At 63.6% G+C, this 57,671-nt stretch carries 44 protein-coding genes and 1 pseudogene (2 of these 45 cut by a window edge); 19 read left to right on the top strand and 26 right to left on the bottom strand.

The window, feature by feature from the left end; genetic code table 11:
• A protein-coding gene (gtfA, locus tag LJY18_RS12155) for a sucrose phosphorylase (RefSeq protein ID WP_238042078.1) crosses the window boundary here: on the top strand, positions 1–1,089 show its 3' portion. Its footprint begins 354 nt before the window's first position; only the last 1,089 of its 1,443 coding nucleotides appear in the window; its start codon lies beyond the left edge, outside the window; its stop codon occupies positions 1,087–1,089.
• 187 nt (positions 1,090–1,276) lie between these two features.
• Here gtfA and LJY18_RS12150 read toward each other — a convergent pair whose 3' ends face one another.
• The 5 genes from LJY18_RS12150 to LJY18_RS12130 all read right to left on the bottom strand — a co-directional run bounded on the left by LJY18_RS12150 (position 1,277) and on the right by LJY18_RS12130 (position 6,503).
• The gene (locus tag LJY18_RS12150) at positions 1,277–2,092 is read right to left on the bottom strand and encodes a substrate-binding periplasmic protein (protein WP_238042077.1); all 816 of its coding nucleotides are present in this window, start codon (positions 2,090–2,092) and stop codon (positions 1,277–1,279) included.
• Between the two features lie 355 nt (positions 2,093–2,447).
• The gene (locus tag LJY18_RS12145; RefSeq protein WP_238042076.1) at positions 2,448–3,125 is read right to left on the bottom strand and encodes a DUF4197 domain-containing protein; all 678 of its coding nucleotides are present in this window, start codon (positions 3,123–3,125) and stop codon (positions 2,448–2,450) included.
• Between the two features lie 193 nt (positions 3,126–3,318).
• Complete coding sequence (gene dsdC / locus LJY18_RS12140) at positions 3,319–4,269, bottom strand: DNA-binding transcriptional regulator DsdC (protein ID WP_238042075.1); 951 nt, start codon at positions 4,267–4,269, stop codon at positions 3,319–3,321.
• A 30-nt stretch (positions 4,270–4,299) separates the two neighbouring features.
• Positions 4,300–5,673 (bottom strand): D-serine ammonia-lyase, encoded by a 1,374-nt coding sequence (gene dsdA / locus LJY18_RS12135; protein WP_238042074.1) that lies wholly within the window; start codon positions 5,671–5,673, stop codon positions 4,300–4,302.
• A 479-nt stretch (positions 5,674–6,152) separates the two neighbouring features.
• Positions 6,153–6,503, bottom strand: a complete 351-nt coding sequence (locus LJY18_RS12130) for a RidA family protein (protein WP_238042073.1) — start codon at positions 6,501–6,503, stop codon at positions 6,153–6,155.
• A gap of 216 nt (positions 6,504–6,719) precedes the next feature.
• On the opposite strand from LJY18_RS12130, the gene LJY18_RS12125 reads away from it, so the two are divergent.
• A complete protein-coding gene (locus tag LJY18_RS12125; protein ID WP_238042072.1) occupies positions 6,720–7,481 on the top strand; it encodes an alpha/beta hydrolase in 762 nt (253 codons plus the stop codon).
• Positions 7,482–7,538: 57 nt separating this feature from the next.
• Here the strand turns inward: LJY18_RS12125 and LJY18_RS12120 are convergent, their stop codons facing one another.
• The 3 genes from LJY18_RS12120 to LJY18_RS12110 all read right to left on the bottom strand — a co-directional run bounded on the left by LJY18_RS12120 (position 7,539) and on the right by LJY18_RS12110 (position 11,581).
• Positions 7,539–9,902 (bottom strand): DNA polymerase II, encoded by a 2,364-nt coding sequence (locus LJY18_RS12120; protein ID WP_238042317.1) that lies wholly within the window; start codon positions 9,900–9,902, stop codon positions 7,539–7,541.
• A 265-nt stretch (positions 9,903–10,167) separates the two neighbouring features.
• Positions 10,168–10,557, bottom strand: a complete 390-nt coding sequence (locus LJY18_RS12115; protein WP_238042071.1) for a YkvA family protein — start codon at positions 10,555–10,557, stop codon at positions 10,168–10,170.
• Between the two features lie 274 nt (positions 10,558–10,831).
• Positions 10,832–11,581: a TIGR01458 family HAD-type hydrolase gene (locus tag LJY18_RS12110; RefSeq protein WP_238042070.1), complete on the bottom strand. Its 750-nt coding sequence runs from the start codon at positions 11,579–11,581 to the stop codon at positions 10,832–10,834.
• Between the two features lie 557 nt (positions 11,582–12,138).
• On the opposite strand from LJY18_RS12110, the gene LJY18_RS12105 reads away from it, so the two are divergent.
• Positions 12,139–13,212 carry a GGDEF domain-containing protein gene (locus tag LJY18_RS12105; RefSeq protein ID WP_238042069.1) on the top strand — a complete coding sequence of 358 codons (1,074 nt, stop codon included), beginning with the start codon at positions 12,139–12,141 and terminating at the stop codon, positions 13,210–13,212.
• A 558-nt stretch (positions 13,213–13,770) separates the two neighbouring features.
• Here LJY18_RS12105 and LJY18_RS22715 read toward each other — a convergent pair.
• A pseudogene (locus LJY18_RS22715) lies at positions 13,771–13,893 on the bottom strand (IS5/IS1182 family transposase); the annotation flags it as partial.
• A gap of 107 nt (positions 13,894–14,000) precedes the next feature.
• On the opposite strand from LJY18_RS22715, the gene LJY18_RS12100 reads away from it, so the two are divergent.
• From LJY18_RS12100 to egtB, 4 genes are all read left to right on the top strand, one after another.
• Positions 14,001–14,249, top strand: coding sequence for a hypothetical protein (locus tag LJY18_RS12100; protein ID WP_238042331.1), 249 nt, complete (start codon positions 14,001–14,003; stop codon positions 14,247–14,249).
• Between the two features lie 145 nt (positions 14,250–14,394).
• A complete protein-coding gene (locus tag LJY18_RS12095; protein ID WP_238042068.1) occupies positions 14,395–15,570 on the top strand; it encodes a GGDEF domain-containing protein in 1,176 nt (391 codons plus the stop codon).
• 49 nt (positions 15,571–15,619) lie between these two features.
• Positions 15,620–16,372, top strand: a complete 753-nt coding sequence (locus tag LJY18_RS12090; protein WP_238042067.1) for a substrate-binding periplasmic protein — start codon at positions 15,620–15,622, stop codon at positions 16,370–16,372.
• A 386-nt stretch (positions 16,373–16,758) separates the two neighbouring features.
• A complete protein-coding gene (gene egtB, locus LJY18_RS12085; RefSeq protein WP_238042066.1) occupies positions 16,759–18,903 on the top strand; it encodes an ergothioneine biosynthesis protein EgtB in 2,145 nt (714 codons plus the stop codon).
• 230 nt (positions 18,904–19,133) lie between these two features.
• Here egtB and LJY18_RS12080 read toward each other — a convergent pair whose 3' ends face one another.
• The 3 genes from LJY18_RS12080 to nirB form a co-directional block, all read right to left on the bottom strand.
• On the bottom strand, positions 19,134–19,535 hold the full coding sequence (locus tag LJY18_RS12080) for a hypothetical protein (RefSeq protein WP_238042065.1): 402 nt from the start codon (positions 19,533–19,535) through the stop codon (positions 19,134–19,136).
• 300 nt (positions 19,536–19,835) lie between these two features.
• Entirely contained in the window at positions 19,836–20,228 is a 393-nt protein-coding gene (nirD, locus tag LJY18_RS12075) for a nitrite reductase small subunit NirD (RefSeq protein WP_238042064.1), read from the bottom strand.
• Complete coding sequence (gene nirB, locus LJY18_RS12070; protein ID WP_238042063.1) at positions 20,228–22,786, bottom strand: nitrite reductase large subunit NirB; 2,559 nt, start codon at positions 22,784–22,786, stop codon at positions 20,228–20,230. Before nirB ends, nirD begins: the two co-directional genes overlap by 1 nt.
• A gap of 585 nt (positions 22,787–23,371) precedes the next feature.
• On the opposite strand from nirB, the gene LJY18_RS12065 reads away from it, so the two are divergent.
• Both LJY18_RS12065 and LJY18_RS12060 read left to right on the top strand, forming a co-directional pair.
• Entirely contained in the window at positions 23,372–23,884 is a 513-nt protein-coding gene (locus LJY18_RS12065) for an arsenate reductase (azurin) small subunit (protein WP_238042062.1), read from the top strand.
• A gap of 13 nt (positions 23,885–23,897) precedes the next feature.
• On the top strand, positions 23,898–26,381 hold the full coding sequence (locus tag LJY18_RS12060) for an arsenate reductase (azurin) large subunit (protein WP_238042061.1): 2,484 nt from the start codon (positions 23,898–23,900) through the stop codon (positions 26,379–26,381).
• Between the two features lie 186 nt (positions 26,382–26,567).
• On the opposite strand, the gene LJY18_RS12055 is transcribed toward LJY18_RS12060, so the two are convergent.
• Positions 26,568–30,983 carry a DEAD/DEAH box helicase gene (locus LJY18_RS12055; protein ID WP_442964487.1) on the bottom strand — a complete coding sequence of 1,472 codons (4,416 nt, stop codon included), beginning with the start codon at positions 30,981–30,983 and terminating at the stop codon, positions 26,568–26,570.
• A 239-nt stretch (positions 30,984–31,222) separates the two neighbouring features.
• Between LJY18_RS12055 and LJY18_RS12050 the strand changes: the two genes are divergently transcribed.
• From LJY18_RS12050 to LJY18_RS12040, 3 genes are all read left to right on the top strand, one after another.
• On the top strand, positions 31,223–32,152 hold the full coding sequence (locus LJY18_RS12050; RefSeq protein WP_238042059.1) for an ABC transporter ATP-binding protein: 930 nt from the start codon (positions 31,223–31,225) through the stop codon (positions 32,150–32,152).
• Positions 32,149–32,910: an ABC transporter permease gene (locus LJY18_RS12045; RefSeq protein WP_238042058.1), complete on the top strand. Its 762-nt coding sequence runs from the start codon at positions 32,149–32,151 to the stop codon at positions 32,908–32,910. The genes LJY18_RS12050 and LJY18_RS12045 overlap by 4 nt, the downstream gene beginning before the upstream one ends.
• Before the next feature lie 159 nt (positions 32,911–33,069).
• A complete protein-coding gene (locus LJY18_RS12040) occupies positions 33,070–33,330 on the top strand; it encodes a hypothetical protein (RefSeq protein WP_238042057.1) in 261 nt (86 codons plus the stop codon).
• A 28-nt stretch (positions 33,331–33,358) separates the two neighbouring features.
• On the opposite strand, the gene stpA is transcribed toward LJY18_RS12040, so the two are convergent.
• Both stpA and LJY18_RS12030 read right to left on the bottom strand, forming a co-directional pair.
• Entirely contained in the window at positions 33,359–34,648 is a 1,290-nt protein-coding gene (gene stpA / locus LJY18_RS12035) for a glucosylglycerol 3-phosphatase (protein ID WP_238042056.1), read from the bottom strand.
• Positions 34,649–34,724: 76 nt separating this feature from the next.
• Complete coding sequence (locus LJY18_RS12030) at positions 34,725–35,213, bottom strand: GFA family protein (protein ID WP_238042055.1); 489 nt, start codon at positions 35,211–35,213, stop codon at positions 34,725–34,727.
• Between the two features lie 284 nt (positions 35,214–35,497).
• On the opposite strand from LJY18_RS12030, the gene LJY18_RS12025 reads away from it, so the two are divergent.
• Positions 35,498–35,770 carry a hypothetical protein gene (locus tag LJY18_RS12025; protein WP_238042054.1) on the top strand — a complete coding sequence of 91 codons (273 nt, stop codon included), beginning with the start codon at positions 35,498–35,500 and terminating at the stop codon, positions 35,768–35,770.
• 441 nt (positions 35,771–36,211) lie between these two features.
• Complete coding sequence (locus LJY18_RS12020) at positions 36,212–38,800, top strand: bifunctional diguanylate cyclase/phosphodiesterase (protein WP_238042053.1); 2,589 nt, start codon at positions 36,212–36,214, stop codon at positions 38,798–38,800.
• A gap of 161 nt (positions 38,801–38,961) precedes the next feature.
• On the opposite strand, the gene plsB is transcribed toward LJY18_RS12020, so the two are convergent.
• On the bottom strand, positions 38,962–41,445 hold the full coding sequence (gene plsB / locus LJY18_RS12015) for a glycerol-3-phosphate 1-O-acyltransferase PlsB (protein WP_238042052.1): 2,484 nt from the start codon (positions 41,443–41,445) through the stop codon (positions 38,962–38,964).
• A gap of 356 nt (positions 41,446–41,801) precedes the next feature.
• Between plsB and LJY18_RS12010 the strand changes: the two genes are divergently transcribed.
• From LJY18_RS12010 to LJY18_RS12000, 3 genes are read left to right on the top strand one after another with little or no spacing between them, the layout of a single operon-like run.
• Entirely contained in the window at positions 41,802–42,725 is a 924-nt protein-coding gene (locus LJY18_RS12010) for an ABC transporter ATP-binding protein (protein WP_238042051.1), read from the top strand.
• Entirely contained in the window at positions 42,722–43,456 is a 735-nt protein-coding gene (locus tag LJY18_RS12005; protein WP_238042050.1) for an ABC transporter permease subunit, read from the top strand. Before LJY18_RS12010 ends, LJY18_RS12005 begins: the two co-directional genes overlap by 4 nt.
• Before the next feature lie 8 nt (positions 43,457–43,464).
• Positions 43,465–45,300, top strand: a complete 1,836-nt coding sequence (locus LJY18_RS12000; protein ID WP_238042049.1) for a GldG family protein — start codon at positions 43,465–43,467, stop codon at positions 45,298–45,300.
• Positions 45,301–45,432: 132 nt separating this feature from the next.
• Here LJY18_RS12000 and LJY18_RS11995 read toward each other — a convergent pair whose 3' ends face one another.
• The 3 genes from LJY18_RS11995 to dapE are packed head-to-tail and all read right to left on the bottom strand — an operon-like array spanning position 45,433 to position 47,783.
• The gene (locus tag LJY18_RS11995) at positions 45,433–45,804 is read right to left on the bottom strand and encodes a hypothetical protein (protein WP_238042048.1); all 372 of its coding nucleotides are present in this window, start codon (positions 45,802–45,804) and stop codon (positions 45,433–45,435) included.
• A 21-nt stretch (positions 45,805–45,825) separates the two neighbouring features.
• Positions 45,826–46,629: a putative RNA methyltransferase gene (locus tag LJY18_RS11990; RefSeq protein ID WP_238042047.1), complete on the bottom strand. Its 804-nt coding sequence runs from the start codon at positions 46,627–46,629 to the stop codon at positions 45,826–45,828.
• A complete protein-coding gene (dapE, locus tag LJY18_RS11985; RefSeq protein WP_238042046.1) occupies positions 46,629–47,783 on the bottom strand; it encodes a succinyl-diaminopimelate desuccinylase in 1,155 nt (384 codons plus the stop codon). The genes LJY18_RS11990 and dapE overlap by 1 nt, the downstream gene beginning before the upstream one ends.
• A gap of 394 nt (positions 47,784–48,177) precedes the next feature.
• Here dapE and tcdA point away from each other — a divergent pair, with 394 nt between their 5' ends.
• Positions 48,178–48,990, top strand: coding sequence for a tRNA cyclic N6-threonylcarbamoyladenosine(37) synthase TcdA (gene tcdA / locus LJY18_RS11980; RefSeq protein WP_238042045.1), 813 nt, complete (start codon positions 48,178–48,180; stop codon positions 48,988–48,990).
• 225 nt (positions 48,991–49,215) lie between these two features.
• On the opposite strand, the gene LJY18_RS11975 is transcribed toward tcdA, so the two are convergent.
• From LJY18_RS11975 to map, 7 genes are all read right to left on the bottom strand, one after another.
• Positions 49,216–49,626 (bottom strand): SufE family protein, encoded by a 411-nt coding sequence (locus tag LJY18_RS11975; RefSeq protein WP_238042044.1) that lies wholly within the window; start codon positions 49,624–49,626, stop codon positions 49,216–49,218.
• Entirely contained in the window at positions 49,623–50,828 is a 1,206-nt protein-coding gene (locus LJY18_RS11970; protein ID WP_238042043.1) for an aminotransferase class V-fold PLP-dependent enzyme, read from the bottom strand. Before LJY18_RS11970 ends, LJY18_RS11975 begins: the two co-directional genes overlap by 4 nt.
• 229 nt (positions 50,829–51,057) lie before the next feature.
• Complete coding sequence (gene dapD, locus LJY18_RS11965) at positions 51,058–52,092, bottom strand: 2,3,4,5-tetrahydropyridine-2,6-dicarboxylate N-succinyltransferase (protein ID WP_238042042.1); 1,035 nt, start codon at positions 52,090–52,092, stop codon at positions 51,058–51,060.
• A gap of 36 nt (positions 52,093–52,128) precedes the next feature.
• Positions 52,129–52,476, bottom strand: a complete 348-nt coding sequence (locus LJY18_RS11960; protein ID WP_238042041.1) for an ArsC family reductase — start codon at positions 52,474–52,476, stop codon at positions 52,129–52,131.
• Positions 52,473–53,675, bottom strand: coding sequence for a succinyldiaminopimelate transaminase (gene dapC, locus LJY18_RS11955; protein ID WP_238042040.1), 1,203 nt, complete (start codon positions 53,673–53,675; stop codon positions 52,473–52,475). Before dapC ends, LJY18_RS11960 begins: the two co-directional genes overlap by 4 nt.
• A 79-nt stretch (positions 53,676–53,754) precedes the next feature.
• Positions 53,755–56,457, bottom strand: coding sequence for a [protein-PII] uridylyltransferase (locus LJY18_RS11950; protein ID WP_238042039.1), 2,703 nt, complete (start codon positions 56,455–56,457; stop codon positions 53,755–53,757).
• Positions 56,458–56,489: 32 nt separating this feature from the next.
• Positions 56,490–57,272, bottom strand: a complete 783-nt coding sequence (map, locus tag LJY18_RS11945; protein ID WP_238042038.1) for a type I methionyl aminopeptidase — start codon at positions 57,270–57,272, stop codon at positions 56,490–56,492.
• Between the two features lie 273 nt (positions 57,273–57,545).
• Between map and rpsB the strand changes: the two genes are divergently transcribed.
• A protein-coding gene (gene rpsB / locus LJY18_RS11940) for a 30S ribosomal protein S2 (protein WP_238042037.1) crosses the window boundary here: on the top strand, positions 57,546–57,671 show its 5' end (the start). The gene runs 627 nt beyond the window's last position; only the first 126 of its 753 coding nucleotides appear in the window; its start codon is at positions 57,546–57,548; its stop codon lies off the right edge, out of view.

The following is a 57,671-nucleotide window of genomic DNA, read 5'->3' as shown; positions in this document are numbered from 1 at the left end:
GAGATCGGCCCGGACGACCTGGCGAAGATCCACATCCGCAAGGAAAAGGAACCGTTCCGCGAAATCACCTTTGCCGACGGCACCACCGGGCGGGTCTGGTGCACCTTCACCGAGCGTCAGATCGACCTCAACTACGACTCGCCGGTGACCTACCAGATGATGGCCGACACCATCACCTTTCTCGCCGAGCGCGGGGTCAAGCTGTTGCGTCTGGATGCCTTCGGCTACACCACCAAGAAGATCGGCACCAGCTGCTTTCTGGTCGAGCCGCAGGTGTGGCAAATCCTCGACTGGTTCAAGAACACGACGGCGAGCAATGGCATAGAGATACTGCCCGAGGTGCACGACCACCCGAGTTGGCAGTACGCCATCTCGGCGCGCGGCATGTGGTCCTATGCCTTCGCGCTGCCGCCCCTGCTGCTGTATACGCTGCTCGACGGAAACAGCCAGTACCTCAAGTCCTGGCTGCGCATGTGCCCGCACAACCAGATCACCGTGCTCGATACCCACGACGGCATCTGCATTCCGGATGTGGAGGAAATCCTTCCGCGCGAGCATATCGAGGCGCTGATCCAGAACGTCTCGGAACGCAGCGCCGACCCCATCCTGCGTCGTTCGGCCGCCAACGTGCACAGCGTCGGCGCGATCTACCAGCTCACCTGTACCTTCTTCGATGCCCTGCAGGGCAACGAGGACGCCTACATCGCCGCCCGGGCGATCCAGTTCTTTACCCCCGGCATTCCGCAGGTCTACTACGTCGGCTTGCTGGCGGGTCACAACGACACCGAGCTGCTGGAGGAAACCGGCGAGGCGCGGGAAATCAACCGCCACTACTATTCCCTGGACGAGGCCGAGCAGGCCTTGCAAGCGCCCGTGGTGCAGCGTCTGCTGAGCCTGATGGAGCTGCGCTCGACCCACCCGGCCTTCGCCGGCGAGTTCGAGCTGCACCAGTCGAACATGTCGAGCGTGTCCATGGGCTGGCGCGCCGGCGAGCATTGTTGCCACCTGTACGTCGACCTGAATTTCCGCACCGCAACGGTGACCTGCTCCGGCCCCGAGGGGGCAGAGGAAACCTCCTTCAGGTGTTGAGTCGGCGCTAGTCGGGGCAAGCAGGCCCCGCATTCGGCGCCTTGAACCGGCGGCGTAGCTGCACAAGAAGCCAGACCCCGGGGTCTGGCTTCTTCACATCGGCCTGAACCCTTCCGATAGTGGCGCTCTTCGCGTTCCCTGGGAGCGCTGTGACCAATCATTTGCACCGCCTCGGATGGCCGCCGGTCTAGCGGAGCGGAGCCGGGCTGGCAGCCTGGATGTCGTAGGGAAAAATCTTGGCATATTGCTCTGGCAAGGCGCCCTTCGCCTGCAGCTGGTCGATTGCCCGGTCCAGGTCGTCGCGCAGCTGCCTGGCGCGGGGCGAAGCCATGGCATAGGCAATGGTGAAGTCCTGCTGCAGCAGGGTGACCGAGGGTAGTAGCGGTAGCTTGCTCTTGCTGAATGCCACCTCGGCCGGATCCAGGTAATCGAGCAGGTAGTCGGCCCGTCGCAACGCCATCATCTGCACTGCCGCCATATGGGTGGGGGCTGTGACCATAACGATGCCATGGGCCGGCTGTCTGGCCAGGGCCGCCAGCGGCGAGCCGAGATAGCTCAGGCCCTGGATGCGCAGCACCCGGGCATCGCGTAAATCCTCCAGTTGGGCCGGTGGCAGGCGATCCTTGTAGTAGAGGTTGAGCATCAGCCGGGCAACCAGATAGCGACTGCGCAAGGTGTAGGACGACATCAGCGGATGGTGGATCAGCGAGGGGCACATCTCGACCTGGCCATTTTCCATCGATTTGAACAGGCGGTAGCTGGGGTATTGGGTAAATTGCGTCTGATAGCCGGCCTGTTGCGCCACCTGCTGCATGAACTCGAGCAAATGCCCGGCCGGCTGACCGTGTTCGTCGGTATAGGAATAGGGTGCAAACTCGATATAACCCACGCGGATAGGCGGCTGCCCGGTAACCGCTGCGGCCTGCGCCACAGCCAGCTGAGCGCAGTAGAGGGCGACAGCTAGAGCGGCGGCTAGCAATCGGGTTGCAAGCGTGGTCGGCATGGGTGCCTCGACTGGTATTGGTACGACTCAGGGTAGTCGATCTGCTGGACGAGACCTGAAGCTGATGACCAGGCAGCGGCGGTAACCGCAGCACGCTCCTGGCCTTCAGCAACAACGCGCTTGGTGTTCTTGAGTGGCCGCCGGGGCCGACGTGGCCGCAGGGTGGCACTCGCCGTGGCGGCCCTTAGCCCGGGCCAATGTCCAGCACATCCGCGTTGAGCCACAGCGGCCAGACGTGCAGGCGCCGTGCGAGGCAAGGGGCCGCCAGACAGATGGTTCAACAACCAAGGGTCGTCTCCGGCCACAAAAAAGCCAGGCCCCGAGGCCTGGCTTTGTTACCCGTGTTTAACCGGTCCTACAGCGCCCCGAACACCTTCTTCGCCAAGCCGGTCGCCGCAGCCGCCGGGTTCTGGCGGATGCTGGCTTCCTGCTCGGCGATCATCGCGAACAACCCATCCAGCGCCTGCTCGGTGACGTAGTTCTCGATAGAGGCGCTTTTCGCGTCGATCACGCCGAAGCTCGCGGCCTGGCCGGCGAAGGCGTTGTATTGCTGGGCCAGGCCGACCTGGTCGGTGGCCTGCTTGACGATCGGCAGGAAGCGCGCGCGGATCTGCTCGCGGCTGCTTCTGTTCAGGTACTGGGTGGCCGAATCCTGCGGGCCGGCGAGGATGCCCTTGGCGTCCTGTACGGTCATCTTCTTCACCGCATCCACCAGCAAGGCCTGGGCCTGGGGTACGGCGGCTTCGGCGGCCTGGTTCATGCTCGTCTCCAGCTGGGTCACCTGAGCACCCATGCCCATCATCTTCATGGTTCTCGCCGCCTTGCCGAGGTTGCCCGGCAGCTCGATGCGTACCGCCGGGTTATTGCTGAAGCCGCCCGGTGCGCCCAGTTGCTTGACCGCCACCTGGGCGCCCTGGATCAAGGCATCCTTGAGCCCGCCGCTGGCATCCTGCTGGGTCAGGTCGGCGAGCGACAGGGCAAAAGCGCTGGCAGACAGGGCCAGGCCGGCAACGAGGGCAGTGATGCGAAACATGGGAGGATCCTTCTTGCGCTGAGGTATGCAGCGAGGGTAGCGGAGCGGGGCGTTGGTGCAAACCCTGAGCGGGTGTGAACAGCCGCTCGCCGACTGCGCCCGCCCAAGGCGCCCGCTGCTGACGTTGCGCGGCGAACACTTGGAGCCACTGCGGCCGACGGCGCTCGATTTTGCACAGGCTCCGGAGCTGTCCTTATGCCCGTGCGAGGTCGGCCGCGACGCATTTGTGCAGCCAGTCGATGAAGACCTGCAGCCGGCTCGGCATGGATTCAAGGGCTGGGTGCACCAGTTGGTATTGGCAGCGACTGGTCAGGGCGAAGCCGCCGAATGGAAGGATGAGTTCGCCGCGCTCAAGCCGCTGTTGCACCAGTCGAGAGCGGCCGATGGCAATCCCCGCGTGATTGACGGCCGCTAGCGCGCAGAGGTCGGAGCGGTCGAAGGTGAGGCTACGCGCAGGCAGCTTGGCCTCCATCCCCGAGTGCCTGGCCCACAGTTGCCATTCGGCATCGTAGGCGGCGTTGTCCCAGGCCAGGGAGTCATGCAGCAGGGTGCACTGCGCCAGGTTGTCCGGGTTGTCCAGCAAGCCGTGACGCTCGGCATACTGCGGGCTGCACACCGGGGCGATCTGTTCGTCCATCAGTTTGCCGGCGACCAGCCCAGGGAACTCATCGCGGGTGAAATACAGCGCCAAATCGATGTTCTGGGTGCGGAAATCGACCGTGTCGTTGCCCACCCGGATATCCAGGGCAACCGCGGGGTAGCTGGCAGTAAAGTCGGCCAGCCTCGGCACCAGCCAGCATTCGGCGAGCGAGGGGCGGACATAGATCGCCAGCGGCCCGGCGATTTCGGCACCTGGCGCCTGCTGCAAGGCTTCGAGCAACTGGCCCAGCGCACCTTGCAGGATGTTGACGATACGTTCGCCCTCCGCGGTCAGGCGGATCTGACGGGTCAGGCGCTGGAACAGTTTCAGCCCCAGTCCGCGCTCCAGGCGGGCGATCCGATGGCTGACGGCGCTCGGTGTCAGGCAGAGCTCGTCTGCCGCGCGGGCAAAGCTCAGATGGCGCGCCGCCGCATGGAAGGTATGCAGGTTGGCGAACTGGCTACTGTTGAGCCCGGCGCCAATCCGAGGGGGAAGATTCAGCATGACGTCACTCTGGCCGTGAGCGGTGGCGGATCAGCGGCCACCGCTATCGGTCGCTTCGGCCTGCAACAGCTGCCGGCCCTTGGCGAGATAATCGGCCATTTCCGACGCGGGCACCATGCTGCCGCCGGTGGCCCAGATCAGGTGGGTGGCCCGGGCCATCCGGGACGGGGTCAGGTGCATGCGCGCGCGATAACCCTGCTGCTCGGTCAGCACCCGGGCCATGCCCGGCACGCCGGCCAGTGCCGAGGGTTCGAGGCGCAGGTTTTCGCTGTTGTCCAGCAGCGCCAGCAGGCGATACAGCTCTTCATCGCTGACCGTGTAGTAGCCGTCGATCGAACGCTGCATGGCGCGGCCGACAAAGCCGGACGGGCGCCCGACCGCCAGGCCATCGGCGGCGGTGAGGTTGTCGATGCCGAAGTCCTGCACCGAGACCTGGTCATGTCGACCGGTATGGACCCCGATCAGCATGCAGGGCGAGTGGGTGGGTTCGGCAAACAGGCAATGCACCGAATCGCCAAACGCCAGCTTGAGGCCGAAGGCCACCCCGCCCGGACCGCCGCCGACGCCGCAGGGCAGGTAGACGAACAGCGGGTGCTCGGCATCGACGCGGATCGCGGCGGCCGCGAACTGCTGCTGCAAGCGTTGCGCGGCGACGGCATAGCCGAGGAACAGGCTGGTCGAGTTCTCATCATCGACGAAGTGGCAGTAAGGGTCGGCGTCGGCCTGCTTGCGCCCCTCGGCCACCGCGACGCTGTAGTCGCAGGCGTACTCGACCACGCTGACGCCGTGGGCGCGCAGCTTGTCCTTCTTCCACTGGCGGGCATCGGCGGACATGTGCACCGTGGCCTGAAAACCCAGGCGGGCGCTGACGATGCCGATTGACAGGCCCAGATTGCCGGTCGAGCCGACGGCGATCTTGTAGCGGCCGAAGAAGGCCCGGGCCGCGTCGTTGTCGAGCACGCCGTAGTCATCGCTTGGCTGCAGCAAGCCTTTGGCCAGCGCCAGTTCCTCGGCATGCTTGAGCACCTCATAGATGCCGCCACGCGCCTTGATCGAACCGGAGATGGGCAGGTGGCTGTCCTGCTTGAGCCACAGCGCACCACTGTCGCTCAGCCCATAGCGTTCGGCTAGCAGCGCCTGCAGGTGCGGCACCGCGCGGATGCCCGACTCGATGATCCCGGCACTGGCTGCGGTCTCCGGGAATGCCCGGGCGATATAGGGCGCGAAGCGAGCCAGGCGCGCGCTGGCGTCGTCGACGTCGGCGCGGGTCAGTCCGACATCGGCCAAGGCCTCGGCCGCGTCGGCGACCCCGGGGTTGAACCAGCTGGTTTCCTGCAGCGCGATTAACTCATTGAGCAGCGGATACTCGTTGCACCAGGCGGTGAGGGATTTGCCAAGCAGCATGGGGAGGTTCCTTGAGTCGGTGTGCCCTAGCGGATGTTCTGCCGCGTCTGGAGCAGATCAACAGGCCGCGTAACACCGCTATTAGGCGTCGCTGCGCAGCTGCTGACAAAGGATGCTTGTGCAACGTATAGGTGACGCAGGATCGTCTGTGCCCCAGTAATCGCGCCCTCTGCTCAGCCCAATACCTCAAGCAACCCACGCTGAGTAGGGTGCCACTCGCCGCAGGCAGTGCACCGTCGATCACTGCTACGACACACATCCAGGGCTGTCGCTGAGCTCCGCCCGGACCGCTCGATCTGGAGCAGTCCACGCGCCTGTAGGGTCGCCGCAGGCAGTGCACCGTGGTTTATCGGCGTGGCACAAACGCTGGCGGGTTGTCGCCGCGCTCCGAACGGATCGCCGCCCGAGCCGCCCTACCCACAGGCAGAGCACCGTCGATTACAGCCAAGGTCGATATCCACGCAACCCTTCGCCTGCAATCAACTGACGGCTGCAATCACCGAGATTTCTACCAGCAGTTCAGGGCTGGCCATCGAGGCTTCCACGCAGGCGCGGGCAGGGGCGAAGCCCGTTGGCACCCAGCTGTCCCATACGCTGTTCATCTCGGCGAACAGGCTCATGTCCTTCAGGTAGATGGTGGCGGACAGCAGCTGCTCGCGATTGCTGCCGACCGACTCCAGCAAGGTATCGACCTTGGCCAGCATGGTCCGTGTTTGTTCCTGGATGCCGGCGCTGCGGTCTTCTGCCACCTGCCCGCATAAGTAGGCGGTCTGGTTATGCACCACGACTCGGCTCATGCGTGCGGCTGTTTCGTATCGGGTAATGCTCATGAAAGCTCCTGTGAGGGTTCGATTCCGGGATAAGACGCCGAGCTTAGCGGGGCCGGGCGGATAAACCTATGCTGAAGCTGTGAGTGGTTGTGATAAATCCCCGTCTGCAAACGCCCGGCGTCGGTTTCGCGACGGTGCTCGATTGTTCCACAACCGCTGAACGCGATCCGTCGCAGTCATTCAGCCCGGCTGCATAGCCGATGAGAAGCCAAGCGCATGTCGCGAATATTCCCGCTCCTGGCAGTGCTTGCCGCCTTGTACCTGGCGATCTGCGTCGCCGTGTGGATGTTCCAGCGCAGCCTCATCTACTTCCCGCAACCGCTCGCCATCAGCCGGCCCGACACGCTGCTCAGGCTGGCGGTGGACGATGCTGAGGTGCTGGTGTCGATCAGGCCCCACACCGGCCCTAAGGCGCTGATCTACTTCGGCGGCAACGCCGAGGACGTTTCGCTGAACCTGCCTGCGTTTGCCCAGGCCTTTCCCGAGCATGCCCTCTACTTGATGCACTACCGCGGCTATGCGGGAAGTGCCGGCTCGCCCTCCGAGGAGGCGATCCAGCGCGATGCCCTGGCCTTGTTCGACCGGGTGCATGCCGCGCATCCGCAGACCGTGGTGATGGGGCGCAGCCTGGGGTCGGCGGTTGCCATTCGCCTGGCCAGCCAGCGCCCGGCCTCGCGCCTGGTGTTGATCACGCCGTTCGACAGCCTGCAGGCGTTCGCCGCACGCCAGTTCCCCTTACTGCCGATCAAGTGGCTGCTCAAGGACAGGTTCGAGTCCTCGCGCTACGCCGCGCGCATCAGGGTGCCGACCCTGCTGATCGCGGCCGAACAGGACGAAATCATCCCCTTGTCGAGTACCGAGGCGCTCTACCGACATTTCGCGCCCGGCGTGGCCACGCTCGAGGTGATCTCGGGCCAGGGCCACAACTCGATCTCCGAGAGCCCTGCGTACCTGCCATTGCTGCGCGCCGCGATGTGAGCAGGCGCTAGCGCCGGGCGGCTGCTGGTGCGGACCACGCCAGGGGCTGCGCCGGGCTCAGAACAGGCCGAGCTGACCGCCGACCAGCCGGGAGAAGTCGTCGCCCACGAACGGCAGGATGGCGTCCGCCACCGGCTGCAGCTGGCGCGTGAGGTAATGTTCGTAGTCGATGGGGGTGCGCCGGGTTTCCAGCGGTTCGGGGCCGGCGAGGGTGATCACGTAGCTGATCCAGCCGCCGTTCTGGTACTGGCGCGGGCGGCCCTGCTGATCGTTGTATTCGTCGGCCATGCGCGCCGCGCGCACATGCGGCGGCACATTGCGCTGGTAGTCGTCCAGCCGGCGGCGCAGGCGCTTGCGGTAGATCAGCAGCTCATCGAGTTGGCCGGCCAGGGTGCGGCGCACGTAGTCGCGCACATAGTCCTGGTAGGGTTGCCGGTTGAAGATCAGCAGGTACAGCTCGCGCTGGAACTGCCGGGCCAGCGGCGACCAGTCGCTGCGTACCGTTTCCAGGCCCTTGAAAACCATCTCGCTGCTGCCGTCCGCCGCCGTGACCAGGCCGGCGTAGCGCTTCTTGCTGCCCTCTTCGGCGCCGCGGATGGTCGGCATCAGGAAGCGGCTGTAATGGGTCTCGTACTGCAGCTCCAGGGCGCTTTCCAGGTCGTATTCATGGCGCAGGTGCTCGCGCCACCACTGGTTGACGCGCTGCACCAGGGCGCGGCCGATCTGCGCCGCGTGCTCCTCGTCATGGGCGCGCCTGAGCCAGACGAAGGTCGAGTCGGTGTCGCCGTAGATCACCGCATGGCCTTCGGCCTCGATCAGCTCGCGGGTCCTGCGCATGATCTCGTGGCCGCGCAGGGTGATCGAGGAGGCCAGGCGCGGATCGAAGAAGCGGCAGCCGCTGGAACCGAGCACCCCGTAGAAGGCGTTCATGATGATCTTCAGCGCCTGTGACAGCGGCGCATTGTGTTCGCGCTTGGCCGCCTCGCGGCCCTGCCAAACACTCTCGACGATGGCCGGCAGGCAATGCCGGGTACGCGAGAAGCGCGCGCCGCGAAAGCCCGGCACCGAGGCGCTGTCCTCGGGATGACGCATGCCTTCGACCAGCCCCAGCGGGTCGATGAGAAAGGTGCGGATGATCGACGGGTACAGGCTCTTGTAGTCGAGCACCAGCACCGACTCGTACAGGCCGGGCTGCGAGTTCATCACGAAGCCGCCGGGGCTGGCCTCCGGCGGCCGTTCGCCGAGGTTCGGCGCGACGAAGCCCTGGCGGTGCATCAGCGGGATGTACAGGTGGCAGAAGGCCGCGACCGAACCGCCGCTGCGGTCGGCCGGCAGGCCGGTGACGGTGGCGCGTTCGAGCAGGAAGGTAAGGATCTCGGTCTTGGCGAAGATCCGCGTGACCAGCTCGCAGTCCTTGAGGTTGTAGCGCGCGAGGGCCGGCTTGTCCTCGGCGAACATGCGGTCGATGGCGTCCATGCGCTGGTAGGGCGTGGCGATGTCCTTGCCTTCGCCGAGCAGGGTCTGCGCGACGTTCTCCAGGCTGAACGAGGAGAAGCTCCAGGTCGCCGAGCGTAGCGCCTCGATGCCGTCGATGATCAGCCGCCCGGCGGCCTCGGCGAAGAAGTGATTGTTGCGGCTGCCATGCTCGCGCCAGCCCATCGCATCGCCGCCGCGACCGAGCTGCAACGGCACCTGCAGGCGCTGGGCGTGCTCGTGCAACACGCGCAGGTCGAACTGCACCAGGTTCCAGCCGATGATCGCATCGGGATCATGGGCGGCCAGCCACTGGTTGAGCCTCTCCAGCAGCTGCACGCGAGTGGCGCAGTACTCCAGGGCGAAGTCCAGCGGCGTGTCCGCGCCGTTGGCCGGCCCGAGCATGTACACCTGGCGCTGGCCGCAGCCCTCGAGGGCGATCGAATACAGCTCGCCCTGGGCATTGGTCTCGATGTCCAGTGACGCCAGCTTCAGGCGCGGGCGATAGTCCGGGGCGGGCTTCATCTGCGCCTCGAGCAGCAGCCCGCTGGCGTCCGGCGTGCCGCCGAAGCACACCGGCGCGGTGATGAAACGTTCCATCAGGTAGCGCTCCGGCGGGCGGATATCGGCCTCGTACACCTCGACCCCGGCCTTGCGCAGCAGCTTGTCGATATTCATCAGCTGGCGATGCTGGCGGCAATACAGGCCAAGCACCGGTCGATGGTGGAAGTCGCACAGCTCCAGCGGGCGCAGCTCGACATCACGCTCCCCGCGCAACAGCGCCTCGGCCAGCGCGCGCTGCTCGGCAGGAATGAAGGCCACCGAGGGCTGACAGGGCAGGCGGATATGCCGTGGCCCGGCGTCGGTCGCCAACCAGAACTCGACCTGGGTGCCGGCCGGCGTATCGCGCCAATGTCGGGTCAGGACGAAGCCCTGCTGTAGATCCACCGCTGCAACCTCAAGTCCTTGTTTCACGGTGCGATTCTACGTGGCATGGGCCGCGATTGCGCGGGCAGGGCAGCGGGGCGGGTTATCTGCATGAATATGAGGGGGCGGGGAGCCTGTTGGAGATGGCAGCTGTGGGCCAGCAGCGGTCAGTCGCAGCAGCTGGTGGACAGATAAACGCTGCCCCCTATACCGCTAAAAAATTCGCGTAGGGCGGAAACGTGCGGGGCGTTGCCGCCAATTCTTATCCAGGCCACCTCGTTGACAGTCAATCAATGTAAGCCCACCAAATAGCTGCAACCACAACCAGCCAGATCAATACGATGAGTACTGCTGCAACTTTATTAACGGGGCGTTCCAAATGGTTCTTTTCCCACTCACTTGCCTTCAGCTGACACGCTTCTAGCACTTGTGATGGCATCAACCGGATGGCGAGCAGAATACCTAATGGCAAAATGATGACGTCGTCCAGGTAACCGAGTATCGGAATGAAATCAGGAATGAGGTCAATTGGACTCAATGCATAGGCCACGACAAGCACCGAAATACATTTGGGCAGCCATGGTGTTTCTGGATGCTGATAACAAAACCAGAGAACCATAGTTTGACGCTTCAGACTCTTGGCCCAGCGTCGTAGGTGACCGAAGATACCTTTCATTTCATTATTTTCCGCGCGAGAACACATTCACGCCGCAAGCCTAGCGTCACCCGGCTAATGACTACCAGGGGTGGTTAGCTGTCAGGCACGAATGGCAGGGTTCGGCCACAAGGGACGGTCTATCCTAGAAATTAATCCGCCCCCTGTTCGCACACCCTCTCCAGTAATTGCAGCGATTGCAGCGATTGCAGCCAAAGCCGGTGGCTGGCGGATGACAGGGTCACGATAATCCCGTAACCGGGCAAAGGTGGGCGCGCGCAAGCACCGGCCAGTGTCAGCAGAACCGCCGCACCGCCTCGGCCAGGTCCCTGGCCAGCAAGGCTCCCGGCGCCTTGCTTTCGTCGCCGGCGCGGTACTTTCCGGTCTGCACCAGGCAAGCCTGAAGACCGGCCTTTTGCGCGCCCAGCACATCGCTCTCGACATCGTCGCCGATCATCAAGGCCTCGCCGGCCGGCACGCCGAGCTCTTCCAGGGCGCTGGCGAAGAACGCTGCGCTGGGCTTACCCAGAACCAACGCCTGGACCTCGGCGGCATACTCCAGCGCGCGGACGAAGGGCCCGACGTCCAGGCGCAGGGCGCCGTGGCTGTGGAAGTAGCGGTTGTCACCCATCGCCAGCAGCGGCGCGCCGCTCAGCAGCAGGTGGAAGGCGCGCTCCAGGTGGGCGTAGTCGAAGCGTTCCTCGGCGTCGCCGAGCACCACCGCATTGGGTTCGGGCAGCTCGAGCAGATCGGCGAACTCCTCTTCGAGGTTGCGGTGAATCAGGCAATACGGCCGCAAGTCATGGGCCTGCAGGTAATGGCGCACGGCGCGCGGAGCGCTGTAGATCTGCTCGGGCTGCAAGGCATAGCCCATGCCGGTCAGTTGCCGGTAAATCTCGGCGCACGTCAGGCGCGAAGTGTTAGTCACCAGGCGCAGGGGGTAGCCCTTGGTCTGCAGCGCCGCAACTGCCGGCACCGAGCCGGGTACGGCTTTCGCGTCCTGGTAGAGCACCCCGCTGATATCCAGCAGCACCGCCTGCGGCATGGTCTTCGCCTCCAGTCAGAGGTTGTTAAAGTTCTCTATCGCTGCACTGCCTGGGCCTGCAAGCGGCCTAGCGCAGGCTGGCCAATTCGGCCCGAGCCGGTGATTGACGGTTGCCGTCCCAATCATGCTCCCTGCCACAGCACGCAGCCTCCAGCCTGAACCCGCCCGGATCGAGGCAATACCCCGCCTGGCTATCATCCTAATACTCGTCCGCCGGATCTTCGATGGTCATGCCATGCTCCGCCAGGAAGGTCTGAATCGCCCCGGTAATGCCATACCTGCTCATCACGGTTGTTTTCGTCTCAATGGGCCCGTTGTTGCATCTTGTGGTCAAGGGCTTATCAACGCAGGGTGGCCGCGCAGCTTAGGCCTAACGAGCGGCTCGAATCGTTGCAGTTAATGACGGCATCAACCGCCGGGACATGCGCTCGATCAACCGGATCGTCACCCCCGGAGCCTTAATCCAGACGGCTGCAGGAGAAGAACCCTCGGCAACTTCAGCGCGCAAGTCCGCCCATAACAGCCTAGGCTTGGGCGACCGCATCTGGATTTCGCCTATGAACAGCAGCGACACGTCTAAGACACCCGATTCCGCCTCTGTGCGGCGTCCGCAGTTCTGGCAGGTGGCCAAGCGCTGTTGTCAGATTGCCGGCACGGTGGATGTGGCATTTTTCTTCCTTTTTCATGTCCTCGGTTCTCCCCTCCTGGCCTGGGTCAATGTCATCAGTGTTTCCATGTACATCCTGGCGTACCAGGCGCTGGCCAGGCGACGCAATCGGCTGGCCATTACACTGATCTGGACGGAGGTCATCGTCCACGCCGCCTTGGGCACCCTGTTGATCGGCTGGGACAGCGGCTTTCACTACTATCTGTTGATGTTCATCCCCGCGCTGTTTCTCAGCATGCCGCTGCGCGGCGCCCTTGCGGCGTTGGTTTCGCTGTGGGGCTTTTACGTGGTGTTGGATGTGGTCATGTGGACTGGCGAGCCGCTGCAGCCGATTTCCCGTGACGCCTTGCTGGCCGTGCACCTGTTCAATCTGAGCGTGGTATTCGCCATGTTCAGTTACCTGTCGTTCTTCTATCTGAAGATCGTCAGTTCGGCCCAGCGCAAGCTGCGGAAAATGGCGGCCACCGACCCGCTGACGGGGCTGCTCAACCGCCGGCATATTATCGATCTGGCCGAGAGGGAATTGGCGCGCTTCCAGCGCAACCTGCATCCCATCGGGCTGCTGTTGCTGGATATCGATCACTTCAAGTCGATCAACGACAACCATGGCCACGAGATCGGCGACAAGGTGCTGGTCGACGTGGCGAACTGCATCAAGGCAGTGCTGAGAAACCACGATCTGATTGCGCGCTGGGGTGGTGAGGAGTTTCTGGCCGTTCTTCCGGATACCAACCTGGAACAGGCGCGGGCGAGTGCCGAGCGGGTCCGGCAGGCGCTGATGCAACAGCGTTGGTGTTTCGACGGCAAAACCGTTGCTCTCACCATCAGTGTGGGGGTCAGCGAGTTCCAGGAGGGCGATGAGCTGAAAAGCGCAATCAACCGGGCCGACAAGGCGCTTTACCGCTGCAAGGACGATGGCCGCAATCGGGTCGAGGTGTGCACCGATTGCGAAGTAACCGTGTGAGTCCCTCTCCCAGTCCAGGAGGCCCCAGAATCAGCCGCTCTCTTTTGAGAAGGCAACAAAAAACCCGCCGAAGCGGGTTTTTTCAAGACCATGCCGACATCCTGTCAGCAGCCTTCCAGGCGATGGTCGATCATCCATGACCCTGAGCGCGTCCTGCGCTTCAGTTGATGTACGTAGGTTAGGTGCACTGGCGAAGCCACAACAGAGGAGATCGCAGTCAGTGCGTGTAAGCCTTTCGCTATGGCAACCTGCGCGCGTGATGGTCTTGGCCTGGATTGGACGACTTCTACTCTTCGCGACAGGCTGGAGTCGCGCTGCAGCGGACGGTGGTCACCGGTAGATATCGGCCAATTACGGACATTTCGGCATCACTAATATCGTGGTCTGCCCCCGATTGTGTCCTCTACCAGTCCATTACCAGTCCACTGCTCGTAGGCATTCGTTCGCCGCCTTCAGCCCAAGGACAATAAGGAACAGACCACGGTTTTGGCTGAAATGAACAAGCAGAAGCAAAATTAATCGTGGTTCCCTATTGCTTTGTCAGGCCGTGAAAATATGAAAAATAAATAAGTCCCCTTTTCCCGGGATGCGCTCCAGGCTCAGCCCGGAAAAGTGGCGCAAAATCGTGCTCTCGTAGAGCAACTCTTCCATCGCCGGATCGCTGTAGCCGAACCAGTTCTGCTGTTGCCGCTGACCTAAAATTGACCCAGTAGAGGATGTTCTTCCGCCTGAAAACGGACCCAGGTGCTCAACTGCTCCTGCTCAATTATTGAGCAGAAGAACACAGGGTGATCAGTTTGGAAATGATGGGCAAATTTCAGCGGATGTCTTTCCGCGACAAGTTGTCGGTGCATGAGATAACCAAGCGCACCGGGCTGGCGCGCAACACGATCCGCAAGTGGGTCAGGGCACCGGAGGCCCAGTCATCTGCTTCATCGGGAAAACTCAGCGGGTGGAACCCGGTTATTTTTCCAAAATCAGGAAGTCTTTTTCAGCGGTTCCCTAAGTCGGTTCCATTAAGTGCGGGAGTAATCTAAGATTGACTCAAGTTTAAAATGTATCGGGACGGGCTTTTTGATGTTTGCAAGTTTTCTTCGTTCAAACAATCTATCCCAAAAAATGATGCGTGTTATTTTTTCCATCTATTTTGGTGTGACCTGCCTCGTCACAAGCATACAGTTCTTGACCGAATATTTGAAAACGCAGGATTCAATCTTAAGTGAATTGAAACAGTTGGAAGAAACGATCCGCGGCCCTATTTCTACTAGTTTGTGGCAATATAACCAGAATCAGTTAGATTCACTTATTGCTGGGCTTATCAAAATGCCAATTATCGAGGGTGTTGATATTCTAGATAAGCATGCAAAAAATATGATTTCTAAAAGATCCTATGCTCTGGCTTCAGCCCCATTGTCAGTTTTCGATACAAAATCAGACTTATACTGGATGCTTAATGATAAGAAAATATTTCTTGGGTCGCTTACACTTTATTCGTCGTCACAAGTTGTTTTGGATCGGGTTTTGTTCGGGTTTTCTCTGATTGCAATTACGGCAATTATAAAATTATCTGTTTTGTTTTGGCTGTTTATTTGGGCCTTTGATCGTTATCTGGCAACACCCTTGAAAGAATTGATGTCTCAAGTGAGTGAAGTTCAGTTGAGCCCAAACATAAGTAAACGGATTGACCTTTCGAATATTGAGAATAACGAACTAAGCCAACTTCAAGAAAATATGAATGCGATGCTGTCTGCGATGGAGAGGGATCGAGAACGATTATTGGAAGACGAACAAGCCAAGCGAAATTGGTTAGAGGAGGCCGTCGCAAAGCGTACAGAAGCATTACAAATCTCGAATGATAAACTCAAAGAGCTAGCGACAAGAGATTCTTTGACAGGTGCATTGAATCGGGGAGGTTTCTTTGAAATTGCGCAGCATCTGCTCGTTCTTTCCCAGCGCCAAAAATCACCAGCGTCCTTTGTTTTGATGGATTTGGATCACTTTAAAACTATCAACGATACGCATGGCCATTTTATAGGTGATCAAGTACTCATTCATTTTGTTAATACAAGTAAAAATCTATTGAGAAAATCTGACCTCATTGGGAGAGTTGGTGGTGAGGAATTTGCACTGTTTCTCCCTGATACGGGAGTTGATGAGGCCTTTCGGCTTGCCGATGAAATAAGAAAAACCATTGGCGATTCAACCTTTGAGGTTGAAGGTACAACGGTCAACTACACTGTGAGTCTTGGCGTTGAGTCATCCGAGACTACAGACCATTCAATTGGCGAGCTATTTAAACGCGCCGATTTGAAACTGTATGGGGCGAAAGATAAGGGGCGTGATCGTGTCGAAATGTAAAAAATTGCCTAACCATTTTTTCCTTATGTTCTTTTTGGTGAGCACTAGCATGGCCAGTATAAGTCATGCTGCGACATTAAAAGTTTGCTACGATCAATGGGTCCCGATGACAATATTTCCATCAGAAGGATCCTCTGCGCGTGGTGTTGTCATCGATATGTTGGAGCAAATATACACATCAGAAGGCTATAAGCTGAAATACTATGAAGTTCCCCTGGCAAGAGGGCTGGATATGGTAGCAGAGGGTCTTTGCGATATGTTGCCGGAATACCTATATTCAAAAAATTCAGAAAAGGGCTTCGTGTATGCCAGCGAACCAACATTTGCATACACCTCAGCCTTTGTCGTCAGGCGAGATGATCCATGGCGCTATCATGGTATTCAATCCATAAAAGGTAAACGCATCGCAACTGGGCCAGGCTGGGATTACAGCTCAATGAGTGTCGACTATCAGAATTATATCGATGACCCAAAAAATTCGAGCTTTGTTGAAGTGATTGCTGGTTACGATGATGTGGTGGACCGGGTCTTCCATATGATTAGAGAAAACAGAGTCGATTTATATGTGGATAACGAACTCGTTCTTCAGCATGTTTTGAATCGGCTGAACTTGAATGATGACCTTAAGATTGTGCGCCCCGGCTTGGAAAAGAAATTGGTTGAACTACCGATCTTTTCAAAAAAAATCCCTGCTGCAAAAAGACAGGAACTTATAAGGATTTGGAATGAAGGGCGATTGTCGCTGAAGGGCACAAAAGAAAAAATGCTTCTCAAGAAGTATAACGTAACTCTTGAAGAGTAGTGCCAGCATAAAATAATAGGTGGCAGACCAAGATTAATTTTGCTTCTGCTTGATTATTCAAGCCAAAACCGGGGTCTGTCCTCTATTGATTTCCCTATTGATTTTCAAACGAGCGAACAAAAACGGCAGTCTGCTCATAGCTTGAGCAGACTGCCGCAGTTTTGAAACATCCGGGTTAGGGCTCGCAGGCTGGTTCAATGAGCCCTGGACGACTCCGCTATGGCGATGCGCCTTGCCTCAGAGCCTCAGTCGTCCACACTTGAGTAATCGCACGGGGCACGGGTATTGCGTCGTCCGGCCGTACATAGCGAGTCATCAATCAGGTCCCAGGACGCCCGGGCAGCTTCACGGCCGGCTGGCCCCGAGGGGTTCGAGAGAACAGACCGATGAACAGCACGCTTCTCGATCGTTACCTGCAAGTTCGCCGCCATACCGCGGAATTGGTCGCGCCGCTCAGCGAGGAGGACATGGTCGTCCAGTCGATGCCCGATGCCAGCCCGGCCAAGTGGCATATGGCGCATACCACCTGGTTCTTCGAGACCTTTCTGCTTGCCGCGTACGCACCGGACTACCGCGAGTTCGATCCCGCCTTTGCCTACCTGTTCAATTCTTATTATGAAGCCCTCGGCCCGCGCCAGCCGCGGCCGCAGCGCGGTTTGCTGACGCGACCGCCGCTGGCCAGGGTGTGGGCCTATCGCGCGCACGTCGACGAACACATGGGCCGGCTACTACTAGAAGCGCCACTGAATGCCGAGTTGATGGCGCGGGTGGAACTGGGCCTGGCCCACGAGCAGCAGCACCAGGAACTGCTGCTGATGGACCTGCTGCACCTGTTCAGCCTGTCGCCGCTGAAGCCCGCATATGACCAACACTGGCCGGCGGAGAGCGCGGGTCGGCATGGGCGTTTCATCCCCATGCAGGGCGGCTTGATCGAGTTGGGACATGCCGGAGACGGCTTCGCCTTTGACAACGAAGGGCCGCGCCATACCTGCTACCTGCAGTCGTTCGAAATCAGCGACCGCCTGGTAAGCAACGGCGAATGGCTGGCCTTTATCGAAGCCAACGGTTACCGGCGCGCCGAGTTGTGGCTGGCCGATGGCTGGGCGCTGAGCCAAGCCGAGCAATGGCAGGCGCCTTTGTATTGGCAGCGACTGGATGGCCACTGGCAGGCCATGACCCTGCGCGGTCTGCAAACGCTCGATCTGGACGCGCCCGTGACCCATATCAGTTACTACGAGGCTGCGGCCTACGCCACCTGGGCCGACGCGCGCCTGCCCAGCGAGGCGGAATGGGAGCATGCCGCCGGCAGCGGTCTGCTCGAACAACTCGACGATGCGGCCTGGCAATGGACCCAGAGCGCCTATGGCGCCTATCCGGGGTTTCGTCCGGCGGCCAGCGCCATCGGCGAGTACAACGGCAAGTTCATGGTCAGCCAGATGGTCCTGCGCGGTGGCGCCAGCGTCACGCCGGCCGGGCATTCGCGCCCGAGCTACCGCAACTTCTTCTACCCGGCGCAGCGCTGGATGTTCTCCGGTTTGCGCCTGGCGCGTGATGCCGGGGCGGTGCATGCCGAGGCGGTCCATACCGAGGCTGTCGGGCGAGTCGACACGCCCGACGGGGAATTCGCCCGCGACGTGATCGCCGGCCTGTCCGCGACGCAGAAACGCCTGTCGCCGAAGTACCTGTACGACGCCAGCGGTTCGGAGCTGTTCAAGGCGATCTGCCGCACGCCGGAGTACTACCCGACTCGCGCCGAGATCAAGCTGCTGAAACGCATCGCGCCGCAGCTCGCCGCGCAGATTCCCGCCGGCGCCGCGTTGATCGAATTCGGCAGCGGCGCCAGCGAAAAAACCCGCCTGTTGCTCGACGCCGCGCCGCAGCTCGCCGCCTACCTGCCCATCGATATCAGTGAATCGGCCCTGCGCCAGGCTGTGACTCAGTTGCGCCGCGATTACCCACGGCTGGAGATTGCCCCACAGGTCGCCGACTTCAGCCAACTGTCGCGGCTGTGCCTGGCAACCGGGGCGCAGGCGCGGGTGGGCTTCTTTCCCGGCTCGACCCTGGGCAACTTCACGCCTGCCGAGTCGGTGCAGTTTCTCCGCTCGGTCCGCACTCTTCTTGGCCCGAACGCGCGCTTTATCGTCGGCGTCGACATGCTCAAGGACATCGCCACCCTGGAAGCCGCCTACGACGATGCAGAGGGCATCACCGCGCGGTTCAACAAAAACCTGCTGGTGCGCATCAACCGCGAATTGCGCGGCGACTTCGATCCGGACGCCTTCGATCACCTGGCGCAATGGAACCCGCAAGAGAACTGCATGGAGATGTACCTGGTCAGCCGCCACGAGCAACACGTGCAGGCCGCCGGCCAGCGCTTCGCCTTCAAGCGTGGCGAACGCCTGCACACCGAGTGCTCGCACAAATACAGCGTCGAATCCTTCAACCAGCTCGCCGCCGAAGCCGGCTGGCAACTGGGCCGCTACTGGCTCAGCCCGGCGCCGCAAGTCGGGCTGTTCATTCTGGAAAATTGAGGATCATTGGCGGCAATTTCCATGAAGGCTCCCCCACGCCAATGTAGTCGCAGAAGCGGGTGGACAAGCAGGTGTGGTCCTCCCTACACGGCTCTCGAACTCGCGTAGAGTGGATGGCCATCCCTTTATGATTACTGCCGATGGGTATCGCTTCGCTCAAACCTACGCGGCCCGCGCGCATCCTGCGGGGCTGCATGATCTCACCGGCTGCTCCTGGCCGTCCCCGTCCCTCAAATATTCCTGAACAGGTCATGCGCATCGAGCAGGCGGTAGGCGATCTCTGGGTGTTTCTCCAGACCGCGGCGGATGGCGGTGGGCAGCGACTGGCGGGTTTTGCGGCAGAGGCCGGGCAGTTCGTCGATATGAATGGCGATGCCGCGCATGCTGCGTACTTCGTTGAAGCCCGGCGCCACGTCGAGGCGTATGCCGAGTTGCTCGTACATGCGCTGTTGCAGCTTTTCCAGGTCGCTGAGGCTCTCGATGTTTTCCAGGCGCTCGAGCAGGCGTTTTTCCTCCTGGCGGGTCAGGCGCAGGATGCGCAGGTCGCCGTCGCTTGTTGCCAGCAGCTGTTCGCGCCCGCAATCGCAGGCGCCGGGCGGGCAGGGTTGGCGGAGCAGGGGAGAGGCTGTCATGGGCTGCAAGCATAGCGAGCCGAGATCGCTTTTGCCTATCTGGTTTGTGGTGCCAGTGATCTGCGGACAAACCACAGAGCTTGGGATAAGCCGCAATTTGTAGGGTGTCACTCGCCGCAGGCAGTGCACCGATGGTTAATCGGTGCAGCATAGAGCTGGCGGGCTGTCGCTGCGCTCCGAGGCCGCCCTACGGACCGCAGCCCGGACCGCCCTACGGACTGTACGGACCGCTCGATCTGGAGCAAGCCGCGCTCGGCTCAGGCGTGTGGCGGCTGAGCCGGGCGTACCCCGGGGTTTCAATCAATCAAACAGGCCGATTTCCACCGCATCGCCGTTCAGGCGTACCGGCCAGACGCGCAGGCTTTGCTCGGGGTATTCCAGGCAGCTGCCGTCGGCCAGGCGGAAGTGCTGCTTGTACAGCGGCGAGGCGATCACCAGGTCGCCCTTGAGCTGGCCGACGATGCCGCGGCCGATGACGTTGGCGCCGGATTTGGGGTCGCGGTTGTCGATGGCGTAGAGCTGTTCGCCCTCGGCGGTGTGCGGCAGGTGGAACAGCGCGACCTGGGCGCCCTGGTGCCAGGCGACCACGCCGGAGTTGGCGACTAGATCGCTGCGGCTGCACAGGGCGCGCCAGGTGGCGGGGCTTGGTGCGACTCGGCGGAACTCGGCACGTACGACATTCGACTGGCTCATCAGAGTACCTCCTCGATAACGGGGATCAGGTGAAGTTCAGAGGCATGCACCGGGCGGCGCTGGCCACGTTCCTTGACGAAGTGGATGTCCGGGTCGCCGCGTTCGTCGTTGACGAAGGTGCGGAAGCGCTTGAGCTTTTCCGGGTCCTTCAGGGCGTTGGCCCATTCGCATTCGTAGCGGTCGATCACCAGCTGCATCTGCGCTTCCAGCTCGGCGGCGAGATTCAGGCTGTCGTCGATGATCACTTCCTTGAGGTAATCCAGGCCGCCGTCCAGGCTCTCGCGCCAGACCGAGGTGCGCTGCAGCTTGTCGGCGGTGCGGATGTAGAACATCAGGAAGCGGTCGATGTAGCGGATCAGGGTTTCATCATCGAGGTCGGTGGCGAACAGCTCGGCATGCCGTGGGCGCATCCCGCCGTTGCCGGCCACGTAGAGGTTCCAGCCGTTCTCGGTGGCGATCACGCCGATGTCCTTGCTCTGCGCCTCGGCGCATTCGCGGGTGCAGCCGGAGACGCCGAACTTGATCTTGTGCGGCGAACGCAGGCCCTTGTAGCGGTCTTCCAGGCGCAGGGCCATGCCGACGCTGTCCTGCACGCCGTAGCGGCACCAGGTGCTGCCGACGCAGGATTTCACCGTGCGCAGCGACTTGCCGTAGGCGTGGCCGGTCTCGAAGCCGGCTGCGATCAGCTCGCCCCAGATGTCGGGCAACTGGTGCAGCTGGGCGCCGAACAGGTCGATGCGCTGGCCGCCGGTGATCTTGGTATAGAGGTCGTATTTCTTGGCCACGGCGCCGAGGGCGATCAGCTTGTCCGGGGTGATCTCGCCGCCGGCGATGCGCGGCACCACCGAGTAGGTGCCGTTTTTCTGCATGTTGGCCATGAAGGTGTCGTTGGTGTCCTGCAGCGGCAGCAGCGACGAGTCGGTGATCGGCTGGTTCCAGCAGGAGGCGAGGATCGAGCCGACCGCCGGCTTGCAGATGTCGCAGCCGGTGTGGCCGCGGCCGTGCTTGGCCAGCAGCTCCTCGAAGCTGATGATGCCCTCGACCCGGACGATGGCGTAGAGCTCCTGGCGGGTGTGGCCGAAGTGCTCGCAGATGCTCTGGTCGACGGTCACGCCGCGGGCGGTCAGCTCGTTGTCGAACACCAGCTTGAGCAGCGCGCTGCAGCCGCCGCAGCCGGTGGCGGCCTTGGTCTGCGCCTTGAGTTCGCCGAGGTCGGTGACGCCGGCCTCGACCTTGCAGCACACCGCGCCCTTGCTGACGTTGTGGCAGGAGCAGATGGTCGCGCTGTCCGGCAGGGCATCGGCGCCCAGGGTCGGCGCGCCTTCGGACTGCGGCAGGATCAGGGCGGAGGGGTCCGTCGGCAGCTTGATGCCGTTCTGTGCGTATTGCAGCAGGGTGTCGTAGTAGCTGTTGTCGCCGACCAGCACCGCGCCGAGCACCTGCTTGCCATCGGCGGAAACGACTAAACGCCGGTAGCTGGCGCTGGCCTCGTCGATGAAGCGGTAGCTCTTGGCGCCCGGGGTGGCGGCGTGGGCATCGCCGATGGAGCCGACGTCGACGCCGAGCAGCTTGAGCTTGGTCGACATGTCGGCGCCGGTGAAGGGCTGGTAGTCGCCGCCCGCCAACTGGGTGGCGACGCTGCGCGCCATGCTGTAGCCCGGCGCGACCAGGCCGAAGATGCTGCCGTTCCAGGAGGCGCATTCGCCGATGGCGAAGATGTCCGGGTCGTTGCTGCGGCAGTCGTTGTCGACCACCAGGCCGCCGCGCGCGGCGATCTCCAGGCCGGCGCTGCGGCCGAGGGCGTCCTGCGGGCGGATGCCGGCGGAGAACACGATCAGGTCGGCTTCGAGGAAGTCGCCGTCATTGAAGTTCATCCGGTAGGCATATTCCTCGCCGGGGACGATTTCCTGGGTGGCGCGCGACAGGTGCACGCCGACGCCCAGGGCTTCGATGCGCGCCTTGAGCGCGGCGCCGCCGTCGGCATCCAGTTGCACCGGCATCAGGCGTGGGGCGAACTCGACCACGTGGGCTTCCAGGCCCAGGGATTTCAGGGCGTTGGCCGCTTCCAGACCGAGCAGGCCGCCGCCGACCACCACGCCACGGCGGGCATTGGCGGCTGCCGCGCGGATCGCGTCGAGGTCGTCGAGGGTGCGGTAGACCAGGCGCGAATTGCCCTCGGCACCGGGAATCGGCGGCACGAAGGGGTAGGAGCCGGTGGCCAGCACCAGGCGGTCGTAGGCCTGACGGCCGGCGCTGGTGACCACTTGCTTGCGCTCGCGGTCGATTTCCAGCACCTGCACGCCGAGGTGCAACTGCACGCCGTGGCGGGCATAGAGATCGGGTTCGCCCAAGGCCAGGGACTCGGCATCGCGACCGCCGAAATACTCGGACAGGTGCACGCGGTCGTAGGCGCGCTGGCGCTCCTCACCGAACACCTGCACGTCATAGTGGGCGAGCGCGCCCTGTTCGATCAGTTGCTCGACGCAATGATGGCCGACCATGCCGTTGCCGATGACGATCAGGGTTTCGCGCTTGATCGGAGTGTCGAGAGAGTTCATAGCCGTTCCTCAGTCGAAGCCGTTGCCAGGGGCACGGCCAGCAAAAAAAAACGCCTGGAGCTGTCTGTCAGCTCCAGGCGTCTTTGCCTGGTATTCATGGGGGTGTGGGGTGAAGTGCCCGGACCGCGCTGTCCGTTTCACCCATCCTGTGCCTGTGCAGGCCGCTGGTCGGCGGTGACCATCTGGGATGTGCTGCCGAAGGTTTGGCAGCTGTTGGCAGAGCATTAGCAGGTTTCGTGCCGACATCCGCCCTGGGCCCGTGCAGCCGGCAACCCGGGCCTGGCGGATTGGCCAAGCAGGGCCCGCGCGGACCGTGGCGGGCGCTGGTCAGGTGTTCTCGCGGGCGTCCAGCGGCTGCCACGTGGCCAGCGCCCCAGCGCCGGGCGATGAACCATAAGGGTGCGGGCGGGTGGACTGATCCCTTTTTTGGGGCGCTGCAGGCATGCTTTCTGGCGGTTGGCCCGCCATTCGAGCCCTGTTGGCCGCGCCCCCGGATTTTCTCTCCTATGCTGAGGTTGTTGAAACCAGAGTCGCTTACGAGACAGACAGGGCCGACTGCATCGCAAGCGTCATGCGGAGGCAGAGATGGCAACGATTTCCAGAAGAACTTTTCTCAAGGCGGGAGGCGGGGTGGCCGCGAGCGTGGTCATCGGCGTGCCCGCCCTGACCCAGGCCGCAACCTCGAGCGCGGAGGGCCGGGTCAATCTCCCATACCCCATGCGTGCGATCAGCAAGGCGCAGCAACTGCAGGCCAATACGCCGGTCACGTTCGCCTACCCCGACGACACTTCACCCTGTTTACTGATCAAGATGGGCACCCCCGTTCCCGGTGGGGTCGGCCCGCAGCGCGACATTGTCGCCTACAGCACGCTGTGCACGCACATGGGCTGCCCGGTGACCTATGACGCGGAGCAGCGGCTGTTCAAATGCCCCTGTCACTTCAGCATCTTCGACCCTGAGCATGTCGGCCAGATGGTTTCCGGCCAAGCTACCGAGAACCTGCCCAGCATAGTGCTCGTATACAACCCCGATGACGATACGGTAACTGCAGTCGCCGTTGACGGGTTGATCTACGGACGTCAGTCCAACCTCCTGTGACAAGGAGATTCACATGGCTACCAATAAAGATCGTGTGGCACTGCCTCCACCTGGGGCACAGAAGACCAACCTCGCCTGCCACTTCTGCATCGTCGGTTGCGGCTATCACGTGTACAAATGGCCGGAGAGCCAGGAAGGCGGGCGGGCCCCCGGCGACAATGCCCTCGGCCTGGATTTCCGCCAGCAGTTGCCGGCCCTGGCCGTCACCCTGACCCCGGCGATGCAGAACACCATCACCGACCAGGACGGCCAGCGCTACAACATCATGATCGTGCCGGACAAGGAGTGCCTGGTGAACAAGGGGCTGTCGTCCACCCGCGGCGGCCAACTGGCCAGGGTCATGTACACCAGCGAGGGCGTAGGCCGGGAGCGCCTGCGCAGCCCGCGGCTGTATGTCGGCGACCAGTGGGTCGACACCAGCTGGGAGGAGGCGCTGGCGCTCTATGCCGGAGTGACCAAGAAGATTCTCGATAATGACGGGCCCAGCGCACTGGCCTTCGACTGCTTCGACCACGGCGGCGCCGGCGGCGGTTTCGAGAACACCTGGGGCACCGGCAAGCTGATGTTCAGCGCGCTGAAAACGCCGCTGGTGCGCATCCACAACCGCCCGGCCTACAACTCCGAGTGCCACGCCACGCGCGAGATGGGCATTGGCGAGCTGAACAACAGCTATGCCGATGCCGAGCTGGCCGACGTGATCCTGGCCATCGGCTGCAATTCCTATGAAACCCAGACCAACTACTTCCTCGCCCACTGGCTACCCAACCTGCAGGGCCAGACGGTCGCGCAGCGTAAGCAGCGCTTCCCCGGCGAGAGCATCGCCCCGGCGAAAATCATCTTCGTCGATCCGCGCCGGACGCCGACCATCGCCATCGCCGAACAGGCGGCCGGCAAGGACAACGTGCTGCACCTGGACATCGAGCCGGGCACGGATATCGCCCTGTTCAACGGCCTGCTGACCTACGTGGTCGACCAGGGATGGCACGACAAGGAATTCATCGCGGCGCACACCAAGGATTTCGCCCAGGTGCTGCAAGCCAACCGCATGACGCTCGAGGACACCAGCCGCGTCACCGGCGTGCCGCTGGACAAGCTCGAGCGGGCGGCCGAGTGGGCCTACAAGCCCAAGGCGTCAGGCCACCGTCCGCGCGCCATGCACGCCTACGAAAAAGGCATCATCTGGGGCAATGACAACTACCTGATCCAGTCCGCCCTGGTCGACCTGGTGCTGGCGAGCCATAACGTCGGCCGCCGCGGTACCGGGGTGGTGCGGATGGGCGGGCACCAGGAGGGCTACACCCGCCCGCCTTATCCGGGCGATTCGAAGATCTACGTGGATCAGGAAATCATCAAGGGCAAGGGCATGATGTATACCGCCTGGGGCGCCAACCCGTTCCAGACCACCCTGAATGCCGAACAGCACCGCACGGTCATCCTGCGTCGCGCCAACATCGTCCGGGACGCCATGGCCAGTGTTCGTGGCGGTTCGACTGCGCAGCGGGTCGAGGCGATCTACGATGCGCTGAAGAACAAAGGCGGGCTGTTCCTGGTCAATATCAACCTCTATCCGACCAAGCTGGCGGAGGCCGCGCACCTGATGCTGCCGGCCGCCCATCCGGGCGAGATGAACCTCACCTCGATGAACGGCGAGCGCCGGCTGCGGCTATCGGAGCGATTCACCGATCCCCCCGGTTCGGCCAAACCCGACTGCCTGATCGCCGCGGCGATCGCCAACAGCCTTCAGCAGTTGTATGCCGCCGAAGGCAAGCAGGACATGGCCGCGCGCTTTGCCGGCTTCGACTGGAAGAGCGAGGAAGATGCCTTCAATGACGGTTTCCGCATGGCCGGCCAGGCCGGCGCCGGCCCGATCGACAGCCAGGGCGGCGCCACCGGCAACCTGGTCACCTATCAGCGCCTGCGTGCCATGGGCAACAACGGCGTGCAGTTACCGGTCAAGGAATACCGCGACGGCAAACTGATCGGCACCGAGATGCTCTACAGCGACTACAAGTTCGACACCGCGGACGGCAAGGCGCAGTTCAAGCCGGCACCTTGGCCAGGCTTGCCGAAGCCGGTGGCCGAGCAGAAGGAGAAATACCGCTTCTGGATCAACAACGGGCGCATCAACGAGGTCTGGCAAACGCTCTACCACGACCAGTACAACGAGTTCGTGCGGCGCCGCGTGCCGATGGCCTATCTGGAAATAAATCCCGAGGATGCGCAAGCCCTGGCGATTGCCTCCGGGGACGTGGTCGAGGTGTACAACGACTACGGTTCGTCCTTCGCGCTGGCCTACCTGGAGGCGGATATCAAGCGCAACCAGACCTTCATGCAGTTCGGCCACTTCAACGGCGTGATGGGCGACCTGACCACGCCCTGGACCGACCGCAACGTAGTGCCCTATTACAAGGGAACCTGGGCGGACCTGCGGCGCATTGGTACGGTGGAAGAGTTCAAGAGGAGCATCAGCTTCAAGACGCGCAGGTTCAAGGCCTAAGCAGGCTTGCTCGGCAGCAGCCGGACGAGCAGCAGGGTCGGCCGCGCCGCCTTGTGCGGCGGCCGAACCTTGCCCCGGGCAGCGGCCTCCGCGCCGATCCGGGCATGCGGCGGCCTTGAGCCGCCAGATTGGCCGATGCGTGCCTCGTCGTGGCGCGAAGTCCCGCCTGCGCGATAGCGGCTTGCGTCAGGGCGGTGAGCCGGCGCGGTGCAGGCGGTGACTGAGGGAGGCGGGCAGGCCGCTCTGGCGGATCAGCGCAGCCTGCCATTGCCCGGCGGTGAAGGTGTCGGCCTCCTGCAGCAGCTGGATCTTGCCGGCGACCAGGCTCGCCACCGGCACGCCGTCGCAATACAGCAGGCGGTTGCCGGCCAGCGCCGGCACCTTGCTGCCGGGCAGCAGGGTGCCCAGCAGGTTCAGCGGGTCGCAGGCGGACAGGCCGATCAGGCTGCCGTCGCTCGGGCGTTTGCGCACCTCGCGCAGCAGCGCCACGGCTTCCGGCAGGGCGAACTGCTCGCCGGAAACCCCGGCGACGAAGCGCCCGCCGCGAATCTCGCCACGCGCCTCGAGGCGCTGGTAGACCCGCAACAGCTCGCGCCAGGACGGCAGCCAGTCGGCCTCGCGCTCCAGCAGGCGCCAGCAGACCACGCCGTAGCGGCGCAGCAGGCTGCGCGCCACATGCTCCAGGGCCTCGGCGTTCGCTGCCTCCTCGCCGCGACCGCGCAGCAGGGCCCAGCGCCCGGCGTCCTGCATATTGGCCAGGGCGCGATGGGCGCGGCGCTGCTGTTGGCTGCGCTTGGCCGCCGGCAGCAACAGCGAACGCAGGCCGGCGAAGCTGTCGGCATTGGCCAGGCCGAGGCTGACCAGTTCCCCCAAGGCGTCCTCCAGTTCGCTGCGCAGCAGGTGCGCCTCGCCCTGCAGCTCGTCGAAGAACAGCGCGCCCTGGTCGGCCAGCACCTGGCGCACGCGCGCGGCACGCGGCGAGGGTTCGGCCGCCGGCGCCTCGCCCAGGCAGGCGCGCCACAGGCCCAGGTGGTGGCGCGGCAGCAGGACGATCGGCGTGCTGCGCAGCGGCCCGCCGGCGCTACGGCTGCGCCCGGCCAGGCGGCACCAGACCAGGCGCCCGGAGCGGCACAGGTCGTCCAGCCAGTTGATCCCGTAGTCGGCCACGCGGCTCGGCAGCAGCTCGCTCTCCCAGGCGCCGGCCGCGGCCTGGAAGCCTTCCAGCTGGCCGAGCACCCCGGCCAGGGCCTCGGCGCCGCGCACCCGCAAGTTGGGGGCGAGGCGCTGCCAGTCGAACAGAAAGCGCATGAAGTCGGCGCGCGCCACCGGCTCGATCTCGCGGCGCAGGCGCCCTACCGTGTAGCGGTGGATGCGCGCCAGCAGATGGCGCTCGCACCATTGCTCCTCAAGGGCGCCAGGGCTGAAGCGCCCGCGCAGCACATAGCCTTCGCGCTCCAGGGCGAGCAGGGCGAGGTTGATCGCGGGTTCTTCCAGGTGCAGGTCGGCGGCGAGCCGCGCCAGGGTCAAGGGGCCGAAACCGCCGAGGCGCGCGCGAACCAGCTCGACCAGGGCCGCCTCGACCGTCCAGGGCGTGTCGAAGCCATCGGGTGCCTGGATCGCCGGTGTGAAGCGGGCGTGCGGATGCAGCGCCTGCCATTGGCCCAGGCGTTCGGCCGCCAGCCACAGCGCCGGCGCGCCATCGAGCTGCAGGCAGGTGGCGCGCTTGCCCTTGGCCAGCTGCGCCAACCAGGCCGGCCAGCCGGGATTGGCCTCGGTCTCGGCCTGGCGGATGGCGCCGAGGCTCAGCAGCGCCTCGTGCATCTCGTCGGCGTCGCGCACCTCGGGCCAGGCCTCCTGGCGCACCGCGTCGATGGCCTCGGCATCCAGGGCGCCGAGTTCGTCGCTGGATTCCGGCTCGCGCCAGCGCCTGTTCTGCACCGCCTGGGTACGCCGCTCCTCCAGTGGCGCGTCGTCGAGGAAGGCGTAGGGGCGGGCGCTGAGGATTTCCGCGGCCAGTGGCGAGGGCGCCGGCAGGTCGCGGGCGAGCAGCTCGATGTCGCCGGCCTCCATGCGTTTGAGCAGGGCCAGCCAGGCCTCGCAGTCCATGGCCTGGTGCAGGCAGTCGTCGAGGGTCTGGGCCACCAGCGGGTGGTCGGGGATCTCGCGTTCGCCGACGATGTTCTCCAGGCAGGCCACCTGATCGGGGAACACAGTAGCGAGCAGGTCTTCGCTGCGCATGCGCTGCAGCTGCGGCGCCACCTTGCGTCCGCCTGCAAAGCGCGGCAAGGCCAGGGCCACGCCGGCGTTCCAGCGCCAGCGCACGGCGAACAGCGGCGCATCGAGCACGGCCTGGATCAGCAGGTGCTCGGCTCTGTTGCTGTGCAGGTAGTGCCACACCTCATCGAGCGGGAAGCTGTGGCTGGTGGCCAGCGAGAGAATCAGCGCGTCCTCGGTGGCGGCGGCCTGCAGCTCGAAGTTGAAGCTGCGGCAGAAGCGCTTGCGCAGGGCCAGGCCCCAGGCGCGGTTGAGGCGGCTGCCGAAGGGCGAGTGGATGATCAGCTGCATGCCGCCGGACTCGTCGAAGAAGCGCTCCATCACCAGGCGCTGCTGGGTCGGTAGGCCGCCGAGGGCGGCGCGGGCGCGGGCCAGGTAGTCGACGATCTGCTGCGCGGCGGACAGGCTCAGGCCGACGTCCCGCATCAGCCAGGCCGTGGCCGCTTCCTCATCCTGCTCAAGCTGCTGCTCGACCGCCGCGCGCAGGCGCGCTACCCCGGCCGAGAGTTCGTCGCTGCGCCCCGGCGCCTCACCGAGCCAAAAGGGGATGGTCGGCGCCTGGCCCCGGGCGTCCTCGACCCGCACCTTGCCCGGCTCCACGCGCAGGATGCGGTAGGACTGGTTGCCCAGCTGGAACACATCGCCGGCCATGCTCTCTATGGCGAAGTCTTCGTTGAGGCTGCCCACCGTCAGGCCCTGGGGTTCCAGCAACACCGCGTAGTCGCCAGTATCGGGGATGGTGCCGCCGCTGGTGATGGCGGTCAGGCGCGCGGCGCGCCGGCCGCGCAGACGGTGGTTGACCGCGTCGCGGTGGATATAGGCGGCGCGCACGCCACGGCGGCCGCTGTAGCCCTCGGCGAGCATCTTCAGCAGGGCGTCGAAGCGCTCGCGCGGCAGATCCATGTAGGGCGCGGCGCGGCTCAGCAGCTGGAACAGATCGTCCTCGCGCCATTCGCGGCACGCCACCTCGGCGACTATCTGCTGGGCCAGCACGTCCAGCGGCGCCTGGGGAATGCTCAGGCTGTCCAGCTCGCCACGGCGCACGCAGTCGAGCAGCGCCGCGCACTCGATCAGCTCGTCGCGCGACTGCGGGAACAGCCGGCCCTTGGGCGTGCCGCCGACGCTGTGGCCGGAACGACCGATCCGCTGCAAGAAGGCGGCGATGCTGCGTGGCGAACCGAGCTGGCAGACCAGCTCGACCTCGCCGATGTCGATGCCCAGTTCCAGCGAGGCGGTGGCCACCAGCACCCTGAGGTCGCCGCGCTTGAGGCGCTGCTCGGCGTCCAGGCGCAGTTCCTTGGCCAGGCTGCCATGGTGCGCGGCCACCGCGTCGGTGCCCAAGCGCTCGGCCAGGTGACGGCAGGCGCGTTCGGCCAGGCGTCGGGTGTTGACGAATACCAGGGTGGTGCGGTGTTGTTGCGCCAGCTCGGCCAGGCGCTCGTAGACGAGTTCCCAGACCTCGTTGCTCATCACCGCCTCGAGCGGCACCGGCGGCAGTTCGAGGGCTAGGTCGCGGACGCGGGTGTAGCCGATATCGACTATCACGCAGTCGTCGGGGCGCGCCGGCAGTCGCGCCAGTTCGGCCTGTTCGACCGGCGGATCGGGCGCTGGCAAGGGTGCCTGGTTGCCGAGCAGAAAGCGCGCCACCGCCGCCAGCGGTTTCTGCGTGGCGGACAGGCCGATGCGTACCAGCGGGCGATGGCACAGCGCTTCCAGACGTTCGACGCTGAGCATCAGGTGGCTGCCGCGCTTGCTGCCGGCGATGGCGTGGATCTCGTCGATGATCAGGCTGCGACAGCCGCTGAGCATCTCGCGCCCGGACTCGGAGCCGAGCAGCACGTAGAGCGATTCCGGGGTGGTGACCAGGATGTGCGGCGGGCGCTTGCGCATCGCCGTGCGCTCGCCGGGGCTGGTGTCGCCGGTGCGCACCGCGGTGCGGATGGCCACATCGGCCAGGCCCTGGCGCTGCAGCTCGGCGCGGATGCCGGCCAGCGGTTGCTCCAGGTTGAGGCGGATATCGTTAGACAACGCCTTGAGCGGCGAGACGTAGACCACGCTGCAGCGCTCGGCCAGTTCGCCGCCAGCGGCCAGGCCCTCGCGCACCAGGGTGTCGATGGCGGCGAGGAAGGCGGTGAGGGTCTTGCCCGAGCCGGTGGGCGCGGCCACCAGGGTCGAGCGCCCGGCGCCGATCGCCGGCCAGGCTTGGCGCTGGGCCGGCGTGGGCGCGGCGAACTGGCCGCGGAACCAGGCGGCGACCGCCGGGTGGAAGGCCGCCAGCGCGGCCTCGGCTTGTGCGCAATCGGGAGTCGGCTTCATGGCGTTCATCATGCTAGCGCCGCGCGCCGGCCTCAAGCGCCGTTCGGCCAGTAACCTATCCTACGGATTTAGGCTTGCGGCTGCGGCGTTGCGCTGCGAACGCCTGAAGACGGTCTGGCGACGGCGCTCAATAGGTTTCCAGCCGCTGAATATCGCCCGCCGTGTCAGAACGATATCGCGCCTGGCACTTGCTACACCCCACCCCAAGTTACTTACACTCTGCCTCTCTCTATTCCAGGCAAGGCCATCCCGTGCAATCGGTGATCTCGATCCAGCAACTGAGCAAGACTTACGCCTCCGGCCATCCGGCGCTGCAAAGCATCGACCTGGAAATTCGCCAGGGCGAGATATTCGCCCTGCTCGGGCCCAACGGCGCTGGCAAGACCACCCTGATCAGCATCATCTGCGGCATCGTCAACCCGGGCAGCGGGCGGGTGCTGGTCGACGGTCACGACATCATTGCCGACTATCGCGCGGCTCGCGCGCAGATCGGCCTGGTACCCCAGGAACTGGTCAGCGACGTGTTCGAGACGGTCTGGGCCACGGTCAAGTTCAGCCGCGGCCTGTTCGGCAAGAAGCCCGATCCGGCCTACCTGGAACGCCTGCTGCGCGACCTGTCGCTGTGGGACAAGCGCGACGCCAAGATCATGGAGCTGTCCGGCGGCATGAAGCGCCGGGTGATGATCGCCAAGGCGCTGTCCCACGAACCGCAGATCCTGTTTCTCGACGAACCCACCGCCGGGGTCGACGTCGAACTGCGCCGCGACATGTGGGCCATGGTCCGCGGCCTGCGCGCCCGTGGGGTGACCATCATCCTCACCACCCACTACATCGAGGAGGCCGAGGAGATGGCCGACCGCATCGGCATCATCAGCAAGGGCCGGATCATCCTGGTGGAAGACAAGCAGGTGCTGATGCACAAGCTCGGCAAGAAGCAGCTGACCCTGCAGCTGCAGCAGCCGCTGGCGAGCATACCCGCCGAACTCAACGGCCATCGGCTGGAGCTGGCGGACGAGGGCCATGCCCTGGTGTTCACCTTCGACGCCCAGCACGAGCACACCGGCATCGCCGAGCTGCTCAAGGACCTGGCCCAGCACGGCATCGACTTCAAGGACCTGCAGTCCAGCCAGAGTTCGCTGGAAGACATCTTCGTCTCACTGGTCAGGGAGGCACGCGCATGAATTTCTACGCGATCCGCGCCATCTACCTGTTCGAACTGGCGCGCACCTGGCGCACCCTGCTGCAGAGCATCGCCACCCCAGTGATCAGCACCTCGCTGTACTTCGTGGTGTTCGGCTCGGCCATCGGCTCGAGCATGACCCAGATCCAGGGCGTCAGCTACGGCGCCTTCATCGTGCCCGGGCTGATCATGCTGGCGCTGCTCACCGAGAGCATCTCCAATGCCTCGTTCGGCATCTACATGCCCAAGTATTCCGGCAGCATTTACGAGCTGCTCTCGGCGCCGGTGTCCTACCTGGAAATCCTCATCGGCTACGTCGGCGCGGCGGCGACCAAGTCGATCGTGCTGGGCCTGGTGATCCTGGTCACCGCGCGGCTGTTCGTCGACTACCAGATCCTCCATCCCTTCTGGATGCTGGCCCTGCTGGTGCTCACCGCGCTGACCTTCAGCCTGTTCGGCTTCATCATCGGCGTCTGGGCCGACGGCTGGGAGAAACTGCAGATAGTCCCTGCACTGATCGTCACCCCGCTGACCTTCCTCGGCGGTAGTTTCTACTCGATCAGCATGCTGCCGCCGGCGTGGCAGACGGTGACCCTGTTCAACCCGGTGGTGTATTTGATCAGCGCCTTTCGCTGGAGCTTCTACGGCGTCTCCGATGTCAACGTGGTGCTAAGCCTGGGGATGATCTTCACCTTCCTGCTGCTGTGCGTGCTCACCGTTGGCTGGATCTTCAAGACCGGTTACCGGCTGAAGAGTTGAGCCAGAGGTGCGCGGAAGGGCGTGCCAGCGTGCAGCACCTGGGGCTGTCACTCGCAGCAGGCGGTGCACCAGTGGACCCCGGTAGCGGCGAATCAAGCCTGGCCAAAACGGAGAAAATGGGTAGAATTCGCGCCCTTTTTCCTGCGGCAGGAGTGCTCGATGAGCTTCAACTTGGCAAACAAATCCAGCGAACAACGCAACATCGAGGAAGCGGAAAAGGCCCGGCTGTTCGAGCTCTGGCAGCAGAACCTGCACCGCACCAAGGTCGAAGCGGCGCGTCTGGTCGGGGAAAAGAGCAAGCGCAAAGGCAAGTGGGACGAATGGTTGCGTGCGCAGCTGGCGCAGCTGGCGCAGATGACGCCACCCGAATACGCCAGCATGGTGCAGCGGGAAGTCCGGCGCTTGCTGGCGGCGCGCTAGGCGGCTGTTGCAGAGCGACTGCGCCCGGTTATGCGGCGCCAGTGCGGCCCGCGTAGCGCTCGGCCAGGCTGCAGAAGAACGTCACGTATTGGTCATGGCCAGCACAGAACACCACATCCAGGCCGAGTGGGTCGGCGGGGTCGCTGATGCCAGCGGCTGCCGGCCAGGGTTCCAGGCCGGGATCGGCCGCCCGGCGCTGCAGGTGCATTGCATCCAGGCCCGGGCGATCGACTTCGCCGCCGCTGCTGTCGATGTAGACCACGCAATTGTTGCTGTCGAAGACCTTGCCCAGCTCCTGCACCAGGGTCAGGAAGCCGCGATCGCTGCCGCCGCGCAGTTGCTGGGTCTGGCCATCCAGCGTGCGGCTGGCCGAGGTGACCGTGTCGCCCACGCCGACGATGCGCGGCATCTGGGCCGGGTCGAAGTGCTCGCGCGCCAGTTGCAGCAGGGCGTCGCGCTCGCGCGGGGCCTGGCGGGCGTTGAAGTCGGCGCCCAGCGGGTAGGCTCCGGTGTGTTGGTGATAGTAGTGATTGAGGATCACCAGTACGCCGACTTCCTTGATCGCGCCCTTGAGCATGAACTGGAAGTCGGTGGTGCCGGCGTCGTCGCCGGCGCTGTATTTGACCCGTTCCAGGCCCTGGGCGTCGCTGCCGAGATTGGGTGCGTAGTGGACGAAGAAGGACTCCTGCAGTTGGCAGGCGGCGGCCTGTTGCAGCAGGTGGGCCATGAAGCCTTCGACGGCGTGTTGCAACTGCTGGTAGAGCGCCGGCTGGTCGCTGAAATGCTGGTAGAGGCTGTTGATGTTGAGCGTCGGTGAGGCGAGGTTGTCCAGTACGCTGGCGCCAACCAGGGCGTCTATCTCCGGCGCCGCGAGGGCATAGGGTGGTGCGGCCAGCAGTTCGCCGAGGAAGCGCTCGGCCTTGCCCGGTAGCGTCTTCAGGAAGGCCAGCTCGGCCTCGCTGACGCCGGGGTGGGAGACCTGGCCGTGGCGGTCCTGCAGTTGTACGCCGCCGGCCGCCAGTCCCGGTAGGTAGAGGCCTTGCTCGCGGGCTTGGGTGGGGGCTGGGAAGGCATTGTCGACGATGCCGTTCACCCCGCGCCTGCCGATGTGTTCGCCGTTGGTGAGGACGAAGAAGTGTCCCGCCAACTGACGGGCCGCCTGCACATAGCGCGGTTCGATGGTTCGGGTCAGCGGGTCGCGCACCAGGCCCATGCAGACGCCGTCCAGGTCCTGAATGATCAGCAGCTTGTCGCTGGCGATCAGGGTGTCGAGCAGGCGTTCGTGATCGAGTGAAAACGTTGGGCTGTGTTTAATCATGCCGCCATCTTACCCGCACTGGCGGGGTCGACCAAACCGGCGACCTGCCAGCGTCGGGCTCGCGGCTGGCCAGCCGTCAGCAACTCAGGCCAAGCCGCTCATGCCACTGGGCGATGGATTCTTCGGGGTAGCCGGCGAATAGCAGGTCGCCGGGGCGCTCGTCGACTTCGACCCAGGACGCTTTCGAGTCGAGTAGCAGGTGGGTGTGTTCCGGCGGCACCGGCAGTGGCGTATCGATGGCCGAGGCGAAGGGGTGAATCAGCTCCGGCCACTGCGGGCTGAAGAGCCACAGGGCGCTGCCGCAGAGTCGGCAGAAATGCCGCTCGGCACTGCTGGTATGGGCACGGCGCTCGCCTTCACGCTTGATCTTGGCGTGATAGATGGCGACCTGCTTGCGCCCGGTGACTTTCAGGCTGCGCGCATCGCCACTGAGGTTGATCGAGTAACCGCCGCCGCCCTGGGTCTTGCGGCAAATCGAACAGTAGCAACGCTGGTAGGGATAGGGATGGGCGCTGCTCAGGCTGAAAGCTACCGCGCCGCAATGGCAGGAACCTTGGAGTTGCATGGTAAACCTCCAGACGTGATGGCGCGTTGGCAAGATCGGCAATTACAGCCTAGACAATCGCCGCCTGGCTTGGCACTAGTCCGTTGGTCGGCTGGATTAACGCCACAAGCCACAAGTCGGGGTAGGTAACGCACTGCGTATCCACTTATTTAGGTCGACGTGGCACTATCCACCTTGATCTGCGGTGAATTGGCAAGATTCACCGTCCTTGCTGCACTTTGCCGCGAAATGCCCCGCAAAGTCCGGCTCAACAATGACACTGATTAATGCAATAGGGCTCTAGCTTGACCGAAACCAACCTCTCAGAAGGCGAGATGCGCCGCGCCTTGGGCCTCGACCCAGCTCCGCCGAAACAAGCACAGTCGCAGCCCAAACCAGCATCCAGTTACACGCTCGTCGAACTGAGCGTGCGCAAGAATGGTGGGCCGCCTTTCCGTTTCGAGCATCGTTCGCGCTCGATCAGCACGCTCGCCGCCCAGCTCGAGGCCGAAAAAGCCGCGCGCGCCAAGGGTTACGAGGTGTGGGTGCTGCTGGATATCCGGCAGATCTCAGAATAGCGGACGGGCGATGTCCTGCGGAATCCACCCTGCTGGCAGGGGGTGGTGAGTCATCTTGATCCTGCATCAGCAGGGCAGCCATAACGGCTGACTGTCTCCTGCGCTCGTCGCGCTGGCCGATGGTGGAGCTGCGCTCTTGGCCTGTAGTGATCCATTCCAACCGCCATCCTCGGCGGTGCCGTGCGCTTGATCTTGCGGACAAAGCCCAAGATACCGTAGCTTGGCTGCCTTAATTATTCGCCGGATATGACGGCCGTTCACGATTTTCCCAATGCCTTTGGCGACACTGTGGCGCAGTCGAGTGACTGCGCGGCTCCGTTTTGTGGCGGGTGTTGATTGGCGTGATGGCATAATGCCTTGGTGCCTTGGTGCCTTGGTGCTCGCGTATCCCTTGGCTTTCACCTGCTTCGCGCCACATCACCGACTGGTCGAGGATTTTTCATGTCGCCAACAGCAGAGCTGTCCCGTCAACCGGCCATCGGCGCCGCCAATTCGAGTGCCACACGCCGGGCGTTGCTGCTTATCTCGGCCTTGCTGTTAGTGCTGTTTGTAGTGGCCAGTGCGGCGTTGGTGCAGATTGCGCTGCAGCAGAACACCCGGGCGCTCGAACAGGGCCGCTTCTATGTGGCAAAGGCCACCCAGGCTCGAGAGAAGTCGATTCTGGCGATTATCAGCGACTACGCCTTTTGGGGCGATGCCTACCGGAATCTGCATGCCAGGGTCGATCTCGAGTGGGCCTACACGCGGCGGAATCTGGGTCCCAGCCTGTTCGAGGATTTCGCCTTTGAGGGTCTGTTTGTCGTCGCGGCTGACGGTTCCACCTCTTATGCAGTGGTCGACGGTCAGCGTGTGGCAACCTCGGTGCAGCAGTGGCTGCAGCAAGACATAGCCGGTCTGCTCGCGCAGGCACGCGAGCAGGCCGGGGATGAAGAACCGGTCGTGGGCTTTATGCAAATAGCCGGTCAGCCGGCGCTGATTGCTGCTGCGGGCCTTACCCCTGGAGGCGACCCGCAGGTAGTCGAAGAGCCGGGTCCGGCATCCGTTTTGCTCTTTGTCGATCGGCTCGGGCCGGACAAGCTGCAGGCGCTCGGAGAGGGTTTCGGTATCGACAAGCTGCAGGTGGCTAATCCGCCAGCCGATGCGCAAGATGCCGCCTCGTTGCCACTGCCCACCCTCAACGGCGAGCAGGTGCTGTTGCGCTGGCAGCCGGCCCGGCCCGGCGATCAGTTGCTGCACCTGGTTTTGCCGCTGCTGGCCCTGGCCGGGATCATCTTTGCCTTTGTCACCTGGTTGACCCTGCGCCGGGCCATGGCTGCCGCGCGTGAGATCGAGACCAGCTATGCCTCCCTGTACGCGAGCCAGCGCGCGCTGGCGGCCAGTGAGGCGCGCTTTCGCGATGTCGCCGAAGCGGCCTCGGACTGGATCTGGGAGGTCGATGCCGAGCTGCGCTTGACCTACCTTTCCGCGCGCTTTCAGGCGGTGACCGGGCATGCCGAGCGCGACTGGCTGGGGAGACCGCTCGAGGAGTTCATCGACTGTCCCGGTGGCTTGTCCGTCTGGTTGAGCAAGCGCAGTGGCAGGGCCTCCAGCGGCACCCGGCAATGTCATTACCGCGCCCAGGATGGCCGTCTGCGCACCTGCCGACTCTCCATGCGCGCCGTTGCCGATCTGCAGGTCGCGGCAGGCTACCGCGGGACTGTCAGCGATATCACCGAAGAGGTCGAGGCCCGGGCGCGCATCGAGCACCTGTCGCTGCATGATGCGCTGACCGGCCTGCCGAACCGCAACCGCATGCAGGAGTTTCTCGAGGGCAAGCTCAAGGCGGTCCCGCGCGCGGAAAATCCGCTGGTCATGCTCAGCGTCGACCTCGACCGCTTCAAGCCGGTCAACGATTCCTTCGGCCATGAAGTCGGCGATCAGGTTCTCAACGAGGTTTCCCAGCGCCTGCGCCAGTGCTTGCGCGATGGCGACCTGGTCGCCCGCATGGGCGGTGACGAATTCATTCTGATTGTCAGTGGCATATCCACCCAGGAGGAAGTGGAGCACCTGTGCGAGCGTCTGGTCGCCAGTATCGAGCGGCCATTCGAGATCGACAATCACAGTATTTTTATCGGCACCAGCATTGGCGTAGCCATGGCGCCCGCCGATGCCTGCGTGGCGGAAGAGTTGCTCCGTTATGCGGATATTGCCCTGTACGAGGCCAAGGGGGCCGGGCGCAATACCTGGCGTTTTTATGCCAGCGACATGAATGAGCGGGCCGTGGAGCAGCGCCAGCTGGAGGGCGATCTGCGCCAGGCATTGAAAAACGACGAGCTGCGCCTGCTCCTGCAGCCACGCTATAGCGTCAACGGCAAGCGCATGGTCGCGGCCGAAGCCTTGGTCCGCTGGCAACACCCGCAACGCGGACTGCTGAGCCCGGATAGCTTTATTTCAATCGCCGAGAGCACCGGCTTGATCGTGCCCCTGAGTTCCTGGGTGTTGCACGCCGCCTGCACGGAAGCCATGAGCTGGGGCGAGCAACTGATCGTTTCGGTGAATCTCTCGTCGGTGGAGTTCAAGTTCGGACACTTGGTCGAGCGGGTCAAGCACGTCCTCGACGCGACCGGCCTGGCGCCGTCGAGACTGGAGTTGGAACTCACCGAGAGTGTCCTGCTCGAAGATGCCGAAAGCGCGCTGGTGATCATGCAGGCGCTCAAGGATCTGGGCGTCCGGCTGTCCATGGATGATTTCGGCACCGGCTATTCGTCCCTCGGCTACCTGCGCACATTCCCTTTCGACGGGTTGAAGATCGATCGCAGTTTCATGTCCGGTGTGGACGGTTGCGAAAACAGCCAGGCAATCATCAAGGCGATCATCGGCCTCGGTCGGGCGCTCTCCCTGACCGTGACGGCCGAGGGTGTGGAATCGCAAGAGCAATTCGATATTCTCCAGCAATACGACTGTGAGGAAGCCCAGGGCTACTTCCTCGACCGGCCGATGCAGCCGGCCCTGCTCCGCAGTGCGCTGGCGCGCCTGGAGCAAGGTGCATGAACCGGGGTGGCTGATCGTCAGGCTGCAGCAATCCTGACGCGGCTCGGCGATGGCCGCTTCGGCCGGCGCCGCACATTCTCTAGCCAAGCCGGCGCGCGACGATGGCGGACAGGCTCCGCGCGCGGGCCACTCCCGTTGCTATCCCCTTGCCCGGCACCCGGCTAAACCGGCTCCAGCACATCCTCGCTTCTGTCCATGGCCACCTGACGGATCGACAGGCGGATCTCCGCCGGCAGCACGCGTTTGGCGGCGCCTTCGGCAAGTTCGGCGAGTAGCGGGTGGTGGCTGAGTTTGCCGGCCGGGTCCTGGCGCAGCACGCCCTGGTCGAGGAGGGTCTGGATGAAGTGGCGGAACAGGCTCTTGTCGAAGAATTCCGGGGCGTTGAGGCCGTGCAGGATCGACAGACGCTGGGCCATCACGGTACACAGGTCTTCCAGTTCCTCGGCGCTGATCGCGTGCTGGCCGGCATTGAGCAGCAGGGCGGTGGCCATGTAGAAGCGCTGCAGGGTCTGGGCGATGGTGCGCGAGAGCAGGGTCAGCAGGACGAAACTCCGCGAGCTGGGAACCGGGCGCACGTAGACGTCGGCCTCGAAGGTCAGCAGGCCCTGCTCGACGAAGGCGGCCAGCCATTGGTCGACCACGGCGTCCAACTCGTCCAGGTTCCAACGCATGAACAGTTCGGCTTGCAGGTAGGGGTAGAGTGCGCGGGTGTAGCGCAGGATCTGTTCACGACTGATCCGCGCGCTGCTCTGGAAGAAGCTGGTCAGTAGCGCGGGCAGGGCGAAGATGTGCAGCACATTGTTGCGGTAGTAGGTCATCAGAACCGCGTTGTGTTCGTCCAGATAGAGGATCTTGCCCAGTGCGTCGCGCTGCTGGGCCAGCAGGCCCATGGCCTGCACATACTCGATCAGCGCCTGGCCGTCGCCCTCCGGTAGGGTGGTGTGCGGCGCATAGGGCACGCGGCGCAGCAGTGCCAGGTAGAGATCCAGCACCCGCGCCAGGGCGGGTTCGTCCAGGGCCAGCTTGCTGGTGGAGAGCAGTGCCAGGGCCACCAGGTTGACCGGGTTGATCGCCGCCGCTTCGTTGAGGTGTTGCGCCACGCGTTGGCCGAGGCGGTTGGTGGCGCTGTTCAGCCAATCCGGACGGAACTGCGCGCCGTAGTCCTGGCTGCGCCAGTCCGGTTGCTCCTGGTCGAGGAATTCGGCCAGCTTGATCGGCTCACCGAAATTCACCCAGACCTGGCCGAAGCGCTGCTTGAGCGCCCCTATGACCTTGAAAATGTCGAAGATCGACTCTTTCTTCTTGCTCGCGCCACGCAGCTCGCCCAGGTAGGTACGGCCTTCCAGCACCCGTTCGTAGCCGACATACACCGGCACGAACACCACCGGCAGGCGGTGGCTGCGCAGGAAGCTGCGCAGGGTGATGGCGAGCATGCCGGTCTTCGGCTGAAGCATGCGGCCGGTGCGCGAGCGCCCGCCCTCGACGAAGTACTCGACCGGGAAGCCCTTGCTGAACAGGGTGTGCAGGTATTCGTTGAACACCGCGGTGTACAGCGGATTGCCCTTGAAGGTACGGCGCATGAAGAAGGCGCCGCCGCGGCGCAGCAAACCGCCGATCAGCGGCATGTTGAGGTTGATCCCGGCGGCGATATGCGGCGGGGTCAGGCCGTTGCGAAACAGCAGGTAGGACAGCAGCAGGTAGTCGATATGGCTGCGGTGGCAGGGCACGTAGATCACCTCGTGACCCTGGGCCACCTCCTGCACGCCTTCGATGTGGTTGACCCTGATGCCGTCGTAGATCTTGTTCCAGAACCAGCTGAGCAGCAGTTCGAGGAAGCGGATCACCGTGTAGGTGTAATCCGAGGCGATTTCGTTGCCGAAACGCAGTGCCCTGGCTTCGGCTTTGTGCAGGCTGATGTTGTCGCGCTCGGCTTCCTCGATGATCGCCTGGCGTACCTGAGGGCCGTGCACCAGGCCCTTGACCAGGTTGCGCCGGTGCGACACGTCGGGCCCGATGACCGCGGCCTTCTGGTTGCGAAAGTGCACGCGCAGGATGCGCTGGACCATGCGCAGGGTGCGTTCGTGGCCTTTATCCTGCTCGACCAGTTCACGTAGCTGGATCGGCGTGGAGAACTGCACGCGGGTCTTGCGCCCGAGAATCAGGATGCTGGCCAGCCGGCGCAGGCGTCCGGTGACCGCCCAGCTATCGGCGAACAGCAGCTTCCAGGCGCTGGTTTCCCGATCGGGCGACTGGCCCCAGAACACGCTGACCGGGATGATCTGGACATCGTCCACGGCGTGCTGGCTGAGGGCGCTGACCAGGCGTTGCAGGGTCGGCGAAATGCCGCGCTTGTCCTGCCGGCCGAGCCAGTCCGGCTCCGGGGTCAGGTAGAAGAACGCCGCCGGCTCCAGCAGATCGCCCACCGCCACAGGCAATATCGGACGCGGCAGTCCGGCCTTGCGACATTCCGTATCGACCACTGCCAGATCGCTCAAGGACGGCAGCTGGAGTACATAGAACACGGGTTTGCTGCGGTCGAGCTTGAGGCTGAAGGCCGACTGGTTGATGGTTTCCGAGCGCACCCAGAGGTACAGCAGGCGGCGCAGGGTGCCGAACACGAGGCGGCGAAACGGGGAGCGGGTCATACGGAGTCTGCTGGCTGTGCAAACGAGCATTTGCTCGGGGCGGCTAGTGTGCCGGATCGTTGGCGTGCCGGCAAAAGCTTGTCATGACCCGTTTGCTTGTAGCCTTGGGGCGGCCTTGCAGCTTGGCGGTAGGGGGCTGACCCGGGTTGAAGACGCCGCGCTTGCCCTGCGGCCTTGGCAGCCAGCGCCTGAGAGACTGAGCCATCTAAGGACCAATCTTTGCTCGGGGGCATGACTTCCGGGTTCTTGGCTTGCACTGTCGATGCTGGACTCCTTATAGTCCCGCCGGCATTTGAAGGCCGTTTCGCTGCTTTACGGGCCGCGAGCAGGATCTGTTAGCGCACTGGTGAGGGTCCATGATCGAGATAAGCAAGCTAACCAAGCGTTTCGCACAGCACACGGTGGTGGACGACCTGTCCTTCAGCGTTGAGCGGGGGGAAGTGTTGGGGTTCCTCGGCCCGAACGGTGCCGGCAAGTCCACCACCATGAAGATGCTCACCGGTTTTCTCGCACCCACCTCCGGCACGGCGCGCATTCTCGGCTTCGATATCCAGCAAGACACCCTCAAGGCCCAGCGGCAGATCGGCTACTTGCCGGAAGGCGCGCCCTGTTACGGCGACATGACGGTGCGCAGTTTCCTCGACTTCATCGCCGAGGTGCGCGGCTTCAAGGGGGCTGAAAAACGTCAGCGGGTGGCCAGGGCGGTGGCCCAGGTCGAGCTGGAAAATGTCCTCGAACAGTCCATCGAGACCCTGTCCAAGGGCTTCAAGCGCCGGGTCGGGCTGGCCCAGGCGATTGTCCATGATCCCAAGGTGCTGATCCTCGACGAGCCCACCGATGGACTCGATCCGAACCAGAAGCACCAGGTGCGCCAGCTGATCCAGAGCCTGGCCCACGACAAGATCGTGATCATCTCCACCCATATTCTTGAAGAGGTTTCAGCCGTGTGCACCCGTGCGGTGGTGATTGCCCAGGGCAAGCTGCTCGCCGATGGCACCCCACTGGAATTGGAGAGCCGCTCGCGCTATCACCAGGCCGTCACCCTGGTGGCCGAGGAGCCGCTGGATGTGGCGGCGCTGGCGGCCCTGCCGGGCGTGCTCGCGGTGGAAGATAACGAACGTGAGCACAGCCTCAGCGTGCTGGCCAAGCCGGGCGAAGTGATCTTCGCCCAGGTCAATGCGCTGATCGTCCAGCGCGGCTGGCGTGTCAAGGAATTGAATGTCGAGCGGGGGCGGCTGGACGAAGTGTTCCGCCGCCTGACCCGTGGAGAGGTGGTATGAGGCAGTTACCGGTGCTGTTCAAACGCGAGCTGGCGAGCTATTTCACCACGCCGCTGGCCTATGTGTTTATCGTGATCTTCCTGGTCCTGTCCGGGGTGTTCACCTTCTACCTGGGCGGTTTCTTCGAGAGTGGCCAGGCCAATCTGGCGCCCTTCTTTGGCTTCCATCCCTGGTTGTACCTGTTCCTGGTGCCGGCCATCGCCATGCGCCTGTGGGCCGAGGAGCGCAAGTCCGGCACCATCGAGCTGCTGATGACCCTGCCGATCACCCGCTTCGAGGCGGTCACCGGCAAGTTCCTCGCCGCCTGGGCTTTCGCCGGCCTGGCGCTGCTGCTGACCTTCCCGATGATCATCACGGTCAACTACCTGGGTGAGCCGGATAACGGCGCGATCGCCACCGGCTACCTCGGCAGTTGGCTGCTGGCCGGCGCCTATCTGGCCATCGGCTCGTGCATGTCGGCATTGGCGAAGAATCAGGTGATTGCCTTCATCCTGGCGGTCAGCGTGTGCTTCCTGTTCATCGTCAGCGGCTTTCCCATGGTGCTCGACGGCTTCAATGGCTGGGCACCGCAATGGCTGATCGACGCGGTGGCGTCGCTGAGCTTCCTGACCCGTTTCGAGGCCATCAGCAAGGGCGTGATCGACCTGCGTGACTTGCTGTATTTCCTCACCCTGATCGCGGCCTGGTTGGCCGCGACTGCGGTGGTCATCGACCTGAAGAAAGCCGATTGAGGGCGCCCATGAAAAAGCTGATGTATTCCGGCGCCGGGCTTGTTCTCATCGCCCTGGCGTTTCTCGCTTTCAACCTGTTCTCCAGCCTGAGCCTGACCGGCGCACGCCTGGATCTGACCGAGCAGAAGCTTTACACCATATCCTCCGGTACCAAGCAGATCCTTGCCGAACTGGATGAGCCGGTGGAGCTGGACTTCTTCTACTCCGATACCGCCACCAAGGACCTGCCGGCGCTGCGCACCTACGCCAAGCGGGTCGAGGAAATGCTCGAAGCCTACCAGCGTGAGGCGGGTGGCAAGCTCAAACTGAACATCATCGACCCCGAGCCCTTCTCCGCGGAGGAGGACAAGGCCGCCGAGTTTGGCCTGCAGGCCATTCCTCTGCAGCAGGGCGGCGACTCGATCTACTTCGGCCTGGCCGGCAAGAACGCCGCGGGCGATGTGCAGGTGATCCCGTTCTTCGCTCTGGATCAGGAGGAGTTCCTCGAATACGAGATCAGCCGCCTGCTGCAGAGCCTGGCCAAGCCCGAGCGGCCGGTGGTCGGCGTGCTGTCCGGGCTGCAGATCAATGGCGGCTTCGACATGGCGTCTCGTCGGCCGACGCCGCCGTGGATGGTCATGGAGGAAATCCGCCAACTGTTCCAGATCGAGAGCCTGAAGGCCGACGTCGATCTGATCCCCGAGAATGTCTCGGTGCTGCTGCTGGTGCACCCCAAGCAGTTGCCGCAACAGACCCTCTATGCCATCGACCAGTTCGTCCTGCGCGGCGGCAAGCTGCTGGCCTTCGTCGATCCGTTCAGCGAGGCCGATACCCAGGCCGAGATGCCCGGGGCGATGGCCCTGGACCAGTCCTCCGATCTGGAACCGCTGTTCAAGGCCTGGGGCCTGCGCATGCTGCCGGATCAGGTGCTCGGCGACGGCTCCTACGCCATGTCGGTGAGCATGGGCCAGGATCGCCGGCCGGTGCGGCATGCCGCCTGGCTGAGCCTGCCGAAGAACGCCCTGGACCAGGAGGACATCAGCACCGCCGGACTGGAGAACCTGACCGTGGCCGCCGCCGGCATGCTCGAGCCGCTGGAGGGCGCCAAGACCCGTTTCATCCCGCTGATCCAGAGCTCGCAGTACGCCATGCCGTTCGACGTGAAGCGCTTCGCCATGTTGCAGAACCCGGAAGAACTGATCCGCGAGCTGCAGCCGACCGGCGAGCGTTACAGCCTCGCCGCGCGGATCGACGGCCCGGCGCAGTCGGCCTACCCGGACGGCATCGAGGGGCGCAAGGACGGGCTCAAGCAGGCGGACAACATCAACCTCATCGTTGTCGCCGATACCGATATGCTCACCGACCGCATGTGGGTCCAGGTGCAGGACTTCTTCGGCCAGCGCATTCCGCAGCCGTGGGCGGACAACGCCAGCTTCACGATCAACGCGCTGGATAACCTAGCCGGTTCCGAGGCGCTGATCAGCGTGCGTTCGCGCGGACGTTTCACCCGGCCGTTCGAGGTGGTCGAGGCATTGCAGCGCGAGGCCGAGACACGTTACCGCGAGAAGGAGCAGGCCCTGCAGGCGCGCCTGGCGGACACCGAGCAGAAACTTGCGGCGCTGCAGCAGAACGACGACCCGAGCAAGGCGCTGGAGCTGACCCCGGAGCAGCAGGCCACGGTGCGCCAGTTCCTTCAGGAGAAGCTGAAGATCCGCAAGGAACTGCGCGAGGTGCGCTACCAGCTGAACGCCGATATCGAAGCGCTAGGGCGCACCCTGAAGTTCGTCAATATCGCCCTGATGCCGCTGTTGCTGACGCTCGGCGTACTGGCATTGTGGTTGTGGCGGCGGCGCAAGCACGGTTGATGGGCTGAGCACCTGGCTGGGAGGGCGCAGCTCGTCTGCGCGCCCCGAGTTGTGACAGCAACGAAAAAGCCCGTCGATGACGGGCTTTTTCGTGTGTCCTGGCCCGTAGGCGCTAGGCGTCGCGCTTGTGCCTCAGCCGGTGCGCCAGGTGATTTCCTCGACCCCGTCGGCGCTGATACGCATCCAGCGGTCAGCTTGCTCGTGGTTTTCTTCTTCCTGCCAGCTGCCTGGGGCGCAGCGTACTTCAACGCCGAGCGCGGCAAAGGCCGCCTGGGCGCAGCTCAGGTCGTCGTCCCAGGGGGTTGCGGCGCTTTCCAGGTAGAGGCTGTGCCACTTGCCGACGGCCTTCGGCAGCCAGGTCACCGGCACATCGCCGGCCAGGCACTTGAAGGTCTGGCCTTTCTGCTGCCAGGGCGTGCAAGGACCGAGCGCTTCGCTCAGCCAGGCGGCGATGGCGTGGTGGTCGGCATCTTTCAGGTAAATCTCGATATCCGGTTGGCGCATGGTCATCTGTTCCTGGGGAGCCTAAGTTTTTTCGATCCAATCGTAGCGTATGGCAACCGTCACTTCTAAAGGTTCGGCGATCACCGCGGCGCGCCGTTCGGCGCTGGCGCGCCAGCCGTGGGGCGTCATCGCCAGCAGGTCGGCGCGGGCCTCGCTGCTGCTCAGCTGCAGCTTGAAGCTGAGGGTTTCACTGTGAGCCAGGCGCATGCCTTCGGGGATCAGCTCGAGGTGCTTCTGGTCGTCGTAATCGCGGACTTCGTCATACAGCTTGTGCCGCAGTTGCATCAGGTGTTCGCGGGTCGGGCCCATGCGCAGCAGGCCGCCGCCGGGGGCGAGCAGGCGTTTGGCTTCCTCCCAGTCGAGCGGACTGAACACGCTGGCAAGCAGCTGGCAACTGGCGTCGGCCAGCGGCACCCGGGCCATGCTGGCGACCAGCCAGGTCAGCTGCGGCGAACGCTTGCAGCCACGTTTGATCGCTTCGCGGGAGATATCCAGGGCATAACCGTCGGCTTCTGGCAGGGCATCGGCAAGCTGGGCGGTGTAATAGCCCTCGCCGCAACCGATATCCAGCCAGCGCGCGGGCGCATATGCCGCGGCCAGTTCGGCCAGGCGCTTGGCCAGCGGCGCATAGTGGCCGCCATCGAGAAAGCGTCGACGGGCCTCGACCATGGCGGCGTTGTCGCCAGGGTCGCGGCTGTTCTTGTGCTGCACCGGCAGCAGATTCAGGTAGCCCTGGCGCGCGCGGTCGAAACGGTGGCCGCTGGGGCAGGCCACCCCATTGTCGACGGCGCTCAGGGCGCCCTGGCAGAGGGGGCAGGTCAGCATCAGGCGAGCAGCTTCACGAGGGTCTGATAGTAGATCTCGGTCAGCACCTCCAGGTCACTGGCCAGCACACGCTCGTTGATCTGGTGGATGGTGGCGTTGACCGGCCCGAGTTCGACCACCTGGGTGCCGAGGGTGGCGATAAAGCGTCCATCGGAGGTGCCGCCGCTGGTCGAGGGCTGGGTCTCGCGACCGGTCACGCTCTTGATGCTGGCGGCCACCGCGTCGAGCAGGGCGCCGGGTTCGGTGAGGAACGGCAGGCCGGACAAGGCCCACTCCACGTGATAGTCCAGGCCGTGTTTGTCGAGGATCGCATTGACCCGCTGCTGCAAGCCTTCGACCGTGGACTCGGTGGAGAAACGGAAGTTGAAGATCGCCTGCAGTTCGCCCGGGATCACGTTGGTGGTGCCGGTGCCGGCATTCAGGTTGGAGACCTGGAAGCTGGTTGGCGGGAAGAAGGCGTTGCCGTTGTCCCAGTGCTCGCTGGCCAGTTCGGCCAGTGCCGGGGCGGCCAGGTGGATGGGATTCTTCGCCAGGTGCGGGTAGGCCACATGCCCCTGCACGCCACGTACCGTGAGCTTGGCGCCGAGCGAGCCGCGGCGGCCGTTCTTGACCGTATCGCCGACCAGCGAGGTGCTCGACGGCTCGCCGACGATGCACCAGTCGAGGCGCTCGCCCCGCGCGGCCAGGCGCTCGACCACGGCCTTGGTGCCGTGCTGGGCCGGGCCTTCTTCGTCGCTGGTGATCAGGAAGGCAATGCGGCCCTTATGCAGCGGGTGGTCGGCGACGAAGCGCTCGACCGCGATGATCATCGACGCCAGGCTGCCCTTCATGTCGGCCGCGCCGCGCCCGCAGAGCATGCCCTGCTCGTCGATCAGGGCGTCGAACGGCTGGTGTTGCCAGGCCTGCAGCGGGCCGGTCGGCACCACGTCGGTATGCCCGGCGAAGCACAGCACCGGACCATCCTGCTGGCCATGGCTGGCCCAGAAGTTGTCCACTTCCTCGATGCGCATGGCTTCGATCTGGAAACCCAGGGCGTCGAGGCGGCGCATCATCAGCTCCTGGCAGCCTTCGTCGACCGGGGTGACGGACGGACGGCGAATCAGATCGCAGGCGAGTTCCAGGGTGGGCGTCAGGGTCGGGGCGGGGGCAGTCATTGCGGCTCCAGAGCGGCGTCAAGCGGAAAGGTCGCCATCTTAAAGCAAAACGGCAGCCCTTGGCCTGTGTCTGCAGGTACAACGCACGCAACGGGATGCGCTCGCTGACCTCCAGGTCAATATCGCGGTGTTCGCCGCAGGTATCAACGGGTGGCCATGCCGTTGCGCCAGCACTTGGGGGATCGCATCGGCATCCAGGCCGTATTCGGACCGGCGGGTCGGCGCGTCCATGCGCTTGAAGACGGCCTTGTTGTCGGCGGGATATAGCGCCGTCAGCTTGAGCAAACCCATATAGGCAGTTATTCACCGGCTTGAGTCGAATCGGCACTTGGGTGTGCCAGGTGAGCTTCCTATAATGCGCGCCTGCCCGGGGAATGGGGATCGAGGTGATGAAATGACGATCGACGAACAACGCTTTGCTGGAATTGCCCGCCTGTACGGTCGCGAGGGCGCCGAACGGCTGGCCGCGGCGCATGTCGCGGTGGTCGGCATCGGCGGCGTCGGTTCCTGGGCGGCCGAGGCGCTGGCGCGCTCGGGGGTCGGCGAGATCTCGCTGTTTGACCTGGACGATGTCTGCGTCAGCAATACCAACCGGCAGATCCAGGCGCTGGACAGCACGGTCGGCCGGGGCAAGGTCGAGGTCATGGCGGCGCGCATCCGTGCGATCAATCCGGCCTGCGTGGTACACGCCGTGGCGGACTTCGTCACCCGCGAGACCATGGCCGAGTACATCACCGAGCAACTCGACGCGGTGATCGATTGCATCGACAGCGTCAACGCCAAGGCGGCGCTGATCTCCTGGTGCAAGCGGCGCAAGATCCAGGTGGTCACCACCGGTGGCGCCGGCGGGCAGATCGACCCGACGCAGATCCAGGTCGGCGACCTCAACAAGACCTGGAACGATCCGCTGGCCGCCAAGGTGCGTTCGACCCTGCGCCGCGACTACAAGTTCTCGCGTACGCCGGGGCGTAATTACAGCGTGCCCTGCGTGTTTTCCACCGAGCAGTTGCGCTACCCCAAGCCGGACGGCAGCGTGTGCCAGTACAAGGGCTTTGTCGGCGAAGGGGTCAAGCTCGACTGCGCCGGCGGCTTTGGAGCGGCGATGATGGTCACCGCAAGCTTCGGCATGGTCGCCGTGGCCAAGACCGTGGAGAAGCTGGTGGCCGGCGCGCGCAGGCCGGCCGAGCGCGTTGCACATGTGGACTAGTGGCCTGTACGGTTAGTGGTTAACTCAAGTACGCCGTTCTACGCCTTATCTGTGGCAGGCCCGACCTGGGGGCGAAGCCTGTGCCTTGCGCGTCGACGCAGCAAGCTGGCAGCCCTGCTAACCGCATTCACCGCAGGGCGCGCCTCCCACAAGGTTGCGGATCGACTTGAGCCTATGAATAAACGACTTGACCGATCGGGTCGCTAGATCCTCGGTCTCGGCGTTCTAGGCGCGTTCCGTCAGCTCGCGCATGCGCTGCAGCACGGCATTCAGGCCATTGCTGCGCGAAGGCGAGAGCTGGCGCGCCAGGCCGAGCTGGCCGAACCAGTCGCTCAGGTCGATTGCGGCGAGGTCCGCGCCGCTCAGGCCATTGACCCGCGCCAGCAGCAGCGCCAGCAGCCCGCGCAGCAGGCGCGCATCGCTGCTGGCGCGAAACTGCCAGCACTGGTCTTGTTGCTCCGCGACCAGCCAGACCTGACTTTCGCAGCCGTGCACGCGATTGGCCTCGCAGCGCTCCGCGTCGCTCAGCGCGGGCAGGCGCTCGCCCCACTGCATCAGCAAACGCGCGCGTTGTTCCCAGCCGGGGCATTGGCCGAAGGCGACGAGCGCTTGCTCGGCACCGGCGGGCAGGCTCATTGCAGCAGCTCCAGGGCCTGATCCAGGGCGGCGAAGAAACGCTGCAGATCCGCGCTGTCGTTGTACAGGCCCAGGGATACGCGGATCGCTCCGGCCAGGCCGAAGCTTTTCAGCAGCGGCATGGCGCAGTGGTGGCCGGCGCGAACGGCGATACCCTGTTCGGTGAGCAGGTGGGCGAGGTCGGCATTGTGTACGCCCGCGACGACGAAACTGGCCAGCGCGACGCTGGGCGTGCCCAGCAGGCGGATGCCATCGCGCGCCTTCAGGCCGCTGAGCAGCTGACCATGCAGCGCAGCTTCGTGGGCGGCCACGGCAGCAGCATCTAGTGAGGTCAGGTAGTCCAGGCTGGCGCCTAGGGCGATCACCCCGGCGATCGGCGGCGTACCGGCCTCGAAGCCCAGCGGCGCGGCGCGAAACTCGGCGCCCTGGTAATCCGCCACCCGCACCATTTCCCCGCCGAACTGCCAGTGCCTGAGACGCTGCAGTGCCGCTTTGCGGCCATAGAGCAGCCCGACGCCATCGGGGCCGTAGAGTTTGTGACTGGAGCAGACATAGAAGTCGCAACCCAGGGCCTCGACGTCATGGCGGCCATGCACCACGCCCTGGGCGCCATCGACCACGGTCAGCGCGCCCTGGGCTTGGCCCAGGGCAAGCAGTTCGGTCAGCGGCTGCCAGCTGCCGAGCACATTGGACAACTGGCTGAGCGCCAACACCCGGGTGCGCGGGCCGATCAGGCTGGCCGCCTGCTCGAGGTCGATCAGGCCGGCATCATCCAGCGGCAGAACGATCAGCTTGAGATCGCGACGCAGGGCCAGCTGCTGCCAGGGGATTAGATTGGCGTGGTGTTCCAGGGCGCTGATGACAATCTCGTCACCTGTCTGCAGCTCATGCTCCAGGCCATAGGCCAGCAGGTTGAAGGCTTCGGTGGCGCTGCGGGTAAAGACGATCTGCGCCGAGTCTGGCGCATTGAGCCAGCGCGCGACCTTGTCACGGCTGCTTTCAAAGGCGCGAGTCGCCCGCTCGCCCGGTACATGCTGGGCACGGTGCACATTGGCCGCACCTCCCGCGTAGTAGCCGAGCAGGGCATCGAGCATGGCCTGCGGCTTTTGTGCAGTGGCGGCGCTGTCCAGATAGGTCTGGCCTTCGCCGTCGAGAGCCAGGATGCCGGGGAAGTCGGCACGCCAGGGTGAAATCAGGGACATGGGGGCAGACCGTTGGATGGGTTGAGCGTAGCGCTATCCATCCTATAAAAATGCAGCCTTGAACGTTGATTTTAAAGCGTCGCGAGCGAAGGCCGCGCCCGTACCCTGCAGCTTGCGGCAATTCCCACATCCATGTGGGTCACAAGGCGCAATACGGCGAGGAGGCGCAGTTTACGGGTGTAAATGAGCCTCTGGCATGGTCGAGCGCAGCAGCTTTAAATCAACCTTTTCAGTTGTGGGCGTGCAGGGCTTTGTTGAGTTCGATCGCCGACTTGTGGGTCTTGCATTCCACGCTGCCGGTTTGCGAGTTGCGGCGGAACAGCAGGTCCGGCTGGCCGGCCAGATCACGCGCCTTGATCACCTTGACCAGCTGGTTCTGGCCATCGAGCAGCGCCACCTTGGTGCCGGCGGTGATGTACAGGCCAGACTCCACGGTATTGCGGTCGCCCAGGGGGATGCCGACGCCGGCATTGGCGCCGATCAGGCAGCCTTCGCCCACGGAGATCACCAGGTTGCCGCCTCCGGACAGGGTGCCCATGGTCGAGCAGCCGCCGCCCAGGTCGGAACCCTTGCCGACGAACACGCCGGCGGAGACGCGGCCTTCGATCATGCCCGGGCCTTCGGTCCCTGCATTGAAGTTGACGAAACCTTCGTGCATCACGGTCGTGCCTTCACCGATGTAGGCACCCAGGCGTACGCGGGCGGTGTCGGCGATGCGCACACCGCTCGGCACCACGTAGTCGGTCATTTTCGGGAACTTGTCGACCGAGAAGACTTCCAGCAGTTGGCTGCGCAGCCGCGCTTCCAGTTGCCGTTCGGGCAGTTCGCTCAGGTCGATGGCGCCCTGGCTGGTCCAGGCCACGTTCGGCAGCAGCGGGAAGATTCCGGTCAGGTTCAGACCATGCGGCTTGACCAGTCGATGGGACAACAGGTGCAGCTTGAGGTAGGCCTCGGGTGTGCTGCTCAGGGGCAGGTCTTCGGCGAGGAAGGTGGCGACCAGTGGCTGGTGGCTTTCCGCCAGGCGGGTGAGCAGGGCTGCCTGGGCCGCATCGATGCCTTTCAACGCTTCGGCCAGGTCGCCGGCTTGCTGGGTAGTGAAGCCGATCGCCTGGTTGCCACCGCTGTAGCCGAGTTTTTCGGCGGCCTTGGCCACCAGTTCGGCCGCTGGCTTGAGCAGTGGCTGGGCATAGTAGACTTCCAGCCAGTTGCTTTGACGATTCTGGGTGCCGACGCCAAAGGCCAGGCTGAAGAGGGTCGTGGTCATGTTGCTTTCCTTAACGCGAATCCAATGGGGGGTTGTTCAAGCCAGTTCAGCGGCATAGCGCTCAGGCTTGAAACCAACCAGGGTCTTGTTGCCGAGATCCAGCACCGGGCGCTTGATCATCGACGGCTGAGCGAGCATCAGCCCGATCGCCTTGTTCTGGTCGAGGTCGGCTTTGTGCGCCTCGTCCAACTTGCGGAAGGTGGTACCTGCACGGTTGAGAATGGTTTCCCAACCATGTTCGGTGCACCACTTGTCCAGGTTCTCACGGTCGATGCCGCCGGTTTTGTAATCATGAAAGGCATAGCTTACCCCGTGCTCGTCGAGCCAGGTGCGAGCTTTCTTCATGGTGTCGCAGGCTTTGATGCCATAAAGGGTGTTGCTCATGCTTGCAGGCTCTTCACAAAGGCGCGGATACGTTCGGCGGCTTCGACGCACTCGGCCAGCGGTGCGACCAAAGCCATGCGCACGCGCCCGGCGCCGGGGTTGCTGCCGTCGACGCTGCGCGACAGGTAGGAACCGGGCACTACGGTCACGTGTTCGCGAGCGAACAGCTCACGGGTGAAGGTTTCATCGTCCATCGGGGTTTTCGCCCACAGGTAGAAGCCGCCATCCGGGCGCTGCACATCAAGCACACCGTCGAGAATCGCCAGCACGGCATCGAATTTCTCGCGATACAGTTCGCGATTGGCCTTGACGTGCTGCTCGTCGTTCCAGGCGGCAATGCTGGCCAGCTGGGTTTGCACCGGCATGGCGCAGCCGTGGTAGGTACGGTACAGCAGGAAAGATTTCAATATGTCGGCGTCGCCAGCGACGAAGCCCGAACGCAGGCCTGGCAGGTTGGAGCGCTTGGACAGGCTGTGGAATACCACGCAGCGCTTGAAATCGTTGCGGCCCAGTTCGGCGCAGGCGGTCAGCAGTCCGGCGGGTGGATTCAGCTCGTCGAAATACAGCTCGCTGTAGCACTCGTCGGCGGCGATGACGAAATCGTACTCATCGGCCAGCTGGATCAGGTGCTTCAGGGTGGCCAGTGGAATCAGCGCGCCAGTCGGATTACCGGGCGAGCAGAGGAAGAGGATCTGGCAGCGCTGCCATACGTCGGCTGGCACCGCATCGAAATCCGGGTTGAAGCCATGCTGTTCCAGGCACGCCAGGTAGTGTGGCTGGGCACCGGCGAGCAGAGCCGCGCCTTCGTAGATCTGGTAGAACGGATTGGGGCTGATCACCAGGCCGTCGACACCCCGTTGCACGACGGTCTGGGTAAAGGCGAACAAGGCTTCGCGCGTGCCATTGACCGGCAGTACATGGCGCGCCGGGTCGAGCGTGCCGGCTGGCAGGTTGAAGCGTTGGCTGCACCAGTTGGCGATCGCTTCACGCAGTTCGGCGATGCCCAGGGTGCTGGGGTAGACCGCCAGTTTTTCCAGGTTGGCGCTGAGCGCCTCGGCGACGAAAGCCGGCGAACGATGCTTGGGCTCGCCGATCGACAGGGCGATGGCAGGCTTGTCGCTGGGCGGCTGAGCACCGGCCAGCAAGGCGCGGAGCTTTTCGAAGGGGTAGGGTTGCAGCTGGTTCAACGCGTCGTTCATGTTTCTTTCCTGGGTACTGCAAGCGACTACTGACTGGCCGGCGCTTGCCGTTGATGACGGCAGCCTGAGGCTGCCGTCATCAGATGGTTATCCGGTTTGACTCTGTGGATTGCCCGTTGGCGTCCGAGAGCTGTTCGATGATGGTTTCCTGCAGCCGGCGACACAGTTCGGGGTCGGACAGCGGCTGGTTGTTGGCGTCGGTGACGAAGAACACGTCTTCCACCCGCTCGCCGAGTGTGGCGATCTTGGCATTTTGCAGCGACAGGTCGAAATCGAGAAAGATCCGTCCGACCCTGGCCAGCAGGCCCGGTCGATCGGGTGCGGTCAACTCGAGGATGGTCACCGGGCGCTGGGCGTCGTTGTGGATGGTCACCCGTGGGGCGAAGGCGAAATGCTTGAGCTGGCGCGGTACCCGGCGCTGAATGATGTTCGGGTAGTCGTCGGGGTTCTTCAGTGCGTCGATCAGGCCCTGGCGAATCTGCTTGATCCGCGCTGGATTATCGCCAATCGATCCGCCCTCGGCCTCCAATACGATATAGGTATCGAGGGTGAACTTGCTGGTCGAAGTGAGAATCCGCGCATCATGGATGTTCAGGTTGAGCTGGGCCATGGTGGCCACGGTCACGGCGAAGAAGTCGTGCTGGTCGGCGGCATAGATGAAGATCTGGGTGCCACCCTCGAATTCGCGTTGGGTGGTTTCCTTGATCAGCACCAGCGGGCTGCTGTCATTGGCGTGCTGCAGGATTGCCTCGGCATGCCAGGCCACGTCGCCTGCAGTGTGACGCAGGAAGTAGTCATCGCCGAGCTGCGACCACAGCTGTTCGGTCTCGTCCGGGTCGGTGCCGCCACGCACTAGAATATCCAGGGCTGCGCTCTGGGTCAGTCGAATCTGTTCTTCACGATCCAGCGGGTTTTCCAGGCCGCGGTTGAGTGCGCGCTTGGTTTCGGTATAGAGCTGGCGCAGCAGGCTGGCGCGCCAGGAGTTCCATAGGCTGGGGTTGGTGGCGTTGATGTCGGCCACGGTCAGTACGTAGAGGTAGTCCAGGCGCGTCTGGTCGCCAACCAGGCGGGCAAAATCGTAGATCACCTGCGGGTCGGACAAGTCCTTGCGCTGGGCGGTGGTCGACATGACCAGGTGGTTCTGCACCAGCCAGACGATCAGTTTAGTGTCCCAGTTAGGCAACTGATGGCGTATGCAGAAGGCTTCGGCGTCTACCGCGCCCAGTGCAGAGTGGTCGCCGCCGCGGCCCTTGCCGATGTCATGGTAAAGCCCGGCCAGGTAGATCAGCTCGGGCTTGGGCAGTTTGCCGATCAGCTTGCTGGCCAGGGGGAACTTCTCGGCCAGTTCTGTCCACTTGAATTTGCGCAGGTACTTGATCAAGTTGAGGGTGTGTGCATCGACCGTATAGATGTGGAACAGATCGTGCTGCATTTGCCCGACGATGTGGCCGAACTCGGGCAGGTAGCGCCCGAGGATGCCGTAGCGGTTCATCCGCCGCAGGTTGCGGTGGATACCCTGCGGGGTTTTGAACAGCTCGATGAACAGGCTGGTATTGCGGATGTCGTTGCGGAACTCGTCGTCGATCAGGTGGCGGTGGTCGCGCAGCAGGCGAATGGTGTCGGCACACACGCCCTTGATCTCGGGGTGCTGGGCCATCAGCACGAAGATTTCCAGAATGGCGAAAGGCGTGCGCTTGAAAACGTTGGGGTGCGTCACTTCGATGTAGCCATCGCGGAGCTGGAAGCGGCTGTTCAGCGGCTGCGCCTGACCGCTTTGGCCGGCACGGAGGATTTCCTCCTCGAAGTGCTGTTTGATCAGGTCGCTCAACTCGGCGATACCCATCACCACGCGGTAGTACTTCTGCATGAAGCGTTCGATTGCCAGTTTGGCGTTGCCGTCTTCATAGCCCAGCAGGCGAGCGATGTCGCCCTGGTGATCGAACAGCAAGCGGTCTTCGGCGCGCCCGGCGAGCATGTGCAGGGCGTAGCGCACCTTCCACAGGAACTCCTGGCTGGACACCAGTAGGGCGTATTCGCTTTCCAGGAAAAAGCCCTGGCCGACCATGGCGTGCAAATTCAAGGTGCCGAAATGCCGGCGGGCGACCCAGAGGATGGTCTGGATATCGCGCAGACCTCCTGGCGAACCCTTCACGTTGGGTTCGAGGTTGTATTCGGTGTCGTTGTACTTGGCATGACGGGCGCGCTGCTCTTTGCGTTTGGCCAGGAAGAATTGCTTGCTGGGCCACATCTGCGCGGTGCTGGTGACATCCTGCATGCGCTGGCGCAGACGCTCGGGGCCGGCGATGGTGCGGCTTTCCATCAGGTTGGTGACCACCGTCAGGTCGGCACGGGCCTCCTCCGCACATTCGTCGATCGAACGCACGCTTTGCCCGACCTCCAGGCCGATGTCCCAGAGCAGGGTGAGAAAGCGTTCGATCGGCTCGCGGAAGGTTTCGTGGTCGGCGCTGTCGAGCAGGATCAGCAGGTCGATGTCCGAGTAGGGGTGCAGTTCGCCACGGCCATAGCCGCCAACCGCCAGCAGCGCGATGTCGGCGTCTTCGCACCACTCCAGGCGATCCCAGGCTTCACGCAGGATCTGGTCGGTGAACCAGGCGCGGTCCTCGACCAGTCGACGTACATTGCAGCCCTCCTTGAAGCGCGCGTCGAGCACCTCGTGGGCGCGCCGGATGGCCTTCTTGAAGGCGCCGATAGGGCTGGATTTCAGCGCCAGCTCTGCCTGGAATTGCCCGCGGTCGAACAGCTTGGAGTCTACCTGGGGCATGCGGCGATCTTCCTTCATAAGAGCGGTGATAATCAGGCTGAAGTACGGGGAATGGTGTCGTCGCTGCGCAGGGTGAAGATCTCGTAGCCATCGGCGGTGACCAGGATGGTGTGCTCCCACTGTGCCGAAAGTTTGCGGTCCTTGGTGATCGCGGTCCAGCCATCGCCGAGCAGGCGAGTTTCCGCACGGCCTTGGTTGATCATCGGCTCGATGGTGAAGGTCATGCCTTCCTTGAGTTCCATGCCGGTACCGGCGCGGCCGTAGTGGAGAACCTGCGGTTCTTCGTGGAACACCGCACCAATGCCGTGGCCACAGTACTCGCGCACCACCGAGAAACCATTCTTCTCCGCGTGCTTCTGGATCACTTCACCGATATCGCCCAGGCGGGCTCCGGGCCGCACCAGCTGGATGCCTTTATACATGCACTCCTGGGTGATCTTGGCCAGACGCTCGGCCCACTCCGGTACCTTGCCGACCATGAACATCTTGCTGGTGTCGCCGTGGTAACCATCCTTGATCACGGTGATGTCGATGTTCAGCACGTCGCCTTCTTTCAGCGGCTTCTCGTTGGGGATGCCGTGGCAGACCACGTGGTTGATCGAGGTGCAGATCGACTTGGGAAAGCCTTTGTAATTGAGCGGGGCAGGGATGGCCTGCTGCACATTGACGATGTAGTCATGGCAGATGCGGTCGAGTTCTTCAGTGGTGACGCCGGGCTTGACGTGCTCGCCGATCATTTCCAGGACGTCGGCAGCCAGGCGGCCGGCTACGCGCATTTTTTCGATTTCATCGGGCGTCTTGATGGTGACGGTCATATTGGCTCTCGGGCGCGTACTGAAAAGAGGTCTATGTTAGCAGCTTCGACCTGCAAGCTATAAGCGGCCCGCGCGGCTGCCTTGTCGTGTGGTTTGAAGCTTGTAGCTTGCGCCTGTCTTTTATGGTATAAAACGCGCCGCTTTACGGGCTGTATGCCTGAAAGCTTTAATCCACACACGTATCGACACGATTTCCTGGGTGCCTTTCGCCACGTGCGGATGGTTGGAGATTGGGATGCGTGGAGGCCTAACCCGACTTATTAAGGAACTATCATGTCCCAAGTCAATATGCGCGATATGCTGAAGGCCGGTGTGCACTTCGGTCACCAGACCCGTTACTGGAACCCGAAAATGGGTAAGTACATTTTCGGCGCGCGTAACAAGATCCACATCATCAAC

Origin of the sequence: Pseudomonas sp. MMS21 TM103 (assembly GCF_022132145.1) — a bacterium.
Lineage (GTDB): Bacteria > Pseudomonadota > Gammaproteobacteria > Pseudomonadales > Pseudomonadaceae > Aquipseudomonas.
This window is presented reverse-complemented; position numbering and strand designations above follow the sequence as displayed.

Coding starts and splice junctions, on each gene's coding strand:
- LJY18_RS12150 (WP_238042077.1), bottom strand. CDS start 2,092: ATGCCGACCACGCTTGCAACCCGATTGCTAGCCGCCGCTCTAGCTGTC.
- LJY18_RS12145 (WP_238042076.1), bottom strand. CDS start 3,125: ATGTTTCGCATCACTGCCCTCGTTGCCGGCCTGGCCCTGTCTGCCAGC.
- dsdC (WP_238042075.1), bottom strand. CDS start 4,269: ATGCTGAATCTTCCCCCTCGGATTGGCGCCGGGCTCAACAGTAGCCAG.
- dsdA (WP_238042074.1), bottom strand. CDS start 5,673: ATGCTGCTTGGCAAATCCCTCACCGCCTGGTGCAACGAGTATCCGCTG.
- LJY18_RS12130 (WP_238042073.1), bottom strand. CDS start 6,503: ATGAGCATTACCCGATACGAAACAGCCGCACGCATGAGCCGAGTCGTG.
- LJY18_RS12125 (WP_238042072.1), top strand. CDS start 6,720: ATGTCGCGAATATTCCCGCTCCTGGCAGTGCTTGCCGCCTTGTACCTG.
- LJY18_RS12115 (WP_238042071.1), bottom strand. CDS start 10,557: ATGAAAGGTATCTTCGGTCACCTACGACGCTGGGCCAAGAGTCTGAAG.
- LJY18_RS12110 (WP_238042070.1), bottom strand. CDS start 11,581: ATGCCGCAGGCGGTGCTGCTGGATATCAGCGGGGTGCTCTACCAGGAC.
- LJY18_RS12105 (WP_238042069.1), top strand. CDS start 12,139: ATGAACAGCAGCGACACGTCTAAGACACCCGATTCCGCCTCTGTGCGG.
- LJY18_RS12090 (WP_238042067.1), top strand. CDS start 15,620: ATGGCCAGTATAAGTCATGCTGCGACATTAAAAGTTTGCTACGATCAA.
- egtB (WP_238042066.1), top strand. CDS start 16,759: ATGAACAGCACGCTTCTCGATCGTTACCTGCAAGTTCGCCGCCATACC.
- LJY18_RS12080 (WP_238042065.1), bottom strand. CDS start 19,535: ATGACAGCCTCTCCCCTGCTCCGCCAACCCTGCCCGCCCGGCGCCTGC.
- nirD (WP_238042064.1), bottom strand. CDS start 20,228: ATGAGCCAGTCGAATGTCGTACGTGCCGAGTTCCGCCGAGTCGCACCA.
- nirB (WP_238042063.1), bottom strand. CDS start 22,786: ATGAACTCTCTCGACACTCCGATCAAGCGCGAAACCCTGATCGTCATC.
- LJY18_RS12065 (WP_238042062.1), top strand. CDS start 23,372: ATGGCAACGATTTCCAGAAGAACTTTTCTCAAGGCGGGAGGCGGGGTG.
- LJY18_RS12060 (WP_238042061.1), top strand. CDS start 23,898: ATGGCTACCAATAAAGATCGTGTGGCACTGCCTCCACCTGGGGCACAG.
- LJY18_RS12055 (WP_442964487.1), bottom strand. CDS start 30,983: ATGATGAACGCCATGAAGCCGACTCCCGATTGCGCACAAGCCGAGGCC.
- LJY18_RS12045 (WP_238042058.1), top strand. CDS start 32,149: ATGAATTTCTACGCGATCCGCGCCATCTACCTGTTCGAACTGGCGCGC.
- LJY18_RS12040 (WP_238042057.1), top strand. CDS start 33,070: ATGAGCTTCAACTTGGCAAACAAATCCAGCGAACAACGCAACATCGAG.
- stpA (WP_238042056.1), bottom strand. CDS start 34,648: ATGATTAAACACAGCCCAACGTTTTCACTCGATCACGAACGCCTGCTC.
- LJY18_RS12030 (WP_238042055.1), bottom strand. CDS start 35,213: ATGCAACTCCAAGGTTCCTGCCATTGCGGCGCGGTAGCTTTCAGCCTG.
- LJY18_RS12020 (WP_238042053.1), top strand. CDS start 36,212: ATGTCGCCAACAGCAGAGCTGTCCCGTCAACCGGCCATCGGCGCCGCC.
- plsB (WP_238042052.1), bottom strand. CDS start 41,445: ATGACCCGCTCCCCGTTTCGCCGCCTCGTGTTCGGCACCCTGCGCCGC.
- LJY18_RS12010 (WP_238042051.1), top strand. CDS start 41,802: ATGATCGAGATAAGCAAGCTAACCAAGCGTTTCGCACAGCACACGGTG.
- LJY18_RS12005 (WP_238042050.1), top strand. CDS start 42,722: ATGAGGCAGTTACCGGTGCTGTTCAAACGCGAGCTGGCGAGCTATTTC.
- LJY18_RS12000 (WP_238042049.1), top strand. CDS start 43,465: ATGAAAAAGCTGATGTATTCCGGCGCCGGGCTTGTTCTCATCGCCCTG.
- LJY18_RS11995 (WP_238042048.1), bottom strand. CDS start 45,804: ATGCGCCAACCGGATATCGAGATTTACCTGAAAGATGCCGACCACCAC.
- LJY18_RS11990 (WP_238042047.1), bottom strand. CDS start 46,629: ATGCTGACCTGCCCCCTCTGCCAGGGCGCCCTGAGCGCCGTCGACAAT.
- dapE (WP_238042046.1), bottom strand. CDS start 47,783: ATGACTGCCCCCGCCCCGACCCTGACGCCCACCCTGGAACTCGCCTGC.
- tcdA (WP_238042045.1), top strand. CDS start 48,178: ATGACGATCGACGAACAACGCTTTGCTGGAATTGCCCGCCTGTACGGT.
- LJY18_RS11975 (WP_238042044.1), bottom strand. CDS start 49,626: ATGAGCCTGCCCGCCGGTGCCGAGCAAGCGCTCGTCGCCTTCGGCCAA.
- LJY18_RS11970 (WP_238042043.1), bottom strand. CDS start 50,828: ATGTCCCTGATTTCACCCTGGCGTGCCGACTTCCCCGGCATCCTGGCT.
- dapD (WP_238042042.1), bottom strand. CDS start 52,092: ATGACCACGACCCTCTTCAGCCTGGCCTTTGGCGTCGGCACCCAGAAT.
- LJY18_RS11960 (WP_238042041.1), bottom strand. CDS start 52,476: ATGAGCAACACCCTTTATGGCATCAAAGCCTGCGACACCATGAAGAAA.
- dapC (WP_238042040.1), bottom strand. CDS start 53,675: ATGAACGACGCGTTGAACCAGCTGCAACCCTACCCCTTCGAAAAGCTC.
- LJY18_RS11950 (WP_238042039.1), bottom strand. CDS start 56,457: ATGCCCCAGGTAGACTCCAAGCTGTTCGACCGCGGGCAATTCCAGGCA.
- map (WP_238042038.1), bottom strand. CDS start 57,272: ATGACCGTCACCATCAAGACGCCCGATGAAATCGAAAAAATGCGCGTA.